This is a genomic window from Flavobacterium sp. UM26 (genome assembly GCF_057922445.1).
In genome coordinates this window covers 1-57,671 of sequence record NZ_JBVHCY010000005.1, presented here as the reverse complement: position 1 = coordinate 57,671, position 57,671 = coordinate 1, and the positions used below count along the sequence as shown (strand labels likewise).

Sequence of the window (57,671 nt, the reverse complement as noted above, 5' to 3'; positions counted from 1 at the left end):
AATCGTATTATGAAACCTTTTTCGTTATAGAATTGTTTTTCGCTAAGTCCGATTTCCATTTCGCTTAATTCTAGATAGCATTATCTAAAAAATTAAATTTTATTTCTTCAGAATAAAGAGTGTAAATCTTTCGTCTCAGGAGCCTTCCAAATTTGGAGATATAGTTTCATTTTGCTTTACAAACCTATAATTTTCATTTATGACTTAAAAATACTTATTTTGTCATAAAATAATACTTATTAGGTATACATGGAATTGCGACATATAAAATACTTTTTGAAAGTAGCTGAAGAACTAAGTTTTGTTCGCGCTGCCGAAAAACTATTCATATCTCAGCCGCCATTAAGTAGGCAAATCAAAGAATTGGAGACTGAAATTGGTGCCCAGCTTTTCGAACGCAATAACAAACGGGTAATTCTCACCGAAGCAGGGAAATTCTATGAAAAAGAAATGCGCGAAATATTGAAAAGCATTGAAAGAGTCAATATTAAAGCAAAAAAAATAAGCGAAAATCAAAGCGGGGAATTCCACATTGCTTATGTGAGTTCTACTTTTTCGGGTGACATTTCAGATTTGGTTCAATATTTATCAGAACAGTTTCCGTATGTGAATTTTAGATTGTACGAAGTGCCAACAGTTAAGCAAATCAAAGCTTTAGAAGAATTTAAAATTGATTTAGGAATTGTTCGAGCACCGTTGCATTCGCCAAAAATTGAAACAGAATTATGGTTCAAAGACAGCTTTTCTTTAGTGTTCAATAAAAAACGGTATCCAATACAATACGAACAGCAGATAGAAACACTGAGCGAAACTACTTTTGTATTTTTCAATAAAGAATATTCACCACAGTATTATGATAATTTACTGGAAATTTGTGCTTTTTTTGGTTTTACGCCTAAAGTAATACATGAGTCTAACAACATTTCATCAATTATTCAGTTAGTCAAAAATGGATTAGGCGTTTCTATTGTTCCAACAACTATTTTAAAAAGTCATAATTACCCAGAAATAGGATATATCGAGATTAAAGCGGTTAAGCTTTTTACCGACATTTTATTGGCAACACCAAAGGGACATCATTCCGATATAGCTACAACTGCTATTGAGTTTTTGAAAAAGAAATGAACGTTTTGCGTTGTGTAATTATAGCAGGAAGTTTTTAGTTTAACTTTACAATTCAATTTGCATTTATGGAAACAGTCTACATTCAAACACCTTTGGGAATTACGACCGTTATTGGCGATGAAAACGGAATCTCGGTAATTTCTGTTTCAGATGAAGGTATAGCTTCCTCTGAAATACCATCAGTCTTGCAAAACGCCGTTACCCAACTTAATGACTATTTTCAAGGCAATCGAATCCATTTTGATTTCAAACTTAACCCCAAAGGCACCGAATTCCAACAGAAAGTGTGGCAAGCCCTACTCGAAATTCCGTACGGAAAAACCTGTAGTTATATGGATTTGTCCAAAAAACTAGGCGATGTCAAAGCCATACGAGCAGTAGCTTCGGCCAACGGAAAAAATCCGCTATGGATAGTCGTGCCCTGTCACAGAGTCATTGGCACCGATGGCTCACTAACGGGCTATGCTGGTGGATTGTGGCGCAAAAAATGGCTGCTCGAACACGAAAATCCAACGGCGCAACAAAGTTTGTTTTAAGAAAAGCGAAACTAATATTTACAATACTTGACGAATCAGATTACAAAATTACCTAAATTTATGACTTCAATAGTTAGTGAAAATTCGTGCAATTCGTGTTTAAAATTTAATTCATGATCGAAAAAATAAACCTCAATAACATTCTTTTTCTAGACATAGAAACCGTTCCCGAAGTAGAAAACTTCAATACCTTGGATGACGAAATGAAAGCGCTTTGGGACCAAAAAACAGTATACCAACGCAAAGACGATTTTACACCTGAAGAATTTTATGATCGCGCTGGAATTTGGGCTGAATTTGGAAAAATTGTATGCATTTCGGTAGGTTATTTTATCATCAAAGGGGACATTCGTAATTTTAGAGTGACCTCTTTTTTTGGAGAAGAAAAACAGCTATTGAAGGATTTTAGTAATCTCATCAACAATCATTTTAATCAGCCGCAACATGTTTTGTGTGGTCATAACGCCAAAGAATTTGATATTCCGTTTTTAGCAAGAAGATTGATCATCAACCAAATGCCTATTCCTGACAAACTCAATTTATTTGGCAAAAAACCTTGGGAGATTCCGCATTTGGACACCTTAGAATTATGGAAATTTGGCGATTACAAGCATTTTACTTCCTTAAAATTAATGTGTAAAGTACTTGGCATTCCTTCCTCCAAAGGCGATATCGACGGCAGTCAAGTCGGACATGTTTTTTATGTAGAGAAAGACATCGATCGCATCGTAACCTATTGCGAAAAAGACACTATTGCCGTGGCGCAGATTTTCCTTCGCCTTCGCAGAGAAGATCTATTGATTGACGAAGAGATTATTCACGTGTAAACAATTTCAAAATCAAAAATCAAAAGTCAAATTCAAAAATCAAAATCAAAATCAAAGGTCAAAATCAAATTTAAAGTCAATTTATAATGCTTGAAACAAATCCTTTTAAAGAGAAAATTTTTAATTTAGAAGACAGATTAATTCGTTTTGCGGGAGAATGTATTTTCTTTACACGAAAATTGGAAAAAAGCTATGAAAACGAATATTACAAGAATCAACTTATCCGTTCATCCGGGAGTTCAGCTTTAAACTTTGGCGAATCGCAAGGAGCAGCATCCGATAAAGATTTAATCTTTAAGCTTGCATTAGTTGTAAAAGAGCTAAAAGAATCTCGGAATTCTTTAAAAATATTAAATTATATAAATGAGGGTTGTCAAGATTTTAGAACTCTTCTTTTAATTGAAGTTGAAGAATTAATAGCAATTGTATCTAAAATAATAATTAATAAAAAATAGTAAGTAAATCAAAGGTCAAATTTTTGAATTTGACTTTTGAATTTGATTTTTGAAATTTAAATATAAAAAAAATGGTATTGAGTAGATTTTGGTTGGTTATATTTATTTCTTCCATCCTTTTTGTAGTAGTGAGTTTGTTTTCGGGCAATAGTTATACTATCGATCATGTTTTGAATGGCAAAAAAGACGATCCTATTTTACTATCGGAACACTATCTTGAACAAATGCCTGTTTTTATCAAAGACAGTCTTAAAAAGGCACCCGATCAAACGATGGTCATCAACCGAGATACGCTAAACGCCGACACTACTTATGTGTATAAAAACAAAGTAGTCAAAGTATTTAGTGGCGTTCAAAAATCTGATGGGCTCTTGCCAACATGTAAAAGTACCTTGCTCGATTTGATCTTGCCATTGATGGCGTACTTGGCGTTTTTCTGTGGATTAATGGAATTATTAATCATTTCAGGCGCTTCTGAAAAACTAGCCAAAGTATTGAGCCCAGTGTTCGTAAAAGTATTTCCAAGCATTCCTAAAAATCATCCTTCGATTTCCTATATGACCTTGAATTTTGCTGCAAATTTCTTAGGGTTAGATTCAGCAGCCACGCCTTTTGGATTAAAAGCGATGGAGAGTTTGCAAACCATCAACCCCGAAAAAGATAAAGCCAGTGATGCGCAGATCATGTTCATGTGTTTGCACGCATCGGGACTTACTTTGATTGCTACTTCTATCATTGGATATCGTGCAGCAGCAGGCGCTAGCAATCCAGCCGATGTAATGTTGCCTTGTATTATTACTTCTTTTATCGGAACCATTGCGGCTTTCTTAATTGTAGGTTTAAAACAAAAAATCAATTTTAAAAGTGCTTCCTTAGTGTTAGGATTAATGGTTTTAATCGCCGCTATTGTAGGTTTATTGATGTACGTGAATCACTTGGATTTAATAGGTAAAAATTATTTTACTTCTAATCTTTCGGCTTTGATATTGGTGGCAATTATTGCTTTTACGCTGATTCTATCTTTTGTAAAAGAAAAGAAATTTACAGAGGCAGGCACCACCGTTTATGAAGCGTTTGTAACGGGAGCCAATAATGGAGTGAAAACAGGAGTAACCATTTTTCCTTATGTTTTGGGAATGTTAGTCGCTATCTCTTTGTTCAGAAATAGTGGTTTATTCGAAATTGTGAGCAATTGGGTAGCTTTTGCCTTTTCTAATATGGGAGTTAACAAACAAATCACCGATGCGTTGCCAGTAGCTTTGCTTAGACCGTTTAGCTCCGCAGGATCACGCGGCTTTTTGATTGATTCCATGAATACGTTTGGAGCCGATTCGATGACTGGAAGACTGAGCAGTATTTTTCAATGCAGCGCCGAAAGTACTTTTTATGTGATTGCTGTTTATTTTGGTTCGGTAAATATCAAAAATACCCGTTATGCTTTAGGAACGATGTTGTTGGTAGATGTGATTTGTGTAATTACGGCTATTTTCGTGGCTAGCTGGTTTTTTTAGTATAAAGAATTAATAGCCAATTTTCCCCTAAATCTATTCTATTATGAGAATTCTATTGTTCTTTTTATTTGCTTTTTTTATCAGTTGTCAAAAACAGAAAGTAATAAGTAAACCCGAAACTTCAATTCAAGAAAAAACAAAATTAATTGCAGGAAGAACAACGGAAAAGCTACTAAAGACGGATACCGTTTTTGTATATGATTCAGGAGAATTGAATCCTAACTTTTTTGTCCTTGCGCATTTATTGCATAAAAAAATGGATAAGGATAGTCTGCTTACGATGAGTTATCGTCTTGATTTTTACATAGATAAAAAAAATATTGCTTCTTCAAGAATCATAATTCCCAATTATACTAATGGTTCTGAATGGAGTGGGTCTTTGGGATTGAGCGATGCAACTAGTAAACAATCTCCCTTTTTCACAATTCATCTTGGATATCCCGCATGTGGCTATGCTCAGCAAAACTTTTTGTTTTTTATAAAAAAAGAAAAACTACAATTAGTGCACCAATGGGAATCTGTTTTTGATAGTGGTTGGGGGAGTTGGGTTGAAATTCACAATCCAGAGCATAAAGTAGAACCTCAATTCTTTTATTGTAAAACTGTATCTTTTGAACCGTCTGATAATTCTACAGAAGAAGAGGAAAAAGGCGTTTTATCGTATAGTGATTCAACTGTTTTTAGACTTAAAAATAATCAGTGGAGAAAGCAACTGATTACGACTAAGAATTTGACTTATTTTAAAAAGGAAATGACGTTTGACGAATACCACAAAAACGAATAAGTCTTTGTTATGTGTATGTTTTGGAGCTAATTTATACCAATTCTAAAGGATAAGTTTTGAGAAATGGATTTTCATTCTTTCAACAATTCTTATCTTTACCTTTCATAAAAAAACAATACAATATGGACTTTATATACCAGGATCCTTATCCTATTTTAAAAGACGAAACACAATACCGAAAAATTACTTCCGATTTTGTAAAAGTTGAACAGTTAGGTGAACGTGAGATTTTAAACGTAGACCCGAAAGGGTTAGAATTATTGGCTCAAGAAGCTATGAGAGACGTTTCTTTTATGCTACGTACTTCGCATTTAGAAAAATTAAGAGCCATTTTGGATGACCCAGAAGCGACCGATAATGATCGTTTTGTAGCGTATAATTTATTGCAAAATGCCGTAGTAGCTATCGATGGCGAATTGCCTTCTTGTCAAGATACGGGGACAGCGATTGTGATGGCCAAAAAAGGAGAGAATGTATACACTGGCGTTGATGATGCAGAGTATTTGTCAAAAGGAATTTTTAATACCTATCAAGAAAAAAACCTTCGTTATTCTCAAATTGTGCCTATTAGCATGTTTGAAGAGAAAAATTCGGGATCGAACCTTCCGGCTCAAATTGATATTTATGCCAAAAAAGGAGCATCATATGAATTTCTATTTTTAGCTAAAGGAGGAGGCTCAGCGAATAAAACGTATTTATACCAACAAACGAAATCATTATTGAATGAGAAATCTTTAGATGCTTTTATTCGTGCTAAGATCATGGATTTGGGGACATCTGCTTGTCCACCTTACCACTTGGCTTTGGTGATTGGAGGAACTTCTGCCGAAGCTAACTTGGCAGCTGTTAAAAAAGCTTCCGCAGGTTATTATGATCATTTGCCTACTTCTGGAAATATGGCTGGTCAAGCTTTCCGTGATTTGGAGTGGGAGAAACGAGTACAAACCATTTGTCAAGAAAGTCAGATTGGAGCACAATTTGGAGGTAAATATTTCACACACGATGTTCGTGTCATTCGTTTGCCGCGTCACGCTGCTTCTTGTCCAGTAGGGTTAGGAGTTTCTTGTTCGGCGGATAGAAATATCAAAGGGAAAATTACCAAAGACGGTATTTTTGTTGAACAATTGGAAGTGAATCCAAAACGATTATTGCCAGAAACACCTCCTCATTTGGAAGCGGCTGTCGAAATTGATTTGAACCGACCCATGCCAGAAATTTTGGCGGAGTTGTCTAAATATCCTATCAAAACACGATTAAAACTAAACGGTACCTTGATTGTAGCTCGCGATATTGCACATGCGAAAATCAAAGAGTTGTTAGATGCCGGGAAACCTATGCCGGAATACTTTAAAAATCATCCTATCTATTATGCCGGACCAGCCAAAACACCAGAAGGAATGCCTTCAGGAAGTTTTGGACCAACCACTGCAGGTCGTATGGATGTGTATGTAGAAGAGTTTCAAAAAAATGGGGGAAGCATGATTATGCTCGCCAAAGGTAACCGAACCAAAGACGTAAGGAACGCTTGTAAAACCTATGGAGGATTCTATTTGGGGTCTATTGGTGGACCAGCAGCTATTTTGGCAAAAGAGAATATTCTCTCAGTTGAGGTAGTGGATTTTGAGGAATTAGGTATGGAAGCCGTTCGCAAAATCACCATCAAAGATTTCCCTGCTTTTATTATTACAGATGATAAAGGGAATGACTTTTTTGAAAATTTATAATTTATAATCATTTAACTAAGACTGTCTTTCATAAGACAGTCTTTTTTATTAACTCTATTTTTATTTGAAACCAACACTATTAGTTTTAGCAGCAGGTTTAGGCTCTCGTTACGGTGGTCTTAAACAGCTAGACGGATTAGGGCCTCAGGGACAAATTATCATGGATTATTCTATTCATGATGCACTAAAAGCAGGTTTTGGAAACGTGGTTTTGATTGTACAAGAACCAATGATTCCTGTGCTCAGTGAGCGCTATTTGGTACAACAACAATTGCCCGTTTCTTTTGTGATTCAAGATCGAAAAATTGAAAGACATAATATAGTATACGAAAATGCCAAACCTTGGGGGACTGCTCATGCTTTGTGGTGTGCTAAAAAAGCAATACAAGGGAATTTTTTGTTGATTAATGCGGATGATTTTTACGGTCAAAACTCCTTTGTTTTAGCCTATCAACATTTATCCCAAAATGAAAATCCGTGTGCCATTGTATTTCCTATCTTGAAAACCTTATCCGAAAATGGTACCGTAAATCGAGCAGAAGTTCATGTTGAAAATGGTTTTTTGAAAGATTCTATCGAGAGAGAAAAAATCAGCAAAACCGATGAAGGTATCTTTTATCCTGATTCAAAAGGAGAAAGTGTATCATTGCCTGAAAACACTTTGGTCTCGATGAACATGTGGGGGTTTACACCTGCAATTTTTGATTTCTTAGAAGAAGATTTGGATGCCTTTATTCAGAAATGGCAAAACAATTCAGCAATAGAGTACCAGCTGCCGAAGGTGGTTACAGCTATGATTGAAGCTGGCGTTTATCAAATATCGGTGATTTCGACCAACGAAGAATGGATTGGAGTTACGTATCAAGAGGATAAGCAAAAAGCAATGAAGCAATTAAAAAAGCTTCATGATTTAGGGGTGTATAGCGAAAAAGTATGAAGGTAATTGCAAAGATAGTAAGCGATTTTTTAGGTCCTGTTACTATTCACGATGTAGTTGTACTACAAAGTGGGTTAATCAATAGTACTTATAAAGTTTTGACTTCAAAGGGTGATTTTATATTACAAAAGATGAATCAAACTGTTTTTCCTAACATTCATGCGCTCTTAAATAATAAAATAAAGATTACCCAATATTTTCAAAAGATAGGTTTTCCAACGATTACGTATCAGGCTACTTCCAAAGGATTGTTTTATACTCAAGAAGGCGAAGATATTTGGCAAATGTCGGTCTATGTTCCATCGGTAGTTAAGGAAAAAATAGAATCGCCTGTTATGGCTGAAAAAGCTGGAATTTATTTGGGCCAATTTCATAAAGCGTTATTAGATTTTCCAATTACTGAGCTTGAATATACCCTTCCAGATTTTCATAACACCCCCAAGCGATTTAATGATTTTAAGATTAAGCTTGTTAGTGCTTCAAAAGACCGTTTAAAAAATGCTTTTGAAGAAATAAATCAACTGAGCTATTATTATACAAAAGTAGCGACGGTAGCTTTAGCGATTCAAGACGGAGTAATTCCGTTGCGCGTTGTGCATAATGACACCAAAATCGGCAATATGCTTTTTGATGAAAAAGGTGATGTTATTTGTATTATTGATTACGATACAATTATGCCTGGGAGTATTCTTCATGATGTGGGTGATGCTTTAAGGACAGGTACCAATACAGCTAGTGAGGAAGAAAAAGAGTTAAGTCAAGTAAAATTTGATATCAAAATATACGAATCGTTTATGAAAGGATATACTAATGAAGCCCTTTCTTTTATGACTGCAAATGAAGCTCAAGCAATTCACCTTAGTTTGCCCTTGCTACTTTTTGAACAAGCTTGCCGTTTTCTATCAGACTATTTAGATAACGATTCGTATTATGCTACCACTTATGAAGAGCATAATTTGGTTCGAGCCAAAACTCAGATTCATCTATTAGCACAAGTTTGTGACTATTTCAATTTATAGTATAGATCAAGAATTTTATAAAAATCCCACATAAGTAAGGTTACTGATGTGGGATTTTTGTGTATTCTAGTCTATTGCCATTTCAGGAATTTCGCCTTCGATGATTAAGTTGGCCTCTGTAGAAGCGATAATATGTTCTACTGATACACCTGGAGCTCTTTCTAAAAGCTTAAATCCTTTAGGAGTAATTTCCATAACCGCCAATTCGGTTACGACTTTTTTTACACAGCCCACGCCAGTTAATGGTAAGGTGCATTTTTTCAAGATTTTACTTTCACCGGCTTTGTTCACGTGCATCATGGCCACAATGATATTATCCGCCGATGCTACTAAATCCATAGCACCACCCATTCCCTTAACCATTTTCCCTGGAATTTTCCAATTGGCAATGTCACCGTTTTCGGCTACTTCCATAGCGCCGAGAATAGTCAAGTCTACATGTTGACCGCGAATCATTCCAAAACTCGTTGCAGAGTCAAAAAAACTAGCTCCTGGAAGCGTTGTAATGGTTTGTTTGCCAGCATTGATTAAATCGGCATCTTCTTCACCTTCAAAAGGAAAAGGACCCATACCTAAAACACCGTTTTCACTTTGAAATTCAACCGAAATATCTTCTCTTACATAATTGGCTACCAAGGTTGGAATCCCAATGCCTAGGTTCACAAAGTAACCGTCTTGTACTTCTTTTGCAATGCGTTTTGCTATATCTTCTTTTGTTAGCATAATTTTGTTTTTTGAAACATATAAGTTTAGTTTTAGTATTGCCTACTAAATATTTTGAATCAGATAAGGAATTAGAAACATTTAAGTCTTAGCTTCAGACTGAATACTAAAAAAGTGACCTCTGAATACTATCTTTTTCTAACTGTTCTTTGCTCTATTCGTTTTTCATATTTCTCTCCTTGAAAAATACGTTGTACTAAAATTCCAGGAATATGAATTTGATTCGGGTCCAAAGTTCCTGCTTCTACTAATTCTTCTACTTCAGCAATGGTAATTTTTGCGGCACCGCACATACACGGATTAAAATTTCTAGCCGTTCCTTTGAAGATTAAATTCCCAGCAGTATCGCCTTTCCAAGCTTTCACAATGGCAAAATCAGCTTTGAAAGCTTCTTCCATAATGTGCATTTTCCCATTGAATTCACGTACTTCTTTGCCTGTGGCAACTTCAGTTCCATAACCAGCTGGAGTAAAAAAAGCAGGAATTCCAGCTTGAGCAGCGCGACAACGCTCAGCCAAAGTACCTTGGGGAATCAAATCTACTTCGAGTTCGCCAGAGAGCATTTGGCGTTCAAATTCTGCATTTTCTCCCACATAAGAAGAAATCATTTTTTTGATTTGTTTTTTTTGTAAAAGCAAACCAAGTCCAAAATCATCTACACCGGCGTTGTTTGAAATACAAGTTAAATCGTTAACGCCTTTTTGAACTAAAGCTGCAATGGAGTTTTCTGGTATTCCACAAAGGCCAAAGCCACCTAACATCAGTGTCATTCCGTTTTCGATGCCTTGAAGGGCATCTTGAACATTGGAAACCGTTTTGTTTATCATATGTTTACAATTTATTTTAGGGATAATGTATTTATTCAATAAAACAACGACTTAAAATCTCTTTAATATTAGAAATTTCATCGCAGCCGCTAAATTAATTCAAAAAAAGAAGCAATAACGAAATCGATTGCGAAGATTGGTTTTAAAAGTATATTTTTTTTGAAATAAAGAAGCCATAACGATAGTTAAAAAAGTTATCGTTATGGCTTGTTGAATTTTTATAGTTCGAATTCCTCGGTAGTTTGTTCAGTAGCGGTAGTGTCAACCACAACGGCTCTTCTTGGAGTGTAACAATCTACTTTAATTGAAAGATTGGCGGGTCGTTCAAAAGGTTCTTTAGAAACTTGTAAACTAGGATCCTCATAACATTTTTTCATAAAATACCCCCAAACTGGCAATGCTGAGGCTGCCCCTTGACCATAAGTTAAACTTTTGAATCGAGCAGAACGGTCTTCACAACCTACCCAAACACCAGTAACTAAATTTGGTACCATACCCATAAACCATCCATCAGATTGATTTTGAGATGTTCCTGTTTTTCCGGCGATAGGGTTTCTAAACATATAAGGATAGCCTGTCCAACGGTGGTCTCCTGCTCCTCCGCCTTCGGTTCTTAATCTTGCTCCAGAACCACTTTCGGTTACACCTTCAAGTAATTTAATAACAGCAAAAGCAATGTCTTTATTCAACACATCATGCGATTCAGGAATTGGCTCGTAAATAACCACTCCGCTTTTATCTTCGATTTTGGTTAAAAACTGAGGTTTTACATAAACTCCTTGATTGGCAAAAGTACTGTAAGCAGCCACCATATCTTCAACAGTGATTTCAACCGCTCCTAAGGCAATAGAAGGTTGTGTAATAATTTCTGATTTTACACCCAATTTATGTGTTAATTCAATAACGGCTTCTGGTCCTACTTTGTCAATCAGTTTCGCTGAAATGGTGTTGATAGAATGTGCCAAAGCTTGTTTTAAGGTAACCATTCCTCGGTATTTGTTATCAGAGTTTCTTGGTTCCCAATCTTCGGTAACATGATGGCGTCCTTTATGAATCATAAAAGGAGAATCAATAATAGAGTCACAAGGTGACATATTCAATTGTTCAATAGCAGTTGCATAAACAAACGGTTTGAAAGTAGACCCTACTTGTCTCGCGCCTTGTCCTACGTGGTCGTATTGAAAATATTTATAATTGATTCCGCCCACCCAAGCTTTGATGCTTCCAGTTTGAGGCTCCATTGCCATTAAACCAGATTGCAAGAAGTGTTTGTAATAACGAATAGAATCCATTGGAGTCATTACGGTATCTATTTCTCCTTTCCAAGAGAAAATCTTCATTTTTGTTTTTTGCTTAAATGAAGCAATGATTTCATCTTCGCTTTTTTCCATAGCCTTCATGACATTCCATCGGTTAGAGGATTTCATGGCTTGGTTCATAATGCGCTGGGTTTCGGCTTCAGTAATGTTTACGAAAGGCGCATTTTTGTTGTCTTTTTGTTGCAAAAAGAATTCTTCTTGCATGTTCGCCATGTGCGCAGCTACTGCTTCTTCAGCATAGGTTTGCATTCTGGAATCGATGGTCGTATAAATCTTTAAACCATCTTTGTAGATGTCATAATCTGTACCGTCAGGTTTTTTGTTTTCTTCAACCCATTTTTTCATATAATCTCTTAGGTATTCTCTAAAATAAGTAGCAATACCATCTTTGTGAGTCTCTAATTTGAAATTGAGTTTTATGGGTAAACTTTGTAGCTGTAATTTTTGTTGTTCGGTAATGATTTTTCCTTTTTCCATTTGGTGTAAAACCACATTACGACGGTTTTTTACTCCTTCTGGATTGCGAATTGGGTTGTAAAGACCAGAGTTTTTAAACATTCCTACCAAAATAGCCGATTCGTCTATAGTCAAATCTTTTGGAGCTTTGGAGAAATAGGTTTTTGCTGCAGAGCTAACCCCTACGGAGTTGTTTCCGAAATCATAGACGTTGCAGTACATCGCAATGATTTCGTTTTTGGTATATTGTCTTTCCAAACGGATAGCGATAATCCATTCTTTTATTTTTTGAACGATACGGAAAGGAAGGAATTTCGAACCTTCTCCGTGGAATAATTGTTTGGCCAATTGTTGGGTTAGTGTACTAGCACCACCACTGGTTCCTAAACTTAAAATAGCTCGCATAGTTCCTCGACCATCGATACCAGAGTGCTCGTAAAAACGAGCATCTTCTGTCGCTACTAGGGCATCTACCAAGTTTTTTGGTAAATCAGAATATTTTAGTTGCGAACGATTCTTTTGGAAATATTTTCCCAAAACTACTCCATCAGAGGAGATGATTTCGGTAGCCAAATTAGAGTCTGGATTTTCTAAATCTTCAAAAGAAGGCATAGAGCCAAACAGTCCCCAAGAGGCAAAAAGGAAGAAAAGAGCCAAAATGCCCAAACCATAAAAGTAGATTTTCCAAAACTTCTTTTTATAGTAATTGATATCTTTATCAATTGCTTTAGACGATGTGTTATTTTTTCTAACTGCCATAATTTTACTCTATTGTTTCTATTCTAAAACCTACGTCGGTAATGCCATCCAAAACAGATACACCGGGTACTTTGCCGTTTTCTCTCAAAGCTTGTTTGATGTATACTTTGAATTGTCCTTTAAATCTAACTTTTTCTTTATAAAAAAGTTTGCTTTCTTTTAAATCTGTAAAGCCATTGCCCAACAAAGTCCCATCAGGGTTGGCCATTTGGTATTCTAAAGTATCTACTTTGGTGAAGCCATTTTTTTGTTCCATAGCCACAATCAAAAAGATATTATTGAATTTATAATCGTCATTGGCTCTCAAATTTACAAACAAATTGTATTGTTGTGTGGAGTCCAATGCAGGCAAATCGAAGGAAACAATGCTGTCTTTGTTCCAACCACTGCCTACTGTTTTGTATTCGTCAAAAACTCTTTTTTTGTCGCAGGCCAAAAAGAGTAAGACTACAGCAAATAAGATGCAACTATTTTTTATCCCCATTTTTAGTAATAATTATAGGTTTTCTTGGTTCGTTGGTTGGAGTATTACCTTGCTTTTTGTCATTGGCATTGCCTCGATTTTTGTTGTTGTGAGGTCTTTTTTTGTTGCCATTTTGTGCAGCAGGTTTGTTTGGTGCTATAGCTGGTGCAGCAGCTACATTTGCTGGTGCGGCAGCGTTTGGTTTGCGTTTTTTCGAAGGTCTTTTTTTGGCTTTGGGTTGGTCAAAACGAGTTAAACTCTCTTGTCCCATAGCGTTATTAAAGTTCTTCTCTGGTTCGGCAACCACTTCTATAGCGTAATCTTCTAACGATGAAACTTTGTTTTTTAGTTTGTTTTCGGCAATGATTTCGTGTACTTGCTCAATTTTAAGCACGTGCCAATTGGCAAAGTTATTCGTGTAAGCGAACCACATAAGGCCTTTGAAAATGTCTTGTTTTTGGCAGACAGCATCTCCTTTTTCGGTCACTAATTTGGTGTCGAAATTTGGAAAATGTTTCAAGGCATCCATATAGGTGTCGAGCTCATAATTCAAACAACATTTCAATTTCCCGCATTGTCCCGCCAATTTTTGTGGATTTAAAGACAATTGTTGGTAACGTGCTGCTGAAGTATTCACACTTCTAAAATCGGTTAACCAAGTAGAACAACATAGCTCTCTTCCGCAAGAACCGATTCCTCCTAAACGAGCGGCTTCTTGACGGAAACCTACTTGTTTCATCTCGACCCTTGTGCTGAATTCTTTGGCAAAATCCTTAATCAACATTCTAAAATCGACACGGTCGTTGGCGGTGTAGTAGAAAGTTGCTTTGGAACCATCACCTTGAAATTCGATATCCGAAATTTTCATTTCTAATTTATGATGAATTGCCAATTCACGTGCTCGAACTTTCATAGGCTCTTCGCGATCTCGAGCGGCAGTCCAAATGTCGATGTCTTTTTGAGAAGCTTTTCTATAGATTTTTGGAATATCGGTTCCGTTAGGATTGACTCCTTTTTTCTTCATTTGAATTTTTACCAACTCGCCAGTTAGCGTTACAATTCCGATATCGTGACCAGGTGAAGCTACTGTTGCCACGATGTCTCCCATACTTAAGGTTAGTTTTTCGGTATTGCGGTAAAATTCTTTTCTGCCGTTTTTGAAACGTACTTCGACACAGTCAAAAGGCGCTTCGCCATTGGGTAAACTCATGTTCGAAAGCCAGTCAAAAACGGTTAATTTGTTGCAGCTATCGGTGCCGCAAGTCCCATTATTTTTACACCCCTTTGGTGCGCCACCATCGGAAGTTGAACAACTTGTACAAGCCATAATTATATTGTAGTGTTGCCAAAAAAGCAACTTGAGTTCTTACTTAAATTTAATCGGTAAAGATAGTATTTTTTAATTGTATGTTACAACGGTAAAAAATAAGGATGCGTCTTAAAATTATACTAAAAAAATTGGAATTTTGAGATGACTTATCTTAATCTTGGATGTATTTCTATAACAATAAAGGATTTTCCAAAATTATTATGTTTTTGAACCATTTAAGGCATTTTAGAACATATAAGTTTGGGGTAAAATAAAAACCACCACAAAAAGGATTGTGATGGTTTAGATTATTGCATTTATGATTGTTGATAAAGAAGCAAAATGTGGCTCTTTAGCCCCGATTGCTTCGCCAGTTCGCTATCGCTCGGGTGAAGTGGAAATCCTTTTTTTTTACACCTGTCAGGTTTTTAAAACCTGACAGGTGTAAAAAAAGATTGTAGCGGATAGCGGGACCATTGCTTCCTAAAAATGCCTATTTTTTCTGCTCCTAAAGAGAATTAGTTTCTAGGTTTCTTTGACCGAAATGATTTTTACAGGACAAGCTTTGGCGGCGAGTTCGCAACTTTCTACGATGGTGTGATCGGGTGATTTTAGGGTGTAAAAACCTTTGGCATTGACACTTTTTATGAGTACCGATTTACCGTCTTTTTTGGACATTTGAAACTGTACGGGCGCCATTTCTACACAGTAATTGCAACCGATGCATTTGTCTCTTTGTAAGGTGATGATGACCATTAGGCTTCTACTATTTTGTATAATTTGTCGGACATTCGGATTCTAAACGGCAGTTTGAGGGTGCAATCGTCTCCTTTGGTAGCGCGCTCTGCCGAAGCATCGTTGACAAACATTTCTTCGATAATCATTTCTTGTGCGCCGGTGCTTGGACCTGTTACCAAAATTTTATCGCCTACTTTGATGTCGTAGGCTTCGATTTTGAATTGACCAATTTCGGCTTTAGGGAAGAAATGGGTGCCTTTGCCCACATAGACTTTCTTTTGCGTAGCTACGGAACCTGAAACATCGCTCCATTCGCCCAATTCTTGTCCTAAATAATAACCCGACCAGAATCCGCGGTTGTACACGGTGTTCAAAGCGTCCATCCAAACGGTGATTTTGTCTTTGGAGAACGTGCCGTCATAGTAGGCGTCAATCGCTTCGCGGTAGGTTTTAATTACGGTAGCCACATATTCTGGAGCACGACCACGCCCTTCTATTTTAAGGACTTGAATGCCTGAATCGATAACTTGGTCAAGGAAATCTAGGGTGCATAAATCTTTGGGCGACATCATATACTCGTTGTCCAATTCGATTTCGAAACCGGTTTCTTGGTCGATTACGGTATATTTTTTACGACAGTTTTGTTTGCAAGCACCGCGGTTGGCGGATGAGTTATGCGAGTGCAGACTCAAATAGCATTTCCCCGAAACAGCCATACACAAAGCGCCGTGGCCAAAGATTTCAATCTCGACCAAATTCCCGTTAGGTCCTTTGATTTGTTCTTTTTCGATTTGTTCGGTGATTTTTTTTACTTGACGCAAACTCAATTCGCGACTCAACACCATAGTATCGGCAAAAAGGCTGTAGAATTTGATGGTTTCGATATTGGTCACATTCAATTGAGTCGAAATGTGAACTTCCATCCCCACGCTTCGAGCCATTGCAATTACGGCTTGATCGGAAGCAATCACCGCAGTGATGTTGGCTTCCTTGGCTTTATTGATTAAAGTTTTGACCACAGATAAGTCGTGGTCATAAATGATGGTGTTTAAGGTCAAGTAACTGCGTACGTTTTTGGCTTCGCAGCGTTTGGCGATTTCTGCCAAATCATCCATAGTGAAGTTTACCGAGGCGCGGGCACGCATATTGAGTTGTTCTACTCCAAAATAAACGGAGTCACAGCCATTGTCTAAAGCGGCTTGCAAGGATTCGAAATTCCCGGCAGGTGCCATCAATTCTATTTTGTTGTTTGTGGTCATTGTATTATAATCTGTTTGTAGTCCAACGGTTGAAACCGTTGGTTATGTTTTTGTATATATGTTGTTTATATTGTCCACGGTTTCAACCGGGGATCGTAATGTTTATATTATTATAGCTCTAACGGTTTAAACCGTTAGCTATGGTTTTCGTATGTTGTGTATTTTGTCCAAGGTTCATCTGCTGGAAACGTTATGATTCATTAGAATTATTCAATCCGTGTAATTTTATAAAATCATCAAATTCGTCTTGGCTATTTTTTTTGAGATGATGTTGTTTTTGATTTTTTATGTAATTGTATACAGCCTCAAGTTGTGATTCGCTTACAGAAAAAGCAGCAAAACCATTCTGCCAAGCAAACTTTTCAAGCATTATATTATTGCCATTTATCGAGTGAGATGAACTTCCTTTTACTTGTTTCATTACATCGCTAATAGATTTTTGTGGATTCAATAAAAATAAAGCGTGAATATGATCAGGCATTCCATTGATAATTCGAACGGGACATCCAAGCTCGATTAACTCTTCTCTTATAAAGTTATAAACCTGACTTTCAATAGAAAAATCAACTAATTCCTGTCTGTTTTTTGTTGCCCATATGGCATGAATCCATAATTTATTATAAGACTGTGGCATACTTTTGAATGTATATTTTCACCTTAAATTGTATCTAATTCGGTTGAAACCGTTGGCAATATTTTTTCCTTTTCGAGTTTCTAACAGTTGAAATCGTTAGTTATATTGCTTTATTCTATTGCCTACGGTTTCAACCGTAGGATAAATATCTGATTTTAATTTCTAGAAGCAGTATTGATTTTAAACAATTTATCAGACAAACGCACTCTGAAAGGCACTTCAAAAGTTACTTTGTCGCCTGCTTGTGCGACCGTGTTTTCGCTGCCGTTAACTAACATTTTTTCGAGTACAAGTTGTTCGTTTCCTGTAGTAGGGCCCGAAATAAGAATGGTGTCTCCTACTTGTAGTTCGTTATTCTCAATGACAAAAAGGGCTACTTGCGCTTTTACAAAATAGTGTTGAGCGTTTCCAAGAAGTGTTTTTTTAATTTTGATTCTTTGACGAATTTTAGTTGGAGTAGTAGCCACAGCTAAAGGCGCGTCGGGAAGGTCGCCAGAATGTTTGTAGGGTAATTTGTCTGATTTTCCTTTTCGGAAGACTTTGTTGCCTACTTGTTTACCTTTTCTCAATTTTACTTGCTCCACTAGTGGCAAGTTGATGATGTCTAAACATTCGGTAGAACAGCAATTTTGCATCGCTTCTTTGCATTCATCACATTGAATGAACAACAAATGACAGCCAACATTTTCGCAATTGGTATGATTGTCGCAAGGTTTTCCACATTGATGGCATTGCGCGATAATATCGTCAGTAATACGCTCACCCAAACGATGGTCAAAAACGAAATTCTTTCCGATAAATTTACTTTCTAGATTTTCTTCTTTGATTTGTTTGGCGTAGTTGATGATGCCTCCTTCTAATTGGAAAACATTTTTAAAACCTTGGTGTTTGAAGTAAGCCGAAGCTTTTTCGCAGCGAATTCCTCCAGTGCAATACATCACCAGATTTTTATCTTCTTTAAATTCTTGTAATTGTTCGTTGATGATAGGCAAGGATTCACGGAAGGTTTCCACGTCAGGAGTAATAGCGCCTTTAAAATGACCAATTTCACTTTCGTAATGGTTTCTAAAATCGACTACAATCGTGTTTGGATCTTCTAATATTTCGTTGAATTCTTTGGCTTTGAGGTGTACTCCAATATTGGTAACATCAAAGGTGTCGTCGTTTAACCCGTCGGCCACAATTTTGTCACGCACTTTTACCGTGAGTTTCAAAAACGAATGATCATCGTGTTCTACAGCTACATTCAAACGAATGTTGCGCATAAATTCATAAGCTTCTAGCGTTTCGCGAAAGGCTTCTAAATTTTCGGCAGGGACAGACATTTGGGCGTTGATGCCTTCTTTGGCAACATAGGTTCTGCCTAGTGCATCTAATTTATTCCATTCGATAAATAAATCGTCGCGAAATTTTTTGGGATCTTCAATTTTGGCATACGCATAGAAAGACAATGTGAGGCGTTGTTTTCCGGCTTGGTCAATAAGCTCGGCTCTTTCTTCTGCGCTTAAGGTGTTATACAGTTGCATGCTATAAACGTTAAGTGAGAAATAAATTAGGAACTCTAATTGGAAGAATTCGGGTGCAAATGTAACGCTTTTTTATGGATATTTTTTCGACTAAATTGTATACACTTGATAGACAGTGTTATTTTTGATTTTTTTCATCAGAAAAATAAAAAGGTTTTAGAAAAAATGTTAAATTTACTAGAAATCATTTAACATAAAAATTATGGATACTGCATCTAAACCTAATTTTTTCTGGAGGCTTATTGTTTTTCTGAGTCTGTTTAGTTCTTGTAACAAAAAAGAGAATCAAGTACCGCCTCCAATTCCAGCACCATTTATAACCGTTGTTGCAAAAGATGTCCCGCTGTATAAAGAATTTGCAGCTCAAACCTTTGGTGATTTGGACATCGTTTTAACGGCAAGAGTAGATGGAATACTTACAGGAATTCATTTTATTGAAGGACAAAAAGTAAGAAAAGGACAATTGCTCTATACCATAGACCCGTTAGAGTATGATACGAAAGTTGAACAAGTCAAAGGACAAGTAGCCACTTCGCAAAGTAATCTGGCAAATGCTGAGGAAGAATTGAAAAGAATTCGTCCATTAGCCGATATGAACGCAGTTAGTAAACGAGAACTAGACGCTGCTGTCGCAAAAGCTAAAGCGGCTCGTTCCAATTATGAAAGCACTAGAGCAGCACTTAAAAACCAACAGTTAGAGAGAAGCTATTGTAATATAGTTTCTCCTATTGATGGCATCATTGGTATTAGTAATGCTAGGGTAGGTGATTATATTTCAAGAATGGGAAGTTCTTCTAAATTAAATACCGTCTCTCGATTAGATAAAGTTAGAGTACGATTTACTATCAGCGAAGCCGAATTCTTAGAATATCGCCGAAAAAATGCTTTAAACACAAAAAGCAGTAATGATATTGAGTTGTTACTTTCAGATGGTAGTGTACATCCTTATAAAGGGAAATTGAATTTCTCTGATGCCAAGATTGATCCTACTACAGGTACTATGACTATCGAAACATCCTTCCCTAATCCAGAAAACAACTTACGTTCAGGACAGTTTTCTAAAGTGAGAGCTTTGACAGAAAATCTAATTCAGGCTATTGCAATACCTCAAAAAGCAGTAACTGAAATGCAGGGTATTTACCAAGTATTGGTTATTGATAAAGACAATAAAATTCAAGTAAAAATTGTTGATGTCGGAGACAAAGTAGGTGAAGATTGGGTAATCAAAAAAGGCTTAAGTGTTGGAGATAGAGTGGCAATCACTGGTAGCATGTTCATTCAGCCAGGCTCAGTTGTACAACCTGTTCCGTATACTTCTGAAAAAAATAAAACGAAATAATTATGGATAATTTTTTTGTAAGAAGACCCATCGTTGCCATAGTTTTGTCCATTTTTATGGTGATTATTGGAGGGTTATCTGTTTTAGAAACTCCAATTTCTCAATATCCTGAAATTGCACCTCCAGTTGTTCAAGTTTCAACCAGTTATCGTGGAGCCAATGCATTAAACGTAGAGCAAGCGGTAGCTACTCCAATCGAGCAAAAAGTAAATGGGGTAGAAAACATGCTGTATATGCAATCTACCAATACAGGCGATGGCAGTATGTCTTTGTCTGTAACCTTTGATATGGGAACCGATTTGGATAATGCTACCATGTTAACGCAAAACCGTGTGGCTTCAGCAACATCAACTTTACCTGTCGATGTAAAGAATACAGGTGTAACGACTAAGAAATCGCTTTCAATGCCGTTGCTATTGTTTTCGCTTTCTTCTCCAAATAACACGTATAGCTCTGACTTTTTAACCAATTACGCCAACATCAACATAGTAGATGCTTTGTCAAGGATAAAAGGAGTTGGAGAAGTTGTAATTTTTGGTGGAAGTAACTACGCGATGCGTATTTGGGTAAAACCCGATATCTTGGCAAAATACAAATTGACCATCCCAGATGTAATGAGTGCGATCAAAGATCAAAACTCTATTGCGCCAGGTGGAAAATTTGGCGCTCCGCCAGCAGAGGATGGGAATGAATTTACCTATAACGTCACCCTTAAAGATCGTTTGGTAGATATAAAAGATTTTGAAAACATTATTTTGAAATCCAACATTGGCAACCAACAAGTACGTTTAAAAGACGTGGCAACTGTTGCTCTAGGAACCGAAAGTTATGCTTCGAAAGGGGCATTAAACGGCAAACCTGCAGGTACTATTGGTATCAAACAGATGCCAGGATCCAATGCTTTGGAAGTTGCTGATGCTTGTAAAAAAGTAATGGCCGATTTGAGTAAAAAGTTTCCTCAAGATTTAAAATATGATGTTTCATTAGATACTACTTTAGCTATTACCGAGGGGATTAATGAAATCATGCATACACTTTTTGAAGCCATCATCTTGGTAATTGTAGTGGTGTTTTTGTTCTTGCAGAATTGGAGAGCTACCATCATCCCATTAATTACGGTACCCGTTTCGTTGGTTGCTGTTTTCATGTTGTTTCCTTTGTTAGGATTCTCTGTGAACGTGCTTTCACTTTTGGGATTGGTATTGGCGATTGGTATAGTGGTGGATGATGCGATTGTAGTGGTCGAGGCCGTAATGCATCATATTGAGCACGGATTATCACCACGAGAAGCGACAAACAAGGCAATGAAAGAAGTTTCTGGTCCGGTAATCGCTATTGCGATTGTATTGACGGCAGTATTTATCCCTGTAGCGATGACGCCAGGTATTACAGGTCGTTTGTATCAACAATTTGCGATAACTATTGCAATATCAGTTATTTTCTCAGCAATTAGTGCGCTGACTTTAAGTCCAGCTTTGTGTTCCATCATGTTGAAACCTAACCAAGAAGCCAAAGGATGGTTGGGAAGATTTTTCAAAGGATTCAATCAAAAATTTGATGCCTTCACCAATCGATATACTGGATTCACTGCGTTCTTGATTAAAAAAATGATTCGTAGTTTTATCTTCATAGGTATCATCATAGTAGCTATCATTTTATTAGGAAGTAAAATCCCGGGAGGATTCGTTCCAGAAGAAGATCAAGGGTATTTGTTTGTGAATGTGGAGTTGCCAGGAGCTTCTTCTTTACACAGAACCGATGCCGTTTGTAAAAAAATTGAAGGTATTTTAGGATCCATAGAGGGTGTTGAGTTCTATACCACGGTTTCTGGATATAGTTTGTTAAAAAACTCTATGGCGACCAACAATGGATTCTTCTTTATATCTTTAAAAGAATGGAAAGAGCGTGATAAGAATGTATTCCAAATTATTCAAGAAATTAACGGTAAGTTGGTGTATGCGGTTCCAGAAGCAACTGCTTTTGCCTTCGGGCCTCCACCTATTAGTGGTGTTGGTAATTCGGCAGGTTTTTCTTTGATGTTGCAAGATAGAGCTGGAAAATCCCCTCAGTATTTATTTGATAATGCACAACGCTTCATGGCCGAAGCCAGAAAACGTCCTGAAATTGGTAGTGTTAGAACTACTTTCAATCCCTATGTGCCTCAAATTAGTTTAGATATTGATCGTGATAAAGTTACCGAATTGAATTTATCGCTTTCTGATGTGAATATGGCCATCGGAGCCAGTTTGGGAGGACAATACGTTAATGAGTTCAACAGATTTGGTAGACAATATATTGTATTGATTCAGGCGGCACCTAGTTTTACGCTGAATCCCGAGGACATCAATAAAATATTTGTTCGTAATCGTGACAATATTATGATTCCAATTTCAAGTATAGCAAAAATTAAAAAAGAAACGGGTCCTGAGTTTACCACTCGTTTTAACTTATACCGTGCAGCCGAAATTGGTGGATCTCCTGCGCCAGGCTATACGTCTTCGGAAGCTCGACAAGCGCTTGAAGAAACTGCCCTCAAAACACTTCCTTCGGATATGGGTTACGAATGGTCGGCCATGAGTTATCAGGAGAAACAAGCCGAAGGTAAAGGAGCTATGGTATTTATTATGGCGATTGTATTTGTTTTCCTCATTTTGGCGGCACAATACGAAAGTTGGAAGTTACCATTCAGTGTATTGTTGGGAACACCTTTTGCGGTTTTTGGAGCCTTCTTAGGATTGTATTTGTGTAAGTTATTCAGTCCCGATTACGTAAACAATGTCTTCGCTCAGATCGGTTTAGTAATGCTTATAGGTTTGGCAGCCAAAAATGCCATCCTTATTGTAGAGTTTGCCAAAGCCGAATACGAAAAAGGAGTTCCTCTTGTTGAAGCTTCTTTAAACGCTGCTAAATTGCGTTTGCGACCAATATTGATGACTGCTTTTGCTTTTATTTTAGGTGTTGTGCCTTTATTGACAGCCTCTGGAGCTGGAGCTCAAGCCCGAAAAGTAATGGGTATGACCGTGTTTAGCGGAATGTTAGTGGCTACGGTAATGGGTGTATGTTTTATACCAGTCTTGTTCGTGTTTGTAGAAAGATTTGGTAAAAAGAAACATTTAGAAAACAGCGTTGAATCTACTAAATCTATTAGCCATGAGGAATAAATGTATTAAAGTGTTGCTACTGGTAATAGTTGCTTTTTTGCCAGTGAGTTGTTTGGTTGGACCTAAATATAAAGACCCAGAGTTTAAGGAAAATTCGGCTGTTAAGTATCGATTTTCGCCCAATTCTGATACCACCAAAACAATTTTGAATGTAAAATGGTTTGATATTTTTAATGATGAAGTGTTAAAAGGCTTAATAAACAAAGGCATCGAGAACAATTTTGATTTAAAAATAGCCATTTCTCGCCTAGAGCAAGCCAAAGCCAATTTAGGATTTACCAAAGCCAATATATTGCCATCCTTTCAATACAGCGCGGGCGCTAATACGGCTGAAAACTTCATTCAAAATTCATCACTAATTGGAAATATGTCTTGGGAGATTGATTTTTGGGGAAAACTTAGACACGAAAACAGAGCCGTTCAAAATGAATTATTGGCTACTGAGGAAGCCCGAAAAACAGTGTTGGCAGGGATTGTCTCTGAAATAGCTACTGCTTATTTTCAGTTGAGAGATTTAGACAATCAATTGGAAATCACGAAACAAACGCTCAAAACGCGTCAAGATTCCTATGCTATCATTACCGATCGTTTTAAAAGTGGGTATACTTCAGAGTTGGATAAAGTACAAATAGAACAGCAAGTGGCTATTGCCGAAGCTGCTATTCCAAATATCAAACGACAAATCACCGCTTTAGAAAACACGATTTCCATTTTGATTGGTCAAACACCTGGAGTTATTGAAAGAGGAAAAACCAATAAAGAGCAATTGATGGTAACTAATTTGCCATTAGCTATTCCCTCTTCTTTGTTGCAAAACAGACCCGATGTAAAAAGAGCCGAATTGCAATACATTGCTGCTCACGAAAGAATTGGAGTAGCTCAAGCTATGCGTTTCCCATCATTTAACATCGCAGCGATTGCTGGATTTGCTACTCCTAAAATCGGCGATTTATTTAATGATGGCTCCTACAGAGATAATGCTTCTGTTGGAATAACTGGACCTATTTTTCAATTTGGGAAAAATAGAAGACGTGTTGAAATTAACCGTCAATTAGCTGAGCAATCTAAATTAAACTATCAAAAAACCTATTTAGTAGCTATTGCTGAGGTTGAAAATGCTATTCAAAACGCTACTACGTACAAAGAAGAATTTGAAGCAAGAAGCCGACAAGTTGCTGCAGCTAAGAAAAACTATGAACTTTCTTATGCGAGATATTACAATGGGTATGTTTCGTATTTGGAAGTTTTGGACGTGCAACGTTCTTTATTCGATGCTGAAATTAGTTTGTCCCAATTGTCACAACGCCAATTATCTGCTATGGTACAATTATACAAAGCATTGGGTGGTGGATGGAATGAGTAATAATGTTTAAAAAATTAAAATTTGTTTCGGCAATCTTCTAAAAACATCCTTTCGAGGATGTTTTTTTTTGAAACAATAAAAGGTATGATTATTTAAGTTATTAAGTTGTACGAGCTTCTTCATTGCGTAATGAATCGGACTTGTCGTATTTATTTTATACTTAAAATCAAACCCAACCCAATTATTTATCCGAAATTTGCATCAAACTTTCAAAAACAAAAACTATGGAATTCGGTAGGATTATCGTTTCAGAAACAGCTTTTAATAGTGAAAATCTTCAGGATGTCATTCATTCTAATATCTCTGTAATTAATTTAATGCGCGAGGAAGGAGTGGATGATGAATTTATACATGAGGATGCATTAATTAGTTATTATTTGGACTATTATTATACGCAACATGTGTTGGGAAATTTTGCTCAATTTGTGCATCATTCTGGTTGGAATGCTGATTTGAATGCGTTAATTGAAGAAGGTTTGGCCTTGATTGGAGCCCAAAAACACTTGGAATTGTTTCAACAACAATCAAAAAAAGTAAAATTAATGAGTAGCGTTAAACTCAATAAATTTTTAAATGGAAAACTAGAAGGTGTAAATCCCGTTCGAGACGCACTAAATACCGATGCTTTTTTTGAGATAGAAGAGAATTTAGTGACCTTAAATGCTAATTTTTTGAAAGCACATCCAGATTTTGAAGTTCTTACGATAGACGAAATGTTTACTGTTTTAGAAGAATTTGTAGGTCGCGAAATCAAAAGGTCTTAATACCAAAAAAGCCATTCATTGAGAATGGCTTTTTATAAAATTTAGTAACAATTAGAATTTATAAGTGATTCCAATTTTGGCACCACTTGTAGCGTTACCTCCACCACCTTCGATGTTGATTCCGAAATTTTTATTGAAGAAATACCTTCCTCCAATTTGTACGCCAAGTCCAATATCTGAATCTTCGGTACCATTATAATTTCTATCATCGTAGTTGAAAATATAATAGTTCAATCCCAATCCTCCATAAAAATCCCATTGGCTAGGAATACTTAATACTTTATTGAAGTGATAGTTAAGATTAGCACCAATACCTGTTACAGAATAGTCGTAATATGTCCCTGCATAACGCTCATTGTGTGTGCGGTAGGATAGTTCTCCACCCAAAGTAAAATTACTACCAACACCATAGTCAAGACCTACATAAACAGGAGTTCCCCAGCCAGAAGTTCCGATTCCGGCATTCAGTTGTACTCTTCCGTTTTCTAAAGGAGCTTGTGCAAAAACACTACTTGCTGAAAAGCATATAAGTGCTAAAAAAAGAATTTTTTTCATTGTAATGGTTTAAATGTTCGCGGCAAAAATAGATTATGTTAAGCTATTTTCTTAGCTTTTTTAATGTTTTGACTTTTTGAAAATTGTAATACATTTATTATGAGTGGTTTGTATTTGTTAAAAAAATGTTTAATTATTATTGTAGTATATATACTGCAAAGTTGAACTGTATAGCGTATTTTCAACCAAAATTTTAGCATGTTTACAAACACAAAACAAGAGTTTTCGAAAATAATATTATATTTATTTTTTAAAACATAGTTGTAATGTTTTAATTATCAATTGTTTAATACTTAATTTTAAAAAATGAAAAAATTTATAACTATACTCTTTTGTTTTATAGTCGTTTTTACACAAGCACAAGGAGTTATCTCTAATGATTGGGTGGCATTCCGTCAAACCATTGATATTCAAACCAAAGTAAAAAAGAAATTCAAAGTAGTCGCATCTGTAAAAGTCGAAAGTAGCGAACCGAAAGCTTGGGCTGGAATTTGGTCAAGAGTTGATAACAAAAATGATGAAATGGGTTTCTTTGATAATATGGGAGACAGACCTATCAAATCTAATATTTGGCAATCTTGCACGATAGAAGGAACCATTGACGAGAATTCAAAAGCGTTGAATTTTGGAGGCTTGTGTTCCTACAACGGTAAGTTCTATTTTGATAAATTCGAACTTTTCATAGAAAATGCCAAAGGTGTATTAGAACCCTATAGTATTATGAATGCTAGTTTTGAAATGCCTCTTAAAAATGGAGAAATTCAAAAATGGGAATTTGGCACTCGAAAAGGCAAGATTACAAAAGTCAAAGAATATAGTACAAAACTAGATAAAAGTGCTGTTGCTGGAAATACTAGTTTACTTCTTGAAGGTACAGGAATTGTCGTTAAAGAAACTGGTAAAATAGGAAATGTTGAAGGAGCTTCACCTCAAATAGGGGCGATGATTTCGATGCTCGAGGATTTGAAGGATAGGGTAGAGCGTACAGTGAAAAACATGAGTCTATACGAAATTGACTATTTGCATGACGAAAAAGCTAATAGAATCGGTTCGCTAGTTATGCATTTGGCTGCTGCCGAAAAGTATTATCAAGTACTAACATTCGAGAATAGAGACTTTACTCCCGAAGAGCAAGCAAAATGGGGCACTGCTTTAGAACTCGACAAAGGGGGACGAGATGAATGGAAAGGACATGAGATTCAATACTATTTAAACATCTATAATGAGGTACGGAACAAAACCATTGAAGAACTAAAGAAAAGAGATGATGCTTGGTTTAACCAACAAGTAATGAAAGAGGAAGTAACCAATCATTTCTGCTGGTTTCATGTAATGGAGCACCAATCGAGTCACTTAGGTCAAATCTTGTTCCTGAAAAAACGAATTCCACCCCAAAAAGAAGTCATTTTAGAACAGAAGATTAAAAATTAAATCCCTTTCAATTCATAAATAAGGAAAGCCTTCATTGAACATAAATCAAAGAAGGCTTTTTTGTGAAATCAAATCGAAAAACCATTTCCTAAAACTTTGTCTAGTACTTATCAAACATTTCGTTAAATTTGTGGGCGCAAATAGCCATAAATACAAGAGTTAAAAACAAAACTATGTTACAAATCGCATTTATTAGAGAGAATCAAGAAAAAGTAATCAATGCTTTAGCCAAAAGAAACATTGATGCTAACAGTATTGTAAACGAAGTGGTACAATTAGACGAGCAACGTCGCGCTACTCAAGTGGCTTTAGACAACACTTTATCTGAATCTAATAAATTGTCCAAAGATATTGGTGATTTGATGAAAAGTGGTGAGAAAGCAAAAGCCGCTATTCTTAAAGAAAAAACAGTTTCTTTAAAAGAAAAAAGTAAAGAGTTGGCAGAAAAAGCAGACGCTTTGGCCGAAGAATTAACTCAAAAATTATATACTTTACCTAACCTTCCTGCGGATATTGTACCGAATGGGAAATCGGCAGACGATAACCTAAACGTTTTTCAGGAAGGTGACATTCCTACGTTGCACGAAGGGGCTTTGCCTCATTGGGAATTGGTAAAAAAATACGACATTATCGATTTTGAATTGGGGGTAAAAATCACCGGTGCGGGATTCCCTGTTTATAAAGGAAAAGGAGCTCGCTTACAACGCGCGTTAATCAATTATTTTTTGGATAAAAACACAGCTGCTGGCTACAAAGAAATGCAAGTGCCGCATTTAGTGAACGAAGCTTCAGGCTACGGAACAGGGCAGTTGCCAGACAAAGAAGGGCAAATGTACCACGCTACTGTTGATGATTTGTATTTGATTCCAACGGCTGAAGTTCCTGTAACTAATTTGTTTAGAGATGTTATTGTAAGTGAAAACGAATTGCCAATTTTATGTACTGCTTACACCCCTTGTTTCCGTCGTGAAGCGGGTTCTTATGGAGCACATGTACGTGGATTAAATCGTTTGCACCAATTTGATAAAGTTGAAATTGTTCGTATCGAACATCCCGAAAAATCATACGAAGCTTTGGATGGTATGGTAGAACATGTAAAAGATATTTTGCAGGAACTAAAGTTACCGTACCGAATTTTGCGTTTGTGCGGAGGAGATATGGGATTCACTTCGGCATTGACCTATGATTTTGAAGTGTTTTCAACTGCACAAGGCCGTTGGTTAGAAATTTCATCGGTGTCTAACTTTGAAACCTTTCAAGCCAACCGTTTGAAATTACGTTTCAAAGACAAAGACGGCAAAAATCAATTGGCGCATACCTTGAACGGAAGTTCTTTGGCTTTGCCTAGAGTTTTGGCTGGAATTTTAGAAAACTACCAAACTCCAGAAGGAATTGTAATCCCAGAAGTATTACGTCCGTATTGTGGTTTTGATATCATTGACTAAAATAAATTACCATATAAGGCATTTAAGGTCATTTAAGTTTTAATGATTAAAATATTTTTTCAAACATTAAAGAATTTAATGGTTCAACTATTTAAGGCAAAAGCTTAAAATTTGAGTAGCAATGTAATTCTTATATGCCCTTAAATACCTTATATGGTTAAATAATTTTGTAACCCATGAAAAACTTCTTTCTACATATCGCACTGTTTTTTTCATGGATTTGTTTTTCGCAAAACGAACAGTTAGCTCAATATTTTTATGAAAAAGGAGATTTTGAAAAAGCTAAATTAGCCTACGAAGAACTGCTCAAAAGTATCCCGCAAAACTCCCAATACTTTCTCAGAACGGTAGATTGCTACCAGCAATTGCGACAGTTTGAGCTGGCAGAGAAAACGATTCAAACGCGTTATTCTAAATACAAGCAAGCCTTTTTATTAGTTGAAATGGGCTACAATTGGCAATTGCAAAAAAATGATGCCTACGCTAAAAGTTATTATGAACAAGCGTTAGAAAGCATTCGCAAAAATCCTAATGAAGTGTATGGTGTAGCCAATGCTTTTGAAAAAAAAGTAATCTTAGAATACGCCGTAAAAGCCTATCAAACCGCGGCTGAATTAGACACGACCTTTAACTTCAATTATCAAATGGCGTTACTTTATGGTCAATTGGGTAAAACTGATTTGATGATTACCATGTTTTTAGACGAGGCATTTATTAATCCACAAAATTCGAACTTGATTCAGCATCAATTGTCTCGTTACATGTCGGATGAAGCTGATGTTTCTTTTGCAGATGCCCTAAAAAAAGCATTGATTTTGCGTACTCAAAAAGACCAAGACATTTTCTGGAATCAGTATTTGAGTTGGTTTTACGTACAACAAAAAGAGTTTGGTAAAGCCTTTATTCAAGAAAAAGCCATTTACAAACGTAATCCAGAATCCTTGGCCGAAATTGTAAGCTTGGGACAAATGGCCATTGAGGAAGACCAAACCGAAGCGGCAACCGAAATCTTGGGCTTTGTTTTAGAAAACACCAAGGATTTGGAAACGTTGATACAAGCCAACACCTATTTGATCGAAATGAAATTGGCCAAAGCAAAACCTGCTGATTTTATGGCCATTGACACACAACTTAAAACGCTATTACAGCAATTTGAAATCAATCCGTTTACACTGAAATTGCAATTAATTCAAGCACATTTTACGGCTTTTAGTTTAAAAAAACCAGAAGAAGCAAAAGCAATTATTACTAAAGCACTGACACTTCCTTTGAATGATTATCAAATTGCTGATGCGAAAATGGAGTTGGCCGATATTTTTTTATTTGAAGAAAAATACAACCAAGCTTTGCTGTATTATTCCCAAATTGAATTGGATTTGAAGAACGATGTCATGGCACATGAAGCCAGTTTAAAAGCAGCAAAAACAAGTTATTTTAAAACCGATTTTGAATGGGCGTTGAAGCAATTTAAAGAATTAAAATCTGCCAATACGCAATTGATTGCCAATGATGCTTTGGAATATTTTTTATTGATTAATGACAATACCGTTGCCGATTCTACTCAAACGGCTTTAAAGCAATTTGCCAAAGGCGACTACTTGATGTATCAAAAACGCAACGATGAGGCAATTGCTCATTTCCAAAAGATATTACAGCAATTTAAAGGGCAAGAAATAGAAGCAGTGACTCTTTTACGATTAGGTAAATTATATGAGACGACTGGTAATTATACTCAGGCCTTACAGCAATATCAGGCGATAATTGCCCAACATAGTGATGGTATTTATGTAGATGAGGCCTTATTTTTTGCAGCAGAACTCTACGTGAAATACCTAAACGACCCCGAAAAAGCAAAGCCACTTTATGAAAAAATGATTTTTAACCATCAAGACAGCATTTACTTTGTTGAGGCAAGGAAAAAATTCAGACAGTTAAGAGGCGATAAGAATTTGTAAAAGAGTTTAATCGTTGATTCGGTTAACCGATTAAACAAATCAACGATTAAACAATTAACCGATTAAACAACAAAAGATGATTATATACAATGTTACCATCAATATTCACGAAAGTGTACACGACAAATGGATGATTTGGATGCAGCACAAGCACATTCCAGAAATATTAGCAACAGGCAAATTTACAAATGCAAGAATGGTTCGCGTTTTGGTCGAAGAGGAAATGGGAGGACTTACTTATTCAGTGCAATACACCACAGATAGCAGAGAAACATTGCAAAAATACTATCAAGAAGATGCACCCGCTTTGCGTGAAGAAGGACTCAAATTATTTGGTGATAAAATGCTAGCATTCAGAACCGAATTAGAAGTGATTTCGGAACATTAAAAACGATAGCTCCATTGATGCTAATAATATTGTAACAACGGACTCTAATCCGCTAACAATGTTGTAAAAAAGAATTTTAAAACGCATAAATACCCTAACGCCTTCCTGCCTTTGCGGTTAAAAAAATGATTATGGAAAAAGTAAAAGCCAAAAAACATCTCGGACAACACTTTCTAAAAGATGAAAGCATTGCCAAAGCCATTGCCGACACCTTGAGTTTAGAAGGTTACAACGATGTCTTAGAAATTGGACCAGGAATGGGTGTATTGACCAAGTATTTATTAGAAAAACCTATCGACACCTATGTTATAGAAATCGATACGGAATCGGTGACTTATTTGGATGCCAATTATCCAAAATTAAAGGATAAAATCCTATCCGAAGATTTTCTTAAATACAACATCAATAGTGTTTTCGAAGGTAAACAATTTGCTATCATTGGTAATTTTCCCTATAATATTTCAACGCAAATTGTATTCAGAACCTTGGAGTTTAGAGACCAAATTCCGGAGTTTTCGGGTATGTTTCAAAAAGAAGTTGCCGAACGCATTTGCGAGAAAAAAGGAAGCAAAACCTACGGTATACTTTCGGTTTTGGCACAAGCATTCTACGATACCGAATATTTGTTTACGGTTGACGAACATGTATTCAATCCGCCACCAAAAGTAAAATCGGGTGTGATGCGCATGCGTCGTAAAGAAAATTACACCTTGCCTTGTAGCGAAAAACTCTTGTTTACCGTGGTAAAAACTGCCTTTCAACAACGTAGAAAAACCTTGCGCAACAGTTTAAAAACCTTAAATTTGTCCGATAAACTAAGAGAAGACCCAGTATTTGATATTCGTCCAGAGCAATTAAGTGTTGAAGAATTTATTGCCTTGACCCAAAAAATAGAAGCCGATGGAGTTTAAAATCAGCAAAGAACTCATTCAAGAGTTAGAGCAACTCATTCAAAGCAAGAACGATGTTAAATTGGAATTGTTATTGAATGACATGCACCATGCTGATATTGCCGAAATTCTAGACGAACTAGAATTTGATGAAGCTACCTATATTTTTAAAGTTTTAGATAGCGAAAAAACAGCCGAAATCCTTCTAGAACTAGAAGACGATTTGAGAGAAAATATCTTGAGCCGTCTTTCCCCAAAAGAAATCGCTGAAGAGCTTGATGAATTAGAAACCAATGATGCGGCCGACATTATTGCCGAATTATCTCAAGACATCAAAGCCGAAGTAATCTCAGAATTACAAGACGTTGAGCACGCCAAAGACATTGTCGAATTGTTGCGCTATGACGAAGATACAGCTGGGGGAATCATGCACAAAGAGTTAGTGAAAGTCAACGAAAATTGGAACGTGCTCACTTGTGTCAAAGAAATGCGAATTCAAGCCGAAAATATATCACGCGTACACTCCATTTATGTTGTTGATGACGACGGAAGACTAAAAGGACGTTTATCGCTCAAAGACTTATTAACCACTTCTACACGAACCGCAATCAGTGATGTGTACATAAGAAAATTGAATTTTGTCAACGTAGATACAGAAGATGTTGAGGTAGCACGTATCATGCAAAAATATGACTTAGAAGCCATTCCTGTAGTCGACGAATTAGGCCGTTTAGTGGGCAGAATCACCATCGATGATATCGTAGACGTAATCAAAGACGAAGCCGATAAAGATTACCAGTTAGCAGCGGGTATCTCTCAAGACGTAGAGGCCGATGATAGCATTATGGAATTGACCAAAGCGCGTTTGCCTTGGTTGGTTTTAGCACTATTGGGCGGATTTATTACCGTTCGCGTGCTTGGTTTGTTTGAAGGCGCTATGCTCGAACACGGAAAATTATTCTTTTTCACTCCCCTAATTGCTGCGATGGCGGGAAATGTTGGGGTACAATCCTCAGCTATTATCGTTCAAGGTTTGGCAAATAATACGCTTAGTGGTTCCCTTCTTAGTCGTTTAGTTAAAGAAGTTTCTTTAAGTCTCTTGAACGGATTAATCTTAGCCAGTATCTTGTTTTTGGGAAGCCATTTTCTACTGAATGTAGAAGTAATTATTGGCGTAATTGTAACAATTGCTTTGGTTTCCGTGATAATTATTGCCTCATTAATTGGTACTTTTATCCCGTTGTTATTAGACAAATTTGGTATTGACCCGGCATTAGCAACAGGGCCATTTATTACCACTAGCAACGACATTTGCGGAATTTTGATTTATTTTTCTATTGCCAAATTAGTGCTAGGATTCTAATTCAACAGCAAGAACCCAATTAACCAACCAAAAAACCAAACCATGAAAGTACACATCATCGGAGGAGGAAACCTTGGCGTTTCTATTGCCTTAGGTTTAGCCAAGTTTTCTCAAGGACATCAAATCACCATCACACGACGCAACACGGCTAGCATTTTATATTTGCAAGAACTCGGAATAACAGTAACTACAGACAATACCTTAGCTATTCAGGAAGCCGATTTAATTATCTTGACCATAAAACCTTATCAAGTAGATACAGTATTGACCGAAATCCTTCCAGTAATTACGAACAAAACCATTGCCTCAGCCGTTAGTGGTTTATCGATCGAAAATTTACAAAACAAAATAGGCCCTTCTCACAGCGCCATCCGAATTATGCCCAATATCGCGGCCCAATTTGGAGCGTCAGCGACTTGTATAGCATTCAACGAAAAAAACAAAGAAGCTGCTCAACCCGTAGTACAATTGTTTCAAGACTTAGGAACAGCCCCAATTATCGACGAAAAATTGATGGATGCAGCCACCGTTTTGGCCGCCAGCGGAACGGCTTTTGCCTTGCGTTACATCCGTGCGTCTATGCAAGCGGGTATCGAAATTGGATTCGATTGGCAAACAGCTTTGGCCATTTCAGCACAAACCGTAAAAGGTGCCGCTGAAATGCTCCTTGAAGAAAAAGGCCATCCAGAACAATTAATCGACCGCGTAACTACACCACAAGGCTGTACCATCGCAGGACTCAATGAAATGGAAATGCACGGTTTCAGTTCCTCACTCATTCGAGGCATCAAAACGTCCTTAAAACAAATCAAAGGATAAATTATTTGGGCGTGCCACCCTAAAGCAAAGGGGCCAACTCATGCTAGTCGTGAGTCGGCCCCTTTCCTTTAGGCTGTCGGGCTATCCGCGCTACTTCGGTAGCTAGCTCCTATCCCTCACGCGTAAAATTAAATGAATACTACAAATTCTTTTTGTTTTGCGCCCTTCTTTTTAACCATTTTTTAATCCAAAATATAGCCACTACTACTGCTAAAAGGAAAGGCCATACGCTAATTAAATTAATCAAAAAATCAGAAAAGGAATTGAAACCAGATACAATTCCATTCCAAATTTTTGAACCATAAGAAATGGTAGCTCCTTCATTTTCAGCAACAGTTTTATAAAATTCAATGGTAATTGTACTCATCGAAATCTGGTTTTGCAAATAAAGCAATTGTCCTTGTTTCGATTCTATTTCTTCACGAATAGCAGAAAGTTGCTTTTCTATTTCTAGGATTTCGATAACTTTAGTAGCCTTCTTTAATAACTCAAGATAACGATTTTCAAGTCTTTTTTTGGCAATGAGTCGAGCTTCAATATCAATGTACTGTTCTGTCACATCCTCTGCAGAAACTTCTTTAGTATCAAAAAAAGTAACTCCTTGAGAAATTTCATTTAAAAATAAATCAAAATTTTGGCTAGGAACACGAACAGTCATTCGTTTATAAATCGAACCATATTCTTTTCCTTCGCTATCATTTTGTATGTTGCTTTTGTATTTTTTTGCTGCAAGAAAAATTTGTTGGTATGTTTTTTCTAAGTCATTGGTTTCAAAACGAACAGAGCCTGTTTTAATGATTTTTTGCTCTACTGGAATCTTTTTATCCGACTCATTTACTTCATAACTTGTTTCTTCAGCACTGGCTACTTCTGGTTTTACAAATTTTACTTGGTCAACTTTTGCTGGAAGTTTGACTGCTTGTATTTTAAAATCTTCTGAAAATTCTTCAGATTTTTTACAACTTAAAAACAGAAGAGCAACAATTAAAAGGAATATTCTATTAGTCATTATCATTGATTTATTTAAGATTGAAATGGAAAAATAAATTATTTTGAGATACCTAAACCTCTTTTTTCTTTTTAGTTTTCTTTGCTTTCAAATTGATTTTTAGCCAAATAAAACCAAGGGTTCCAGCCAAAAACGAAGCAATCAGAATCGCAATTTTAGAATAATTGATAATTTCTTCTCCGTCATTTTTAAAAGCCAATAAGGTGATAAAAATCGACATGGTAAATCCAATTCCACCCAACATTCCTGCACCAACAATATCTTTCCAACGCAGTTCTTTCGGCAAAGCACAAACGCCAAAAGTCACGGCCAAAAACGAAAACAACCATATACCCAAAGGCTTCCCAACGACCAATCCAGCAATAATCCCGATAGAATTTTCATGTAATAATCCTTCGTGCCAATTACTGTCGATAGCAATTCCGGTATTAGCAATAGCGAATAATGGCAATATAAAAAAGGCTACAGGTTTATGTAAAAAATGTTGCAAACGGTAGGAAGAAGTTTGTGGTCCACCGTCCCCAAACGGAATAACAAATGCCAAAATAACGCCTGTAATCGTTGCATGAATCCCTGAATTCAACATAAAATACCACATTCCTATTCCGCCTAACAAGTACGGAATCAAGCTATGTACTTTTCGTCTATTCAAAATAAATAGGAAACCCCAAATCGCTAAAGCATAAAATAAATTTAGAAAGGCAATAGAATCGGTATAAAAAACAGCAATGACGATAATGGCTCCCAAATCGTCAATTACGGCCAAAGCAGTCAAAAATATTTTTAAAGAAGCAGGAACCCGATTGCCTAACAAAGACAAAATTCCAATCGCAAAAGCAATATCAGTAGCCATAGGAATACCCGCTCCGTTTTGGGTAATCGTTCCAAAATTTAGCGCTAAAAAAATCCCAGCAGGAACAACCATTCCACCCAATGCCCCAAAAATAGGCAGTGCAGCATTTTTGATGTTGGCCAACTCACCATCATATATTTCTCGTTCTAACTCCAAACCAATCATCAAGAAAAAGATGGCCATCAAGCCGTCGTTAATCCAATCCGTAATGGTGTGATGTCCCAAAGGAGTTTTCCAAAAGGCAATATAGTCAGTTTGTATACTCGAGTTGGCTAGAGATAGCGAAAGAATTGTTACAAATAGAAGTAATAAACCTCCAGCTTTTTCACTTTCAAAGAAGGCTTTAAATGTTTTCGTCAATTTCATAGATTGTAATGTGTCTTTTTACTAATCGCTAATTTAAGCATTTTTAAAGGAACTACTTTCCAGAAAGTAAAAACCGTATTTTTTTCGTTAATTTGAAGGATAAAAAATAGTAGTTATGGACATCAAAATCCTTCATATAGACAGCAACAATCCTTTGTTGTGGGAACAATTACAAGAAGCGGGTTTTCTCAACGAAGCCGACTTTATTTCTTCTAAAGAAGCCATTGAAGATAAAATCAAAGACTATCATGGCATCGTAATTCGTAGCCGATTTAAGATTGATAAAACGTTCCTCGACAAAGCTACCAATTTACAGTTTATAGCCCGTGTGGGTGCTGGTCTCGAAAGCATTGATTGTGATTACGCTATAGCCAGAAACATTGCACTCATAGCCGCTCCCGAAGGCAATAGAAATGCGGTGGCAGAACATGCTTTAGGAATGATTTTGTCGCTTTTTAATAAACTCAACCAAGCCGATGCTGAAATTAGAAAAGGGCAATGGAATAGAGAAAGTAATCGTGGTCATGAACTAGACGGAAAGACCGTTGGCATTATTGGTTACGGAAATATGGGAAAGGCTTTTGCTAAAAAATTGCGAGGCTTTGATGTTGAAGTAATTTGTCATGATATTTTACCAAACGTAGGCGATGCCAATGCCAAACAAGTTACGCTTGTAGAATTACAACAAAAAGCCGATGTACTAAGCCTACATATTCCTTGGACGCCTGAAACGGATAAAATGGTAAACGCTGATTTTATAGCATTGTTTTCCAACCCATTTTGGTTGATTAACACTTCTAGAGGAAAAAATGTAGTTACTGCTGACTTGGTTCAAGCTTTAGAATCTGGAAAGATTTTAGGTGCGGGTTTGGATGTTTTGGAATATGAGAAATTATCTTTTGAGACTTTATTCCAAGACAAAAACACTCCAGAGGCTTTTGATTATTTACTAAAAAGTTCAAAAGTTTTGCTTTCGCCACACATTGCTGGCTGGACTTTCGAGAGTCATGAACGATTGGCACAAGTAATTGTTGACAAAATAAAGCTACTTTATGGCAAATGATAACCTATTGGTTATGAAAAATATGTAACTTTTTTTATAGATTTACAACTAACTAAATCAATAACCAAATTTTACCATCATGGAAGAAACGAAACACGAAGCATGGAATACCCCTTATCCTAAAGCACAACCCGAAAATAAAAAAATTATTGCTGGAGTTTTGGCAATACTTTTTGGCTCTCTTGGGATTCACAAATTTGTTTTAGGATACACGCAAGAAGGAATTGTTCAATTAGTAATTGGAGTAGTTACTTGTGGCATTGGAGGCATAATCGGTTTTATCGAAGGAATTATCTACTTGACCAAATCGGATGAAGAATTTTATCAAACGTACCAAGTGGGCAAAAAGGGATGGTTTTAAAAAACCGTTTCAAAATAAAAAAGGCTGTCTAATTCTAGACAGCCTTTTTAGTACAGTAACTTATATTATTTATCTAAAACGTAACGTCTAGTTACTTCCGTCCAGTTAAAGATGCTAAATTATAGCTAAAATTTCATACCACAAGCTAAAGATATATTTGTTATTGTATCTCCATTTGAATCACTTTGAAAACCAGCACTTGGTCCGATATAAATCTTGTTAGAAAAACAATAATTATAGAATAGTTGAAAGACACCTCCTATTGCTAGAGTATTCTGAGGGTTTTCAAATTCAAAAATACTAACAGGCATATCAAATCCTGTACCTGCGGCAGGAAATAGGGTAGTTATACTGTCAGGTATAGATGAGGATTGAAATCTTACCAAGGGTCCGAGGCGTAAACCAAAATCATTTTTTTTATTTCTAAAAATACTCAATCCAATTTTACCAACTAATTGAATTCCGGCTGTTGTATATCTATATGATTCCTCAAAAGTTTTTCCAGGCCCATTTCCAAATAAAAGGTAATCTTTTCCATAATGTATACTCGTTCCTACCTCTAGAGTATAGGATATTTTTTTTCTAAAGTAATTAGTGTAACTTGTATTGAATGTGAAACCACCAATATCTCCGCTGCCATGCATACCAATTCCAAAGTCTATTTGTATAGATTTGTCTAATGGTGTTGTTGTATTTTGAGCAGTAAGTATTGTCGGTATAAGGATAAAAAAAAGAAGTAAATTATTCATGTTTTACATTTATAGTGTTGATTTATTTCCTTCTTTTAATATTCGCATAACTAATATTGTATACTTGATCATTATTATCAGTAAATTGAATTGTAGCAAGACCCAAATCATCATCTCTTTCCTCTGATGGTATAGTTATTGTCGTAGTTGGGCCATAATTACCAGGAGGAGGAGGAATTGTAACAGTCATTTGAGTAGATTTACCTCCATCTCTTTCTATCCATTTTTCATACATATAGTTTCCAAATGTACTTGTGTTCCAGTTCCCTAAGAAATAATTATAATCATACCACTTTCGATCTCTAAAATTTGATCTTTTCCTTTTATCAAACTTTTTTTGCCCAATAACTACGCCATTAGAGTTTGTTACTATTATAGTGAATTCAAGTTTACCAGCTAACCAAGGTTCTATTTCATTTAGGTTTGTAACTTAATGATTCCTGCATATTCTGACTGACCTTCTAACCTTGAGAAAGATGTGTTGCTTGATACTGGAATAAATGAAGGTAAATCTGTGTAAGATTGTAAATCAAAGTTAGTGTCTTCTTCTTGTCCAATTACCCAAACATCATTTTCCCAAGCGAAGTCTTCGGTTATTTCACTATGGTATTGTAATGATCCATCATCTTGTATAATGTATCCTGGAGCAGTATAGGATGGACTCAATTCATCTTCATAGATACCGATAACAACTGATTGTCCACTGCTATAATTAGATGTTTTTTTGAAGCTAGATTGCTCAATTGTTTCTGCTTTTGGATAAAAAAGTATTGGTTCTACCCCTCCATTAGCTGCCATTATATTTGATCTTAATGTTGCCAGTGAGTTAGCAAATTCATTATTTTTTGATTTATATTTTTCAATAATTGTTGAAAAATATACGTTATAATCCCCATGGCTTTGTTTTAAGCATTCCTCTAAAACAAATGATTTGAATTTTAAATCACTACTCATTGTTAGAAGTGTAGAAATTGCTTCTTTTTTTATCTGAGTTAAATTTTTAATTGATTGTTGTTCCGGTACGCTATCGTTAGTTAATTCTGTGCAACTATTTAATAACGAAACTGAACAGAAAAGGACAGAATAAAATAGAAATATTGTGATTTTTTTCATAATCACTTTAAGTTTTTAGTTTATATTTAAGTAAAGTTATGTTAAATTGCTTTTTAAATTGATTTTTTTAACATAAAAATAACAATACTTGTATTATTTTTAAAAGCCCATGTGTTTCTTTTTTAGTGTTTTAGATAAATAAATATTGTCTAAATATATTGGGCTTTATCTCTCTGGATAAGAATCAAAAAAAACAAAAAATATTAAGTTGAGTATTTTAACAGAAAAGGTTAAATAAAATCAATTGAAATAAAGTGGAATAAATCTAACAACTTTTTTACTACTCATTAATTTAAAAAAAACGAATCATAATATGTTTTGTAAAATAAAAAAGTTGGATGAAATAGATTCATCCAACTTTCTAAAACGATTCTGTGTAACTATATAAGAGTTTTATTTATCTAAAACAAAACGTCTAGTTACTTCAGTCCAATTGATTACATTGAAAAAAGCTTCAATATAATCTGGTCTTCTGTTTTGGTAGTGCAAGTAGTAGGCATGTTCCCAAACGTCCATTCCTAAGATTGGAGTTCCTCCACAACCTACACCAGGCATTAAAGGATTATCTTGGTTTGGTGTACCACAAACTTCTAATTTACCGCCTTTTTGAACACACAACCAAGCCCATCCAGAACCAAATTGTGTTGCTCCAGCTTTAGCAAACTTAGCTTTGAATTCTTCAAATGTACCGAAAGAAGCTTCGATAGCATCTAATAATTCACCTGTTGGTTGTCCTCCACCATTAGGAGACATTACAGTCCAAAACAAATTGTGATTGTAATATCCACCTCCGTTGTTACGTACAGCAGCATTAGTTTTATCTAAATTAATTAAAATATTTTCGATTGTTTTGCCCTCCATATCCGTTCCTGCAATAGCTGCATTCAGGTTAGTAGTATAGGCATTATGATGTTTAGAATGGTGAATTTCCATTGTTCTAGCATCAATATGTGGTTCTAATGCATCGTATGCATAAGGTAATTGTGGTAATTCAAATGCCATGATATCGTAATTTATAGATTGATAAAAATTTATCCAAATTTATACAATTAACTTTATACTTTAAAAAACATTTTTGTTATAATTCCCATTTTGTTTTTGGAATCCTTAATTTTTACTGGTTTAAATGTAATATGCTCATTTTTAGATTTTAATTTCAGTAAAAATATAATTTTAGGAATGCGCCATAGCCATACAAACAATGCTAATTTTGGCTCCAGGTATTTCTAAAAGGGCTCTAGAACAAGCCTCTAGCGTGGCACCAGTAGTTAAAACATCATCTAATAATAAAAAATGTTTGTTGTGTTCTTCTTCTGAAAAATGAACATCAAAAACCCGATGTATTCCTTCGGTTCTTCCCAATAGATTTTTTTTGGATTGGGTTTTCGAATCAATTTTTCGGACTAAAACCTCTTTTTGGACAGGAATGTTCAATTCATTCGATAATGCTTCTGCAAAAGTGTCAACTTGATTGTATCCTCTTTTTTTCCATCTTTTTTTATGAATTGGAACCGGTATGATTGCGTCTACATTTTTTAGAGCCAGATTATTTTTTAAATCCTCAGCATACCAATATCCCAATTGTGTCCCAATTTCTTGATGACCACGGTATTTTAAGTTATGAATTAGTTCTTGAACCATCCCTCTTTTATGAAAATACAAAAAAGCAGAAGCATGAATTACAGGAATCCTGCCATAAAATTTCTTGAAAGCTTCATTTTCTGTATGGATATGGTGATTTGTTTGTGGCAAATCGTGCCTGCACTTAGTACAAAGTACGGTTTCATTTGTCATTAAGAATGAGTGACATCCAGAACAAACAGGAGGGAAAAATAAATTCACAAGGTTTTTGAGCATCGAATCCAATATTTATTGATAAAAATAAGCAAATCAATGCTTCAAACTTTTGCTTTTTTGTTTTTTTTAAAGGCACTTTTTATATTTTTGCATCACTATGGCAAAACAAGAAGATATATTTAAGAATGTAGTTTCGCACGCAAAAGAGTACGGATTTATTTTTCCGTCAAGCGAAATATACGATGGTTTGAGTGCAGTTTATGATTATGCACAAAACGGTGTAGAATTAAAAAAGAACATACGCGAATATTGGTGGAAATCGATGGTACAAATGAACGAGAACATTGTAGGTCTCGACGCTGCCATTTTGATGCATCCAACCACATGGAAGGCTTCAGGCCACGTAGATGCTTTTAATGACCCATTGATTGACAACAAAGACTCTAAAAGGAGATATCGTGCGGATGTTTTGATTGAAGATTATGCCGAAAAACTAAACATTAAGGCTAAAAAAGAAATCGAAAAAGCAAAAGTTCGTTTTGGAGATGCTTTCAATGAGCAAGAATTTATTACGACCAATCCAAGAGTGGTGGAATATTTAGCCAAAGAAAGAGAAATTCTTGAAAGAATGGGGCGTTCTTTGGGTAATGGCGATTTAGAAGATGTAAAAGCCTTAATCGAAGAATTAGAAATTGCTTGTCCAGAATCAGGTTCTCGTAATTGGACCGAAGTGCGTCAATTCAACTTGATGTTTGGTACTAAATTAGGTGCTTCTGCTGATACGGCAATGGATTTATATTTGCGTCCAGAAACGGCTCAAGGAATTTTTGTGAATTTCTTGAATGTGCAAAAATCAGGTAGAATGAAGGTTCCTTTTGGAATTGCTCAAACAGGAAAAGCGTTCAGAAACGAAATTGTAGCCAGACAATTCATCTTCCGTATGCGTGAATTTGAACAAATGGAAATGCAATTTTTTGTGCGTCCAGGCGAAGAAATGCAATGGTACGAACATTGGAAAGAAACCCGTTTAAAATGGCATTTATCGCTTGGTTTAGGTGCCGAAAGATACCGTTTTCACGATCACGAAAAATTAGCGCATTATGCCAATGCTGCTGCCGATATCGAATTTGAATTCCCATTTGGTTTCAAAGAATTAGAAGGAATTCACTCAAGAACCGATTTCGATTTAAAAGCGCACGAAGAATATTCAGGTAGAAAATTACAATATTTTGATGCCGAATTGAATCAAAATTATGTGCCTTATGTAGTAGAAACTTCGGTTGGTTTGGACAGAATGTTCTTGGCCGTTTTTGCAACTTCTCTAAAAGAAGAAACTTTAGAAGATGGTTCAACTAGAACAGTATTAAAATTACCAGCAGTTTTGGCACCAACTAAAGCGGCTATTTTACCTTTAGTGAAAAAAGATGGTTTACCAGAAATTGCCAAACAAATCATTGAAGATTTACGTTGGGATTTCAATGTGTCTTACGATGAGAAAGATGCAGTAGGAAGACGTTATAGAAGACAAGATGCCTTAGGAACGCCTTTCTGTATCACAGTAGACCATCAAACCGCAGAAGACCAAACGGTAACGATTCGTCATAGAGACACGATGAAACAAGACCGTGTAGCTATTGCCGATTTAAAAGACATCATCGAAAATGAAGTATCGATGAAAAATTGGTTGATGAAGATGTAATCCATTAACTATTTGATAAAAAGAAAGGCTTCTCGAAATGGGAAGCCTTTTTTGTATTTAATTAAATCTGTAACCAAAAGTAATGCCACCTCGACCAACTATTTTATAATTAATATCTGAACCATTAAAAAGATTGCGGCCAATTCCGCCATTGATTTCAAAGATAAATCCATTTTTGGTAATCCATTTTCCTCCTAAACCAAATCCTAATGCGAAATCAATACCATTTGAATTTTCTATGGGGCTGTCTCTTTCGTAGTTATTCAGCATGCCAAAGCCCTCTGCGAAAAAACCTGCTGCTGGCTTTTTACCAAAATAGTAACGATAGTATGGGGTAAACATGAGTTTTATGTCAATGTAGTTAGCTAATGGTAAAAACAAAGAAGCACCAAAGGCAGATTCCTCATTAAGAACTCTTTCATAACTTACTTCTAAAGCATCTGCTATTAGGTAAGCAGCGTTTATTTTTAATTCATTTTTCTTAAATGAAACGGGTTCCGTTTCTTGAGCAATTCCTGACATTGAGAAACCTAATACCAACAATACTAGTATTTTTTTCATAAGTGTAAGATGTTTTTTAGTTTTTCAAATGTAAGAAAAAAATGTAAGTTCAATAATTATGCTTTTGTTTTTTCATATTTTTTGCTATTCTTTTTCAAGTGCCATAATTAACAGGGCACACTGATGCAGTTCGTCGGATTTTTTTGCATTTTATCTGTTTCTATCAACATTTAGGGGGTTTGTGTTAACAAAATGAACAAAAGAAAAAGGATTGCAGTAATTTTAAAGGTCTAAATTGTGGTTTTTGTTTAAAATAGTACTTTTGCGCACTTTACAAGAACTACCATTAAGATTTAGAATTTAGTCAACTGATTTCTAAACTGAATACAAGCGTTGTGAATGAACTATACATATATTATTATTGACGATTCGCAAGAAAGTGCTTTACAAACTAAGGCTGCTGCCGAAAGTTTTTCGGAGCTAGAATTCCAAGGTATGGCTTTTACAGTTGAGGAAGGTTTAAATTTGGTATTAGAAAAAAAGCCTCATGTTCTTTTTTTAGAAATCGTACCTAATTCAAAGAAATGCAATTTGTCACTAGCATTTATAAGTGAATTGCATCGCTTTTTGACAATTTTGCCTGAGGTAATTATTACCACATCCAAAAAAGATTACGCTTTTGAAGCAATTGATTACAATGTTTTTGATTATTACCTGAAACCAGTACAAACAATTCAAATTACGAAGTTAATTCACAAGTTAAGAAAAAGAAGCTATAACAATTTTTCAAGATTTGAACCCCTGATTGAGGTGCAAAACAACGCGCTGATTGATGAGAAGAGTCAGCAACAAGTGCTGACGATGCCCTTAACCATTTGTATTAAATCTTATGGTGATTACCGCTATATCAAGGCGGATGATATTTGTTATTTTCAAGCAGATAATAATTCCACAGATATTCATCTGAATTCTGGGGAAATGGTTACGGCATTCAAAACACTAAAACATTTTGAATCTATTTTGACTTTTCCCTTTATTCGTATTCATAATAGTTACATCGTAAATCGCAATTATATAACCCGAATTCAAATGGGTAACTCCTTGTGTTTCATTAAGAATAACACTACAAAGGTGCCCTTTTCTAAGTCGTATAAAGCAAATATTGACCTAATAATTTCTGATTTTTCCAAAGAAAATTATGTAGAAATCTGATAATCAATACGTTTACTTTATATTGACTAGTGCTTGCTAACGAATGGCTGTATTCTACCAAAAAAGGTGTTTTTGTGTAGGAAAAAATCTGTGTGCCTACTTAGATTTACAAAAGAATTCCGAAACAACTACGGAAGTAAAAGTCAAATCTATTCAAAAACATAAAGCCACAAATTATGAAAAAAGCTATCTTAACAATCGGATTATTTACATTAGTAATGGGATTAACTTCATTTACTACACCAGAACAAAAAGTTACTATTGAGAAAGGAGTTAATTTATTAGATATAAGCGGATCACAATCAGCAGGAGGAAACAAAAAAGTTGATATAAGCGGATCACAATCAGCAGGAGGAAACAAAAAAGTTGATATAAGCGGATCACAATCAGCAGGAGGTAACAAAAAAGTTGATTAAGTTTAAATAATTTATAAATAAGGGGCGCCAAAATATGGTTGCCCCTTTTTTTTTGTGATTTCTTTTGTTATTTTTGATGAAATTCATAAAAAATATATTGAAAACCAAATCTTTACTTCTTTTTGTTGTTTTCTTTTTTTTTACTCGATGTTCAAAAAAAGAATCAGTTATTTTAAATGATATTGGATTATTAAATGATAGTCTTGCTTTTTATTTGGTTAAAGCAAATGATGATAACTTGGATGTACTTCAAAAAAAAAGGTATAATAAAAGAGCTTATGAAATAACATTATCATTAGCCAATGATTCAATAAATAGGGCCAATTTATTTAAAGTAGCGAATCGATATTTTAATATGAGTGATTGGCAAAAATTTAAAAGTGTAACAGATGAGGTATTGATTAAGTCTTTAGAAAAAAAAGATACTATTTTTATTGCAAAATCATATTCATATATTGGGGATTATTACAGTTCTAGTGGGATTTCTGATAGTGCTTATGTTTTTTACTCTAAAGCAGAAAAGCTATATTCAAAGATTAATGACAATAATAGTTTAGCGCGCGTACTCTTAAATAAAGCATTGTTACAATTTAATGAAGATGATTTTCTTGGAAGTGAAAGAGCAGTAATAAAAGCGTTGCGAGCTGTTAAAGGGAGGAATTCAAATGATATAGTGTATGATTCTAATAATTTATTGGGTATAATATATAATGAATTAGAAGAATATGATAAATCAATTGATTATCATACTAAAGCATTGGCTAATGCAACTGATGATAAAATCCCTTCTGTTTATCAATCCAAAGCGACATCTTTGAATAATATAGGTTATGTATATCAAAATCTAAAAAATTATCAAAAAGCTCAAGAATATTATCAAGAAGGCTTAAAACAAAAAAATCTAAAATACGATAAGCCATCTTTGTATGCTATGCTTTTGGATAATTTAGCGTATTCAAGATTCCGACTTAATGAAGAAAAAGAGCTTCCAGAGCTGTTTCTAAAATCTCTGAAGTTGAGAGATAGCTTAAAACTAACCTCGGGTATTGTTGCTAATAAAATCCACCTTTCAGAATACTATAGTTATCACAACGATAGTATACAGGCGATTCGATATGCTAGAGAAGCGCTTTCCTCTGCACGAAATGACAAGAATTTCAGAAATGTTTTGGTGGCATTAAAACAAATGGGCGTGGTTGAGCCTCAAAACGCAACGCTTTATTCTAAGGAATACATTCATATCAACGATAGTCTTCAAAAAGCGGAACGAAAAATGGGAGAGAAATTCTCTCGTATTGAGTATGAAACCGATGTGATAAAAAGCGAGAATACAGATTTGGTCGTTCAAAATAGAAATTTATTTTATGTGTTTAGTATTTTGACGCTAGTAGGAATTTTTACTTTTATTTTTGTTTCCCAACGCAATAAACATCGTTTATTAATGTTTAAAGAACAGCAGCAATTGGCCAATGCTGAAATCTATAATTTGATGATTTCTCAACAAAAAACTATCGAAGAGAATAGAAACAAAGAGAAGAAAAGAGTAGCCAGAGAATTGCATGATGGGGTTTTGGGAAAAATGTTTGGCGTTCGTATGAATCTTGATACCATGAATACTGCTCAGGATGAACACGCTATCAAAAGTAGATTAAAATATTTGGCCGAGTTAAAGCAAATCGAACAAGATATCCGTGAGATTTCGCATGATTTAAATAGAGAAAACACCGAATTAATTAATAACTTCGTAGTGATTCTAACGAATCTTATCGAAAATCAAAGAAAAGCTTTCAAGAGTAAAGTCAATTTTACATTAGATAAAAATATTGAATGGGCTAGTATTTCAAATGAAATAAAGATTAATTTGTATAGAATTATACAAGAAGCTTTACAAAATAGCAACAAATATGCTAATCCGTCTTTGATTACAATAGATTTTAAAAAAATAAATCAACCAGATCGAATTCAATTATTCATTACTGATGATGGAGTTGGATTTAATCTAAAAAGAGTAAAGAAAGGAATTGGTCTCCAAAATATAGAATTTAGGACCAAAGAATGTAATGGTACATTAGAAATAAAAACTAAACCTGGTGAAGGAACCGCTCTTACTATCGAAGTCCCCATTTCAGCTACATAAAAATAAACTTAACCAAATGAATACAATGCCCCAAGAATCCAATTCACTAATTACCAAGCACATTTTTATCGTAGATGACCATCCGTTTATCATACAAGGTTATAAAAATGCCATAACTCGGTATCGCCCCACTGAATACGAGTTTTTGATTGATCAGGCCAAGGATTGTAAATCAGGATATGATGTAATTACCAATCCAGAGACAAAGCCTTTTGATATTGCTTTTTTGGATATTAGTATGCCAGCTTATGAAGAAAAAGGAATTTTTTCGGGAGAAGATTTGGCTAAATTGTTGATGGAATACATGCCAAACTGCAAGATTATTTTGTTAACCATGTATAACGAAATATTGCAAATCAAAACTATTATCAAAACCATTAATCCCATTGGATTGGTAATTAAGAATGACCTGACTTTTGAGGAATTACTATTTGCATTTGATAAAGTCATTAAAAATGAAAAATACTATAGTCAGTCTGTACTAGAAATGATTAGTAAATTGGAACATGTGCCAATAGAAATTGATCAGTTTGATAAAAAGATTTTGTTTCAATTATCAAAAGGCACCAAAGTAGAAGATATACCTCAGTATGTGCCAATTTCTTCTAGTGCCATTCAGCGAAGAATGGAAGACATGAAAGTTTTGCTTAAGCTTAAAGATGCTTCAGACGCTGAATTAGTAAAAGTAGCTAAATCAAAAGGACTATTGTTGTAATGATCGTTGTTCAAGCCATAAAAAAAAGACACTAAAAAGTGTCTTTTTTTAATTATTCTTCTTTGTCATTCATTTTTCGTTCCAGCTCGGCTTGGTATTCTTCCATAACTGGTTTCATAGTGCTTTCTGGTATGTCTTCAATGCGAATGTATATCAAACCATCTATTGCATTATTAAAAAGCGGATCAACGTTAAAGGCTACCAGTCTTGCGTTTTGTTTGATATATTTTTTGATTAATACAGGAAGACGCAATACGCCTGGTTCCAATTCATCAATAATTTTATCAAATTTATTCAAGTCGGCATCAGTTTCATTAAAAACAAAATCTTTATCGGCGTCCTTTAGTTTTACTTTGTATTCTTTTTTTGGATGCACATATTGAGCAATATAGGGGTCGTAGTAATGCGATTTCATAAACTCAATCATAAGTGATTTCGAAAAGTCCGAAAACTGATTGCTTATACTCACGCCACCAAGTAAATACTTGTGTTCAGGATAATGCAAGGTTGTATGAATAATTCCGCGCCATAACAAAAACAAAGGCATTGGTTTTTGTTGGTATTCTTTGATGATAAAAGCACGCCCCATTTCGATAGACTTATGAAGCATTTCGTGCAATTCTGGTTCAAAACGGAATAATCCGTTCAGGTAAAAACCGTCCATACCGTATTTTGGATAAATTTCACAGCCCAATCCCATGCGATAAGCACCTGCAATTTTTTTAGTATCGTCGTCCCATAAAAAGAGGTGGCGATAATATTGATCGTATTTGTCTAAATCTATAGATTCATTGGTTCCTTCTCCTACTTCTCTAAAAGTGATTTCTCTTAATCGACCTATTTCATGTAGAATATTTGGAATGTCTTTTGCCTTAGCGAAAAAGACTTCATAGTTTTTACTTTGCAACAAGCGACAATCCAAAGTTCTAAGATTTTCGACCTCACGAATCATTTTTTCGCTACTAGCAGGCGTAACAATTTTCTTAGGACTTTTGTGTCCTTTAAGCGGATTGGTATTCAGGAAATTGTTGTCTTTTTCGAAAGGATTCGCCAACATATAGGTTTTCTTTCTTAAAAACTCGGAGTATTCTTCAATAGATTCGTACTCATTTTGCTCGGCTACAGATATCGGCTTACCAATACGAACTTTGATGACTCTTTTCTTCTGAGTTAACAATTCCGAAGGTAATTTAGCTGTTCTTAAGGTGTCACTTATCTTCGATAAGAAGTAAAACAGTTTGCTGTTTTTGGCATGAAAGTAAATAGGTACTACTGGTACTTGTGCTTTTCGAATTACTTTTAAAGCACCTTCTTCCCATGGCTTGTCTACCATCAATTTGCCGTCTTTATAAGTAGAAACTTCACCCGCAGGAAACATCCCCAATGGTTTTCCATCTTTTAAGTGACGCAACGTTTCTTTTATTCCTACTACACTCGATTTGGCATCTTTATGATTTTCAAAAGGATTGACAGGCATGATGTAAGGCTTCATAGGGTCAATGCGGTGCAACAAAAAGTTGGCAATAATTTTAAAATTAGGCTCTTTTTCGAGCATTAATTTTAATAACAATATGCCATCAATTCCACCTAGAGGATGATTAGAAATGGTAATATAAGGCCCATCCTTTGGTAAACGTTTAAAGTCTTCTTTTGGAATCTCAAATTTAATTTGAAACTCGTCCAATATAGCATTTAAGAATTCAACATCACTCAAATGTTTATTCCTGTCGTAGATTTTGTTTAATGTAGAGATTTTTAAAACTTTCATCAGCAACCAACCCGAGAAAGTACCAAAAACACCGTACTTATCCGTATTTATTGCTTTTGCAACTTCTTTTGCGGTAACTAAACCCATTTTTTTATTGTTTTAAAACAAGACGCAAAGATAGAAAAAAAGGCTAATTTATTTGGGTTTTGTCAAACAAACTTCCACTTTTTTACTACTTTTGAATTCTTCAAAAATCTTAGTTTTTTATTTAAAATTAGATTTAAAAACAAACAAAAACCAGCTATTTTTTCATTTTTTTATAAAGAAATTTAACACACCAAGGTATGAAAATCATCTCTTACAACGTAAACGGAATTCGCGCTGCTATTACCAAAGGATTCTTAGAATGGTTGCAGCAAGCCAATCCCGATGTTATTTGCCTTCAAGAAATAAAAGCCACCGAGGATCAAATCCCCGTTGAAGATATCGAAAAAGCAGGATATGCCTATCAATATTATTTTCCTGCTACCAAGAAAGGCTATTCAGGTGTAGCCATTTTGTCCAAAATCAAACCCAATGCCGTGACCTACGGAACAGGAATTGAGCATATGGACTACGAAGGGCGTAACCTCAGAGTAGATTTCGACGATTGTTCCGTGATGAGTTTGTACTTGCCTTCTGGCACGAATATTGAGCGGTTGGACCACAAATTCAAGTACATGGATGATTTTCATGATTACATCTCCGAACTTAAAAAACAAATTCCCAACCTCATTATTTGCGGCGATTACAACATCTGTCATAAACCCATCGATATTCACGACCCCATTCGCAACAAAAACGTTTCAGGTTTTCTTCCAGAGGAGCGCGCTTGGTTAGATAAATTCATCAACTCAGGTTTTATCGACAGTTTCCGTTATTTCAATCAAGAGCCCCATCAGTATTCGTGGTGGAGCTACCGTGCAGGAGCTCGAGGCAAAAACAAAGGCTGGCGTATCGATTACAACTTGGTGAGCGAGTCGTTACAACATAAACTCAAAAGAGCCGTTATCCTACCAGATGCTATGCACTCCGATCACTGCCCAATTTTGGTAGAAATCGAATAATTTTTAGGAGCTAATCCTGCTGTCCACTATATCTTGCTTGGCGAACCCCGCCAAGCAAGGATGCCGCTCCCATCAGGGCTAGGGCAAAGGGCATAAAACAAACATCGAACACAAAAAGTAAAATAGTTTAAATTCAACCCCATGATCAAAAAAACCTTCCTTGGACTAACAGTACTGCTCTTAGCCAGTTCATGCGTGTCCAAAAAAATCTACAACGACTTAGAAAATAAATTAGCCAATCTTCAAAAAGAACACGCCGATTTAACCAACGAAAATGGCGAATTGCAAAAAGCAAAAACACAATTAGAATCCGAAAAAGAAGGATTAATAACTGAGTTAAATAAAACCAAATCCGATTTAGAAAAGTTAAAAGCAGACTATGCATCAGCACAAAACAAATACAAAGTACTTCAAGATGCGTATGCTGCACTAGAGAAAAACAGTGGAGAAGCTTTGCAAACCAACTTGAAAAAAAATAATGAACTTCTTGCCGAGCTCGATGCCAAAAGTAAAGCCTTGGCTATCGAAAAAGAGCGTTTGAGCAAAAGTGCTCAGCGTTTGCAAGAACTTGAGGATTTGATTGCGGCCAAAGAAGCTGCTATGAAAAAATTAAAAGATACCCTCTCCAAAGCCTTGAATGGTTTTGAAGGAAAAGGCTTGACCGTTGAGCAAAAAAACGGAAAAGTTTACGTTTCTATGGAGAACAAATTATTGTTCAATTCTGGTAGTTGGGCTGTAGGTTCCGAAGGGAAAAAAGCAGTGGTAGAAGTAGCCAAAGTATTGGGTGACAATCCAGATATTGCTGTTTTGATCGAAGGACATACAGACGATGACGGTTTCAAAGGTTCAGGACCCATCGCGGATAACTGGGATTTGTCTACCAAAAGAGCCACAGCTATTGTAGCTATTTTGAGCGAAAACAAAAAAGTAAATAAGCAAAACCTAACAGCAGCTGGTCGTAGCGAATATGCTCCCTTAATGAGTAACGCCACTGCCGAAGGAAAAGCCAAAAACCGCCGAATCGAAATCATACTGACTCCACGATTGGATGAAATCTCAAAAATGTTAAACGAGTTTTAGGATAAAGCTTGTCTTAAGAAAGTACTAAAGGCTCATCCGTTTCTATGGTGAGCCTTTTGTGTTAAACAGATGTTTTATTTAAAAATCCTTTTATGTAATAACTTATAATACCAAGAACAGGGAAGAATATTATGATAAATAACCAAATAGGGAGTCCATGTTTTTTCTCTTTTTTTACAATTTGTGATGCAGTAAACAACAAAAGTACACCATATACTAAAATGGCTATGACAATTTCAATTGAACTTATTTTTCCCATATGATTTCTTATCGCCATAAATTTAATGTTTTGTAGTAAATAGAACAATAAAAACTTTATCAAGGCTAAAACCTTTTGTGTTAAAATTAACGAATGTCCAATTTTTATAGGGAAACTAATTTTTACCTTTGGCTTTTTAGATTTTATAAATTTTCAGCATCAATGAAATATACTACTTTACCCAATACTGATATTCAAGTCAGTAAAATTTGTTTAGGCACGATGACTTTTGGTCAACAAAATACAGAAGCCGAAGGACACGCTCAAATGGATTATGCTTTAGAACAAGGCGTTAACTTTTTTGATACAGCCGAGATGTACTCAGTGCCAGCGCGTCAAGAAACTTATGGGAGTACTGAACGTATTATAGGAACTTGGTTCCAAAAAACAGGCAATAGAGACAAGGTAGTTTTGGCCTCAAAAATTGCGGGGCCAAATCCAAACTTTACCTACATGCGCGAAAAAAATGATTTTTCTCCAGCGAGTATTCAATATGCTTTAGACCAAAGTTTAGAGCGTTTACAAACAGATTACATCGATTTGTATCAGTTGCATTGGCCAGAACGTAAAACCAATTTTTTTGGACAACGCGGTTTTAAAGTACAAGACGATGCTTGGGAAGACAACATTCATGCAGTTTTAGAAACATTGAACGGATTTATCCAACAAGGAAAGATAAAACATATCGGATTGTCGAATGAAACGCCATGGGGAATCATGCGCTTTTTGGAAGAAAGTAAATACCATAATTTGCCAAGAATCAAAACGGTTCAAAATCCTTATTCGTTGTTGAATCGCTTGTACGAAAATGGTTCAGCAGAGATTGGAATCAGAGAAAACGTGGGACTTTTAGCTTATTCGCCAATGGCTTTTGGGGTGTTATCAGGTAAATTCTTAACAGGAGAACCACACCCTAACGCAAGAATCAATTTGTTTCCACAATTTTCAAGATATAATAGCGAACAATCGGCTGCGGCTACACGTTTGTACAACGAAATTGCGCAGCAAAACGGATTGACGCTCACGCAATTATCTTTGGCTTTTATCGAGCAACAACCTTTTGTAACTAGCACCATCATTGGCGCAACTACTATGGATCAATTAAAGGAAAACATCGAGACAATCAATGTGACTTTGAGCGAAGAAATACTGCAAGCGATTGATGGCGTTCAAGCAAAAATTCCTGATCCAGCACCTTAACAATGCCTTGAAAAAACCAAAAGCTGTAGTCGTCGAAATGATGGTTGCAGCTTTTTTTGTTCAATTAATTCATATAGAATGCATGTGGATCAGTTCATAGAGACTTACAATCAAAGGAGTCATAAAACACGTAATGTAAAGGAATAAAGACATTTTTTTTCATTTGTACAGACAAGTCGCGACTTGTCTCTGTGTCCCTATCATAAAATATCTTATTTTTGCAGGCAATAAAACAGAATTAAGATGCAGAATCCAAAAAGATATACCATTACAGCAGCATTGCCTTATACCAACGGACCTATTCATATTGGACATTTGGCAGGAGTTTATGTGCCTTCAGATATTTATACTCGTTATCTGCGTATGCAAGGACGAGATGTAGTATTTGTTTGCGGTAGCGATGAGCATGGTGTGGCTATATCGATGAAAGCCAAAAAAGAAGGTATAACTCCACAAGAAGTAATTGATAAATATGATGGAATCATTAGAAAATCATTTGCTGATTTCGGAATTTCATTTGATAATTATTCTAGAACTTCGGCGCAAATTCATCACAAAACGGCCTCTGAATTCTTCAAAAAATTATATGACAAAGGTGATTTTATCGAAGAAATTACCGAACAATTATACGATGCCAAAGCCAATCAGTTTTTGGCCGATCGTTTTGTAGTAGGCACTTGTCCAAAATGTGGCAACGAAGAAGCCTATGGTGATCAATGCGAAAAATGTGGTTCTACATTAAATGCTACCGACTTAATTAATCCAAAATCAACTATTACGGGCGAAACACCTGTTTTGAAATCAACGAAACATTGGTTTTTACCCCTAGATCGTTACGATGCGTTCTTGAGAGAATGGATTTTGGAAGGTCATAAAAATGATTGGAAACCTAACGTGTACGGTCAAGTAAAGTCTTGGATTGACGGCGGATTAGAACCTCGTGCCGTTACTCGTGACTTAGATTGGGGAATTGATGTTCCTGTTGAAGGTGCCGAAGGAAAAAAATTATACGTTTGGTTTGATGCTCCAATTGGTTACATCTCGTCTACCAAAGAATGGGCAGCCAGAGAAGGAAAAGACTGGGAACCGTACTGGAAAGATCAAGACACCAAATTGGTACATTTTATCGGAAAAGACAATATCGTTTTTCACTGTGTGATTTTCCCAGCGATGCTAAAAGCGGAAGGAAGCTATATCTTACCCGATAATGTTCCTGCAAACGAATTCTTAAACTTAGAAGGGAATAAATTATCGACTTCTAAAAATTGGGCCGTTTGGTTACATGAATATTTGGAAGAATTCCCAAATCAGCAGGATGTGTTGCGCTATGCCTTGACTTCGAATGCTCCAGAAACCAAAGACAACGATTTTACGTGGAAAGATTTTCAAGCGAGAAACAACAATGAATTGGTGGCTATTTTTGGAAATTTCATCAACCGTGTGGTGGTCTTAACGAATAAATATTACAACGGAATTGTTCCAACGCCAAATGAATTGTCTGAAGTAGACGAGCAAACTTTGGAGGAATTGAAAGCTTATCCAGCGGTGATTTCGAGTTCTATCGAAAGATACCGATTTAGAGAAGCCTTGGGCGAAATGATGAATGTAGCTCGTTTAGGCAATAAATATTTGGCAGATGAAGAGCCTTGGAAAATGATCAAAACCGATGCAGAGCGTACCAAAACTCAAATGTATGTAGCCTTGCAAATCGCAGCTGCTTTGAGTTCGCTTTGTGAGCCGTTCTTACCATTTACCTCTCAAAAATTGTTACGTATGCTGAATATTGATGTCAATACTTGGAATTTAGATTTTGACAATTGGACATTGTTACCAGCAGGTCACCAAATTGGCGAAGCCGAATTGCTTTTCTCTAAAATTGAAGACGAAGCGATTCAAAAGCAAATCGACAAATTAGAAGCTACGAAAACGGCTAATAGTGCTGAAAACAAAAAAGCTGAACCACAGAAAGAGTTAATTCAGTTTGAAGATTTTGCCAAAATGGATATTCGTGTAGGAACTATTTTGGAAGCCGAAAAAATGCCAAAAGCGAATAAATTATTGATTCTAAAAGTAGATACTGGAATCGATGTTCGTACCATCGTTTCGGGAATTGCAGAGAGTTTTAAACCCGAGGATATCATTGGAAAACGCGTAACTGTTTTGGTAAATTTAGCACCAAGAAATTTGCGTGGTGTAGAAAGCCAAGGTATGATTTTGATGACTACAAATACTGATAGGAAATTAGTTTTTGTTAATCCAGATGCAGAGGGTGTTGCAAATGGAGAAACGATAAGTTAATTCGCAGTAACTATAACAAAACTTTATAATTCGTTCTTATAATTTTTTATCAAACTTTGTAACTTTGCGCCTTAATTTAGTTAACTAAAAATAAAAAAATATGTATCCACAAGATATGGTTTTACCGATGCAAGCAGAATTAACTGCTGCTGGTTTCCAAGATTTACATAATGCAGCCGATGTAGATGCTGCTATAAAAGCAGAAGGAACAACATTTGTCGTTGTGAATTCGGTATGTGGTTGTGCGGCAAGAAATGCACGTCCGGGAGCTAAAATGAGTTTAGAAGGTGCTAAAAAACCAGACCACTTAATTACTGTTTTTGCTGGTGTTGACAAAGAAGCTGTTGATGCGGCAAGACAACACATGTTTCCTTTTCCTCCATCATCGCCTTCTATGGCTTTGTTCAAAAACGGAGAATTAGTGCATATGTTAGAGCGTCATCACATTGAAGGTCGTCCTGCAGAAATGATTGCAGATAACTTAAAAGATGCTTTTAACGAGTTCTGCTAACAATCACAATGTAAAGAATAAAAAAAAGCTGTAATCGTAATTTATGATTACAGCTTTTTTTTATGGTTTTATGTTGCCGAGAAAGCAAGTTTTTACTCTTTAGCCCCGATTGTAGTGGAAATCCCCACGCTAGTGCGAGCGTCTCGCTCGTACTCACAAACGTAATCAATTTATTTTGTCTATTAAAAAAAACAAAAAGCACAACTTTTTCAAGCTTATAGTTTGTTTTTCTGCTCAGTTTTATGGGCACGAGCCTGAGGCATCGCGCTAGCGGTTGAACTTATTTCTGCTTTCACAAGCCGGGCGACACCAACGGGTATAACTTCTATATTAAACTCTTGATTATCTTTTAATTCTCGTTCTGAAAACTCTTTTGCACCATAAACATATGGTCCTCGAAGTATAAAATGGTATTCTTTGTTACTGTCAAGTTTAATTATAACTGAACCTTTATAATCAGTTACATAGTCAGCTACTTTGACATACTTTCGCATAGGAATACCAAATTCTGCTATTCTAACTTCAATAGTATCGAACTTATTTATCCTAGGTTGACCGGTGTCACTGTCAATTGAATTTATTTTTATAGTAATTTGGCTTTCAAAAGCTGTTTTTTTAGTGCAACTTGAAATTAACATAATTACTAGAGAAATACATATTACTCTTTTAGTTTTAAGGATGTTTAATTGCATATCTTATAGTATATAAATGACTCCCCCCGCTGGTGCGAGCGTCTCGCCCGTACTCACAAACGTAATTAATTTATTATTTCTAATTAAAAAACACAAATTACAACTTTTTCAAGCTTATAGTTTGTTTTTCTGCTCAGTTTTATGGGCACGAGCCTGAGGCATCGCGCTAGCGGTTGAATTTATTTTTGCTCGTACCAGCTGGGGGGAATTCAAATTCAATAAAAAAAAACTGAAATCGTTGTTAATGATTGCAGCTTTTCTATGGTTTTAATGTTTCTTAGAAAACAAGTTTTTACTCTTTAGCCCCGATTACTATGATATATACAAACTAAAAATTTATTTATTTTTTAGTTTAAAAAAAGACATAACAAGCCTTCGAATAAGAATTACACGAAGGTTTGTTGTGCCTTTCATAAGTTATT

53 protein-coding genes are annotated in these 57,671 nt (G+C 35.7%); 32 read left to right on the top strand and 21 right to left on the bottom strand.

The genetic code is table 11. The features are described from left to right. The first annotated feature begins 249 nt into the window (after positions 1 to 249). From ACZ1AQ_RS07605 to ACZ1AQ_RS07565, 9 genes are all read left to right on the top strand, one after another. Positions 250 to 1,125, top strand: coding sequence for a LysR family transcriptional regulator (locus ACZ1AQ_RS07605; protein WP_489632330.1), 876 nt, complete (start codon positions 250 to 252; stop codon positions 1,123 to 1,125). Between the two features lie 65 nt (positions 1,126 to 1,190). Beyond that, positions 1,191 to 1,661 (top strand): methylated-DNA--[protein]-cysteine S-methyltransferase, encoded by a 471-nt coding sequence (locus ACZ1AQ_RS07600; RefSeq protein ID WP_489632329.1) that lies wholly within the window; start codon positions 1,191 to 1,193, stop codon positions 1,659 to 1,661. A 113-nt stretch (positions 1,662 to 1,774) separates the two neighbouring features. Beyond that, positions 1,775 to 2,488, top strand: a complete 714-nt coding sequence (locus ACZ1AQ_RS07595; RefSeq protein ID WP_489632328.1) for a 3'-5' exonuclease — start codon at positions 1,775 to 1,777, stop codon at positions 2,486 to 2,488. Positions 2,489 to 2,574: 86 nt separating this feature from the next. After that, entirely contained in the window at positions 2,575 to 2,943 is a 369-nt protein-coding gene (locus ACZ1AQ_RS07590; RefSeq protein ID WP_489632327.1) for a four helix bundle protein, read from the top strand. A 71-nt stretch (positions 2,944 to 3,014) separates the two neighbouring features. Then, complete coding sequence (locus ACZ1AQ_RS07585; protein WP_489632326.1) at positions 3,015 to 4,454, top strand: nucleoside recognition domain-containing protein; 1,440 nt, start codon at positions 3,015 to 3,017, stop codon at positions 4,452 to 4,454. Positions 4,455 to 4,497: 43 nt separating this feature from the next. Further along, positions 4,498 to 5,238, top strand: coding sequence for a hypothetical protein (locus tag ACZ1AQ_RS07580; protein ID WP_489632325.1), 741 nt, complete (start codon positions 4,498 to 4,500; stop codon positions 5,236 to 5,238). 122 nt (positions 5,239 to 5,360) lie between these two features. Further along, entirely contained in the window at positions 5,361 to 6,962 is a 1,602-nt protein-coding gene (locus tag ACZ1AQ_RS07575) for a fumarate hydratase (protein WP_489632324.1), read from the top strand. A 64-nt stretch (positions 6,963 to 7,026) separates the two neighbouring features. Further along, entirely contained in the window at positions 7,027 to 7,899 is an 873-nt protein-coding gene (locus ACZ1AQ_RS07570; RefSeq protein WP_489632323.1) for a sugar phosphate nucleotidyltransferase, read from the top strand. After that, on the top strand, positions 7,896 to 8,918 hold the full coding sequence (locus ACZ1AQ_RS07565; RefSeq protein ID WP_489632322.1) for a phosphotransferase enzyme family protein: 1,023 nt from the start codon (positions 7,896 to 7,898) through the stop codon (positions 8,916 to 8,918). The genes ACZ1AQ_RS07570 and ACZ1AQ_RS07565 overlap by 4 nt, the downstream gene beginning before the upstream one ends. 66 nt (positions 8,919 to 8,984) lie before the next feature. Here ACZ1AQ_RS07565 and ACZ1AQ_RS07560 read toward each other — a convergent pair whose 3' ends face one another. From ACZ1AQ_RS07560 to trhO, 9 genes are all read right to left on the bottom strand, one after another. Then, entirely contained in the window at positions 8,985 to 9,641 is a 657-nt protein-coding gene (locus tag ACZ1AQ_RS07560) for a CoA transferase subunit B (protein WP_489632321.1), read from the bottom strand. A gap of 128 nt (positions 9,642 to 9,769) precedes the next feature. Further along, positions 9,770 to 10,468 (bottom strand): CoA transferase subunit A, encoded by a 699-nt coding sequence (locus ACZ1AQ_RS07555; RefSeq protein ID WP_159689348.1) that lies wholly within the window; start codon positions 10,466 to 10,468, stop codon positions 9,770 to 9,772. Between the two features lie 218 nt (positions 10,469 to 10,686). Further along, the gene (locus ACZ1AQ_RS07550; protein ID WP_489632320.1) at positions 10,687 to 13,002 is read right to left on the bottom strand and encodes a penicillin-binding protein 1A; all 2,316 of its coding nucleotides are present in this window, start codon (positions 13,000 to 13,002) and stop codon (positions 10,687 to 10,689) included. Between the two features lie 4 nt (positions 13,003 to 13,006). Then, positions 13,007 to 13,486: a gliding motility lipoprotein GldH gene (locus ACZ1AQ_RS07545; RefSeq protein WP_064715817.1), complete on the bottom strand. Its 480-nt coding sequence runs from the start codon at positions 13,484 to 13,486 to the stop codon at positions 13,007 to 13,009. Further along, complete coding sequence (locus tag ACZ1AQ_RS07540; protein WP_489632319.1) at positions 13,470 to 14,792, bottom strand: PSP1 domain-containing protein; 1,323 nt, start codon at positions 14,790 to 14,792, stop codon at positions 13,470 to 13,472. Before ACZ1AQ_RS07540 ends, ACZ1AQ_RS07545 begins: the two co-directional genes overlap by 17 nt. 507 nt (positions 14,793 to 15,299) lie before the next feature. After that, a complete protein-coding gene (locus ACZ1AQ_RS07535; protein WP_024980634.1) occupies positions 15,300 to 15,530 on the bottom strand; it encodes a ferredoxin in 231 nt (76 codons plus the stop codon). Continuing rightward, the gene (locus ACZ1AQ_RS07530) at positions 15,530 to 16,771 is read right to left on the bottom strand and encodes a peptidase U32 family protein (protein ID WP_489632318.1); all 1,242 of its coding nucleotides are present in this window, start codon (positions 16,769 to 16,771) and stop codon (positions 15,530 to 15,532) included. The genes ACZ1AQ_RS07535 and ACZ1AQ_RS07530 overlap by 1 nt, the downstream gene beginning before the upstream one ends. Positions 16,772 to 16,961: 190 nt before the next feature. Continuing rightward, positions 16,962 to 17,405: an IS200/IS605 family transposase gene (gene tnpA / locus ACZ1AQ_RS07525; protein ID WP_489632317.1), complete on the bottom strand. Its 444-nt coding sequence runs from the start codon at positions 17,403 to 17,405 to the stop codon at positions 16,962 to 16,964. Positions 17,406 to 17,560: 155 nt separating this feature from the next. Further along, entirely contained in the window at positions 17,561 to 18,931 is a 1,371-nt protein-coding gene (gene trhO, locus ACZ1AQ_RS07520; RefSeq protein WP_489632316.1) for an oxygen-dependent tRNA uridine(34) hydroxylase TrhO, read from the bottom strand. A gap of 202 nt (positions 18,932 to 19,133) precedes the next feature. Between trhO and ACZ1AQ_RS07515 the strand changes: the two genes are divergently transcribed. From ACZ1AQ_RS07515 to ACZ1AQ_RS07500, 4 genes are all read left to right on the top strand, one after another. Beyond that, positions 19,134 to 20,270 (top strand): efflux RND transporter periplasmic adaptor subunit, encoded by a 1,137-nt coding sequence (locus ACZ1AQ_RS07515; RefSeq protein ID WP_489632315.1) that lies wholly within the window; start codon positions 19,134 to 19,136, stop codon positions 20,268 to 20,270. A gap of 2 nt (positions 20,271 to 20,272) precedes the next feature. Then, the gene (locus ACZ1AQ_RS07510) at positions 20,273 to 23,431 is read left to right on the top strand and encodes an efflux RND transporter permease subunit (RefSeq protein WP_489632314.1); all 3,159 of its coding nucleotides are present in this window, start codon (positions 20,273 to 20,275) and stop codon (positions 23,429 to 23,431) included. Further along, complete coding sequence (locus tag ACZ1AQ_RS07505; RefSeq protein ID WP_489632313.1) at positions 23,421 to 24,794, top strand: TolC family protein; 1,374 nt, start codon at positions 23,421 to 23,423, stop codon at positions 24,792 to 24,794. The genes ACZ1AQ_RS07510 and ACZ1AQ_RS07505 overlap by 11 nt, the downstream gene beginning before the upstream one ends. Before the next feature lie 224 nt (positions 24,795 to 25,018). After that, entirely contained in the window at positions 25,019 to 25,558 is a 540-nt protein-coding gene (locus ACZ1AQ_RS07500; protein ID WP_489632312.1) for a DMP19 family protein, read from the top strand. Between the two features lie 51 nt (positions 25,559 to 25,609). Here the strand turns inward: ACZ1AQ_RS07500 and ACZ1AQ_RS07495 are convergent, their stop codons facing one another. After that, positions 25,610 to 26,113: an outer membrane beta-barrel protein gene (locus ACZ1AQ_RS07495; protein ID WP_489632311.1), complete on the bottom strand. Its 504-nt coding sequence runs from the start codon at positions 26,111 to 26,113 to the stop codon at positions 25,610 to 25,612. A 306-nt stretch (positions 26,114 to 26,419) separates the two neighbouring features. Between ACZ1AQ_RS07495 and ACZ1AQ_RS07490 the strand changes: the two genes are divergently transcribed. The 7 genes from ACZ1AQ_RS07490 to proC all read left to right on the top strand — a co-directional run bounded on the left by ACZ1AQ_RS07490 (position 26,420) and on the right by proC (position 34,404). Beyond that, entirely contained in the window at positions 26,420 to 27,544 is a 1,125-nt protein-coding gene (locus tag ACZ1AQ_RS07490; protein WP_489632310.1) for a DinB family protein, read from the top strand. Between the two features lie 173 nt (positions 27,545 to 27,717). Next, on the top strand, positions 27,718 to 28,989 hold the full coding sequence (gene serS / locus ACZ1AQ_RS07485; RefSeq protein ID WP_489632309.1) for a serine--tRNA ligase: 1,272 nt from the start codon (positions 27,718 to 27,720) through the stop codon (positions 28,987 to 28,989). Positions 28,990 to 29,165: 176 nt separating this feature from the next. Further along, entirely contained in the window at positions 29,166 to 30,944 is a 1,779-nt protein-coding gene (locus ACZ1AQ_RS07480; RefSeq protein ID WP_489632308.1) for a tetratricopeptide repeat protein, read from the top strand. A 76-nt stretch (positions 30,945 to 31,020) separates the two neighbouring features. Next, positions 31,021 to 31,332, top strand: a complete 312-nt coding sequence (locus ACZ1AQ_RS07475) for a DUF4286 family protein (protein WP_159689293.1) — start codon at positions 31,021 to 31,023, stop codon at positions 31,330 to 31,332. A gap of 131 nt (positions 31,333 to 31,463) precedes the next feature. Continuing rightward, on the top strand, positions 31,464 to 32,243 hold the full coding sequence (gene rsmA / locus ACZ1AQ_RS07470) for a 16S rRNA (adenine(1518)-N(6)/adenine(1519)-N(6))-dimethyltransferase RsmA (protein ID WP_489632307.1): 780 nt from the start codon (positions 31,464 to 31,466) through the stop codon (positions 32,241 to 32,243). Continuing rightward, positions 32,233 to 33,585 (top strand): magnesium transporter, encoded by a 1,353-nt coding sequence (mgtE, locus tag ACZ1AQ_RS07465; RefSeq protein ID WP_489632306.1) that lies wholly within the window; start codon positions 32,233 to 32,235, stop codon positions 33,583 to 33,585. Before rsmA ends, mgtE begins: the two co-directional genes overlap by 11 nt. Before the next feature lie 42 nt (positions 33,586 to 33,627). Continuing rightward, complete coding sequence (gene proC / locus ACZ1AQ_RS07460) at positions 33,628 to 34,404, top strand: pyrroline-5-carboxylate reductase (protein WP_438061311.1); 777 nt, start codon at positions 33,628 to 33,630, stop codon at positions 34,402 to 34,404. A gap of 139 nt (positions 34,405 to 34,543) precedes the next feature. On the opposite strand, the gene ACZ1AQ_RS07455 is transcribed toward proC, so the two are convergent. Next, a complete protein-coding gene (locus ACZ1AQ_RS07455; RefSeq protein ID WP_489632305.1) occupies positions 34,544 to 35,413 on the bottom strand; it encodes a DUF4349 domain-containing protein in 870 nt (289 codons plus the stop codon). A 52-nt stretch (positions 35,414 to 35,465) separates the two neighbouring features. Then, positions 35,466 to 36,632 (bottom strand): Na+/H+ antiporter NhaA, encoded by a 1,167-nt coding sequence (nhaA, locus tag ACZ1AQ_RS07450; RefSeq protein WP_489632304.1) that lies wholly within the window; start codon positions 36,630 to 36,632, stop codon positions 35,466 to 35,468. 115 nt (positions 36,633 to 36,747) lie between these two features. Here nhaA and ACZ1AQ_RS07445 point away from each other — a divergent pair, with 115 nt between their 5' ends. After that, positions 36,748 to 37,695, top strand: coding sequence for a 2-hydroxyacid dehydrogenase (locus tag ACZ1AQ_RS07445; protein WP_489632303.1), 948 nt, complete (start codon positions 36,748 to 36,750; stop codon positions 37,693 to 37,695). A 79-nt stretch (positions 37,696 to 37,774) separates the two neighbouring features. Then, entirely contained in the window at positions 37,775 to 38,056 is a 282-nt protein-coding gene (locus ACZ1AQ_RS07440) for a TM2 domain-containing protein (protein ID WP_489632302.1), read from the top strand. 125 nt (positions 38,057 to 38,181) lie between these two features. On the opposite strand, the gene ACZ1AQ_RS07435 is transcribed toward ACZ1AQ_RS07440, so the two are convergent. From ACZ1AQ_RS07435 to ACZ1AQ_RS07415, 5 genes are all read right to left on the bottom strand, one after another. Beyond that, positions 38,182 to 38,805, bottom strand: a complete 624-nt coding sequence (locus ACZ1AQ_RS07435) for a hypothetical protein (RefSeq protein ID WP_489632301.1) — start codon at positions 38,803 to 38,805, stop codon at positions 38,182 to 38,184. Between the two features lie 22 nt (positions 38,806 to 38,827). After that, positions 38,828 to 39,040, bottom strand: a complete 213-nt coding sequence (locus ACZ1AQ_RS07430) for a hypothetical protein (protein ID WP_489632300.1) — start codon at positions 39,038 to 39,040, stop codon at positions 38,828 to 38,830. A gap of 182 nt (positions 39,041 to 39,222) precedes the next feature. Then, positions 39,223 to 39,918: a hypothetical protein gene (locus tag ACZ1AQ_RS07425; RefSeq protein WP_489632299.1), complete on the bottom strand. Its 696-nt coding sequence runs from the start codon at positions 39,916 to 39,918 to the stop codon at positions 39,223 to 39,225. 393 nt (positions 39,919 to 40,311) lie between these two features. Then, positions 40,312 to 40,920 carry a superoxide dismutase gene (locus tag ACZ1AQ_RS07420; protein WP_489632298.1) on the bottom strand — a complete coding sequence of 203 codons (609 nt, stop codon included), beginning with the start codon at positions 40,918 to 40,920 and terminating at the stop codon, positions 40,312 to 40,314. A 171-nt stretch (positions 40,921 to 41,091) separates the two neighbouring features. Continuing rightward, complete coding sequence (locus ACZ1AQ_RS07415) at positions 41,092 to 41,775, bottom strand: ComF family protein (RefSeq protein WP_489632297.1); 684 nt, start codon at positions 41,773 to 41,775, stop codon at positions 41,092 to 41,094. Positions 41,776 to 41,872: 97 nt separating this feature from the next. Between ACZ1AQ_RS07415 and ACZ1AQ_RS07410 the strand changes: the two genes are divergently transcribed. Continuing rightward, positions 41,873 to 43,414: a glycine--tRNA ligase gene (locus ACZ1AQ_RS07410; protein ID WP_489632296.1), complete on the top strand. Its 1,542-nt coding sequence runs from the start codon at positions 41,873 to 41,875 to the stop codon at positions 43,412 to 43,414. A 57-nt stretch (positions 43,415 to 43,471) separates the two neighbouring features. Here the strand turns inward: ACZ1AQ_RS07410 and ACZ1AQ_RS07405 are convergent, their stop codons facing one another. Then, positions 43,472 to 43,975 (bottom strand): DUF3575 domain-containing protein, encoded by a 504-nt coding sequence (locus ACZ1AQ_RS07405; protein WP_489632295.1) that lies wholly within the window; start codon positions 43,973 to 43,975, stop codon positions 43,472 to 43,474. Between the two features lie 339 nt (positions 43,976 to 44,314). On the opposite strand from ACZ1AQ_RS07405, the gene ACZ1AQ_RS07400 reads away from it, so the two are divergent. The 4 genes from ACZ1AQ_RS07400 (at position 44,315) to ACZ1AQ_RS07385 (ending at position 48,395) form a co-directional block, all read left to right on the top strand. Then, positions 44,315 to 45,127 carry a LytR/AlgR family response regulator transcription factor gene (locus ACZ1AQ_RS07400; protein ID WP_489632294.1) on the top strand — a complete coding sequence of 271 codons (813 nt, stop codon included), beginning with the start codon at positions 44,315 to 44,317 and terminating at the stop codon, positions 45,125 to 45,127. A 176-nt stretch (positions 45,128 to 45,303) separates the two neighbouring features. Continuing rightward, the gene (locus tag ACZ1AQ_RS07395; RefSeq protein WP_489632293.1) at positions 45,304 to 45,543 is read left to right on the top strand and encodes a 3-oxoacyl-ACP reductase; all 240 of its coding nucleotides are present in this window, start codon (positions 45,304 to 45,306) and stop codon (positions 45,541 to 45,543) included. Between the two features lie 97 nt (positions 45,544 to 45,640). Beyond that, a complete protein-coding gene (locus tag ACZ1AQ_RS07390) occupies positions 45,641 to 47,680 on the top strand; it encodes a tetratricopeptide repeat-containing sensor histidine kinase (protein ID WP_489632292.1) in 2,040 nt (679 codons plus the stop codon). Positions 47,681 to 47,696: 16 nt separating this feature from the next. Further along, positions 47,697 to 48,395 carry a response regulator gene (locus ACZ1AQ_RS07385; protein WP_489632291.1) on the top strand — a complete coding sequence of 233 codons (699 nt, stop codon included), beginning with the start codon at positions 47,697 to 47,699 and terminating at the stop codon, positions 48,393 to 48,395. A gap of 52 nt (positions 48,396 to 48,447) precedes the next feature. Here the strand turns inward: ACZ1AQ_RS07385 and ACZ1AQ_RS07380 are convergent, their stop codons facing one another. Further along, positions 48,448 to 50,250 carry a GNAT family N-acyltransferase gene (locus tag ACZ1AQ_RS07380; protein ID WP_489632290.1) on the bottom strand — a complete coding sequence of 601 codons (1,803 nt, stop codon included), beginning with the start codon at positions 50,248 to 50,250 and terminating at the stop codon, positions 48,448 to 48,450. 197 nt (positions 50,251 to 50,447) lie between these two features. Between ACZ1AQ_RS07380 and ACZ1AQ_RS07375 the strand changes: the two genes are divergently transcribed. Both ACZ1AQ_RS07375 and ACZ1AQ_RS07370 read left to right on the top strand, forming a co-directional pair. Further along, positions 50,448 to 51,209 (top strand): exodeoxyribonuclease III, encoded by a 762-nt coding sequence (locus ACZ1AQ_RS07375; RefSeq protein WP_489632289.1) that lies wholly within the window; start codon positions 50,448 to 50,450, stop codon positions 51,207 to 51,209. 141 nt (positions 51,210 to 51,350) lie between these two features. Further along, complete coding sequence (locus tag ACZ1AQ_RS07370; RefSeq protein WP_489632288.1) at positions 51,351 to 52,289, top strand: OmpA/MotB family protein; 939 nt, start codon at positions 51,351 to 51,353, stop codon at positions 52,287 to 52,289. A gap of 61 nt (positions 52,290 to 52,350) precedes the next feature. Here ACZ1AQ_RS07370 and ACZ1AQ_RS07365 read toward each other — a convergent pair whose 3' ends face one another. Beyond that, complete coding sequence (locus tag ACZ1AQ_RS07365) at positions 52,351 to 52,566, bottom strand: hypothetical protein (protein ID WP_489632287.1); 216 nt, start codon at positions 52,564 to 52,566, stop codon at positions 52,351 to 52,353. 144 nt (positions 52,567 to 52,710) lie between these two features. Between ACZ1AQ_RS07365 and ACZ1AQ_RS07360 the strand changes: the two genes are divergently transcribed. From ACZ1AQ_RS07360 to ACZ1AQ_RS07350, 3 genes are all read left to right on the top strand, one after another. Next, positions 52,711 to 53,748, top strand: a complete 1,038-nt coding sequence (locus ACZ1AQ_RS07360; protein WP_489632286.1) for an NADP(H)-dependent aldo-keto reductase — start codon at positions 52,711 to 52,713, stop codon at positions 53,746 to 53,748. Positions 53,749 to 53,991: 243 nt separating this feature from the next. After that, positions 53,992 to 56,046 carry a methionine--tRNA ligase gene (gene metG / locus ACZ1AQ_RS07355; RefSeq protein ID WP_489632285.1) on the top strand — a complete coding sequence of 685 codons (2,055 nt, stop codon included), beginning with the start codon at positions 53,992 to 53,994 and terminating at the stop codon, positions 56,044 to 56,046. Positions 56,047 to 56,146: 100 nt separating this feature from the next. Then, positions 56,147 to 56,557, top strand: coding sequence for a BrxA/BrxB family bacilliredoxin (locus tag ACZ1AQ_RS07350; protein ID WP_489632284.1), 411 nt, complete (start codon positions 56,147 to 56,149; stop codon positions 56,555 to 56,557). A gap of 215 nt (positions 56,558 to 56,772) precedes the next feature. Here ACZ1AQ_RS07350 and ACZ1AQ_RS07345 read toward each other — a convergent pair whose 3' ends face one another. Then, entirely contained in the window at positions 56,773 to 57,249 is a 477-nt protein-coding gene (locus tag ACZ1AQ_RS07345) for a hypothetical protein (RefSeq protein WP_489632283.1), read from the bottom strand. Positions 57,250 to 57,671 lie beyond the last annotated feature (422 nt).

Bases quoted from the DNA above. Each gene is read 5' to 3' on its own strand.
- ACZ1AQ_RS07395 (WP_489632293.1), top strand. From the start codon at position 45,304: ATGAAAAAAGCTATCTTAACAATCGGATTATTTACATTAGTAATGGGA.
- ACZ1AQ_RS07565 (WP_489632322.1), top strand. From the start codon at position 7,896: ATGAAGGTAATTGCAAAGATAGTAAGCGATTTTTTAGGTCCTGTTACT.
- ACZ1AQ_RS07425 (WP_489632299.1), bottom strand. From the start codon at position 39,918: ATGAAAAAAATCACAATATTTCTATTTTATTCTGTCCTTTTCTGTTCA.
- metG (WP_489632285.1), top strand. From the start codon at position 53,992: ATGCAGAATCCAAAAAGATATACCATTACAGCAGCATTGCCTTATACC.
- ACZ1AQ_RS07580 (WP_489632325.1), top strand. From the start codon at position 4,498: ATGAGAATTCTATTGTTCTTTTTATTTGCTTTTTTTATCAGTTGTCAA.
- ACZ1AQ_RS07605 (WP_489632330.1), top strand. From the start codon at position 250: ATGGAATTGCGACATATAAAATACTTTTTGAAAGTAGCTGAAGAACTA.
- ACZ1AQ_RS07540 (WP_489632319.1), bottom strand. From the start codon at position 14,792: ATGGCTTGTACAAGTTGTTCAACTTCCGATGGTGGCGCACCAAAGGGG.
- ACZ1AQ_RS07515 (WP_489632315.1), top strand. From the start codon at position 19,134: ATGGATACTGCATCTAAACCTAATTTTTTCTGGAGGCTTATTGTTTTT.
- tnpA (WP_489632317.1), bottom strand. From the start codon at position 17,405: ATGCCACAGTCTTATAATAAATTATGGATTCATGCCATATGGGCAACA.
- ACZ1AQ_RS07410 (WP_489632296.1), top strand. From the start codon at position 41,873: ATGGCAAAACAAGAAGATATATTTAAGAATGTAGTTTCGCACGCAAAA.
- ACZ1AQ_RS07415 (WP_489632297.1), bottom strand. From the start codon at position 41,775: ATGCTCAAAAACCTTGTGAATTTATTTTTCCCTCCTGTTTGTTCTGGA.
- ACZ1AQ_RS07510 (WP_489632314.1), top strand. From the start codon at position 20,273: ATGGATAATTTTTTTGTAAGAAGACCCATCGTTGCCATAGTTTTGTCC.
- ACZ1AQ_RS07500 (WP_489632312.1), top strand. From the start codon at position 25,019: ATGGAATTCGGTAGGATTATCGTTTCAGAAACAGCTTTTAATAGTGAA.
- ACZ1AQ_RS07365 (WP_489632287.1), bottom strand. From the start codon at position 52,566: ATGGCGATAAGAAATCATATGGGAAAAATAAGTTCAATTGAAATTGTC.
- ACZ1AQ_RS07360 (WP_489632286.1), top strand. From the start codon at position 52,711: ATGAAATATACTACTTTACCCAATACTGATATTCAAGTCAGTAAAATT.
- ACZ1AQ_RS07575 (WP_489632324.1), top strand. From the start codon at position 5,361: ATGGACTTTATATACCAGGATCCTTATCCTATTTTAAAAGACGAAACA.
- ACZ1AQ_RS07590 (WP_489632327.1), top strand. From the start codon at position 2,575: ATGCTTGAAACAAATCCTTTTAAAGAGAAAATTTTTAATTTAGAAGAC.
- ACZ1AQ_RS07560 (WP_489632321.1), bottom strand. From the start codon at position 9,641: ATGCTAACAAAAGAAGATATAGCAAAACGCATTGCAAAAGAAGTACAA.
- ACZ1AQ_RS07545 (WP_064715817.1), bottom strand. From the start codon at position 13,486: ATGGGGATAAAAAATAGTTGCATCTTATTTGCTGTAGTCTTACTCTTT.
- ACZ1AQ_RS07445 (WP_489632303.1), top strand. From the start codon at position 36,748: ATGGACATCAAAATCCTTCATATAGACAGCAACAATCCTTTGTTGTGG.
- nhaA (WP_489632304.1), bottom strand. From the start codon at position 36,632: ATGAAATTGACGAAAACATTTAAAGCCTTCTTTGAAAGTGAAAAAGCT.
- ACZ1AQ_RS07505 (WP_489632313.1), top strand. From the start codon at position 23,421: ATGAGGAATAAATGTATTAAAGTGTTGCTACTGGTAATAGTTGCTTTT.
- proC (WP_438061311.1), top strand. From the start codon at position 33,628: ATGAAAGTACACATCATCGGAGGAGGAAACCTTGGCGTTTCTATTGCC.
- trhO (WP_489632316.1), bottom strand. From the start codon at position 18,931: ATGCAACTGTATAACACCTTAAGCGCAGAAGAAAGAGCCGAGCTTATT.
- ACZ1AQ_RS07380 (WP_489632290.1), bottom strand. From the start codon at position 50,250: ATGGGTTTAGTTACCGCAAAAGAAGTTGCAAAAGCAATAAATACGGAT.
- ACZ1AQ_RS07550 (WP_489632320.1), bottom strand. From the start codon at position 13,002: ATGGCAGTTAGAAAAAATAACACATCGTCTAAAGCAATTGATAAAGAT.
- ACZ1AQ_RS07370 (WP_489632288.1), top strand. From the start codon at position 51,351: ATGATCAAAAAAACCTTCCTTGGACTAACAGTACTGCTCTTAGCCAGT.
- ACZ1AQ_RS07435 (WP_489632301.1), bottom strand. From the start codon at position 38,805: ATGAATAATTTACTTCTTTTTTTTATCCTTATACCGACAATACTTACT.
- mgtE (WP_489632306.1), top strand. From the start codon at position 32,233: ATGGAGTTTAAAATCAGCAAAGAACTCATTCAAGAGTTAGAGCAACTC.
- ACZ1AQ_RS07420 (WP_489632298.1), bottom strand. From the start codon at position 40,920: ATGGCATTTGAATTACCACAATTACCTTATGCATACGATGCATTAGAA.
- ACZ1AQ_RS07595 (WP_489632328.1), top strand. From the start codon at position 1,775: ATGATCGAAAAAATAAACCTCAATAACATTCTTTTTCTAGACATAGAA.
- ACZ1AQ_RS07585 (WP_489632326.1), top strand. From the start codon at position 3,015: ATGGTATTGAGTAGATTTTGGTTGGTTATATTTATTTCTTCCATCCTT.
- ACZ1AQ_RS07375 (WP_489632289.1), top strand. From the start codon at position 50,448: ATGAAAATCATCTCTTACAACGTAAACGGAATTCGCGCTGCTATTACC.
- ACZ1AQ_RS07490 (WP_489632310.1), top strand. From the start codon at position 26,420: ATGAAAAAATTTATAACTATACTCTTTTGTTTTATAGTCGTTTTTACA.
- ACZ1AQ_RS07385 (WP_489632291.1), top strand. From the start codon at position 47,697: ATGAATACAATGCCCCAAGAATCCAATTCACTAATTACCAAGCACATT.
- ACZ1AQ_RS07555 (WP_159689348.1), bottom strand. From the start codon at position 10,468: ATGATAAACAAAACGGTTTCCAATGTTCAAGATGCCCTTCAAGGCATC.
- ACZ1AQ_RS07440 (WP_489632302.1), top strand. From the start codon at position 37,775: ATGGAAGAAACGAAACACGAAGCATGGAATACCCCTTATCCTAAAGCA.
- ACZ1AQ_RS07405 (WP_489632295.1), bottom strand. From the start codon at position 43,975: ATGAAAAAAATACTAGTATTGTTGGTATTAGGTTTCTCAATGTCAGGA.
- ACZ1AQ_RS07455 (WP_489632305.1), bottom strand. From the start codon at position 35,413: ATGACTAATAGAATATTCCTTTTAATTGTTGCTCTTCTGTTTTTAAGT.
- ACZ1AQ_RS07480 (WP_489632308.1), top strand. From the start codon at position 29,166: ATGAAAAACTTCTTTCTACATATCGCACTGTTTTTTTCATGGATTTGT.
- ACZ1AQ_RS07600 (WP_489632329.1), top strand. From the start codon at position 1,191: ATGGAAACAGTCTACATTCAAACACCTTTGGGAATTACGACCGTTATT.
- ACZ1AQ_RS07495 (WP_489632311.1), bottom strand. From the start codon at position 26,113: ATGAAAAAAATTCTTTTTTTAGCACTTATATGCTTTTCAGCAAGTAGT.
- ACZ1AQ_RS07475 (WP_159689293.1), top strand. From the start codon at position 31,021: ATGATTATATACAATGTTACCATCAATATTCACGAAAGTGTACACGAC.
- ACZ1AQ_RS07350 (WP_489632284.1), top strand. From the start codon at position 56,147: ATGTATCCACAAGATATGGTTTTACCGATGCAAGCAGAATTAACTGCT.
- rsmA (WP_489632307.1), top strand. From the start codon at position 31,464: ATGGAAAAAGTAAAAGCCAAAAAACATCTCGGACAACACTTTCTAAAA.
- serS (WP_489632309.1), top strand. From the start codon at position 27,718: ATGTTACAAATCGCATTTATTAGAGAGAATCAAGAAAAAGTAATCAAT.
- ACZ1AQ_RS07535 (WP_024980634.1), bottom strand. From the start codon at position 15,530: ATGGTCATCATCACCTTACAAAGAGACAAATGCATCGGTTGCAATTAC.
- ACZ1AQ_RS07400 (WP_489632294.1), top strand. From the start codon at position 44,315: ATGAACTATACATATATTATTATTGACGATTCGCAAGAAAGTGCTTTA.
- ACZ1AQ_RS07530 (WP_489632318.1), bottom strand. From the start codon at position 16,771: ATGACCACAAACAACAAAATAGAATTGATGGCACCTGCCGGGAATTTC.
- ACZ1AQ_RS07430 (WP_489632300.1), bottom strand. From the start codon at position 39,040: ATGTATGAAAAATGGATAGAAAGAGATGGAGGTAAATCTACTCAAATG.
- ACZ1AQ_RS07345 (WP_489632283.1), bottom strand. From the start codon at position 57,249: ATGCAATTAAACATCCTTAAAACTAAAAGAGTAATATGTATTTCTCTA.